General features: G+C 66.5%; 57 protein-coding genes and 1 other annotated feature (2 of these 58 running past the window's edge). Of the genes, 22 read left to right on the plus strand and 35 right to left on the minus strand.

Annotated features, from left to right (window positions below; all coding sequences use genetic code 11):
* From queA to ACO05N_RS08675, 5 genes are all read right to left on the minus strand, one after another.
* Positions 1-428, minus strand: partial view of a tRNA preQ1(34) S-adenosylmethionine ribosyltransferase-isomerase QueA gene (gene queA, locus ACO05N_RS08655; RefSeq protein WP_422056708.1) — the beginning only. Its footprint begins 610 nt before the window's first position; 428 of the gene's 1038 nt are visible here — the first part of the coding sequence; it begins with the start codon at positions 426-428; the stop codon falls past the left edge of the window.
* A gap of 46 nt (positions 429-474) precedes the next feature.
* A complete protein-coding gene (locus ACO05N_RS08660) occupies positions 475-1119 on the minus strand; it encodes a peptidylprolyl isomerase (RefSeq protein WP_422056709.1) in 645 nt (214 codons plus the stop codon).
* Positions 1120-1392: 273 nt separating this feature from the next.
* Positions 1393-1899 (minus strand): pantetheine-phosphate adenylyltransferase, encoded by a 507-nt coding sequence (gene coaD, locus ACO05N_RS08665; protein ID WP_422056710.1) that lies wholly within the window; start codon positions 1897-1899, stop codon positions 1393-1395.
* A gap of 104 nt (positions 1900-2003) precedes the next feature.
* Positions 2004-2915, minus strand: a complete 912-nt coding sequence (locus ACO05N_RS08670) for a polyprenyl synthetase family protein (RefSeq protein ID WP_422056711.1) — start codon at positions 2913-2915, stop codon at positions 2004-2006.
* Positions 2912-3157 (minus strand): exodeoxyribonuclease VII small subunit, encoded by a 246-nt coding sequence (locus ACO05N_RS08675; protein WP_422056712.1) that lies wholly within the window; start codon positions 3155-3157, stop codon positions 2912-2914. The genes ACO05N_RS08670 and ACO05N_RS08675 overlap by 4 nt, the downstream gene beginning before the upstream one ends.
* A gap of 86 nt (positions 3158-3243) precedes the next feature.
* Here ACO05N_RS08675 and ACO05N_RS08680 point away from each other — a divergent pair, with 86 nt between their 5' ends.
* Positions 3244-4605: an NAD-dependent succinate-semialdehyde dehydrogenase gene (locus tag ACO05N_RS08680; protein WP_422056713.1), complete on the plus strand. Its 1362-nt coding sequence runs from the start codon at positions 3244-3246 to the stop codon at positions 4603-4605.
* 58 nt (positions 4606-4663) lie between these two features.
* Here ACO05N_RS08680 and ACO05N_RS08685 read toward each other — a convergent pair whose 3' ends face one another.
* From ACO05N_RS08685 to ACO05N_RS08695, 3 genes are all read right to left on the minus strand, one after another.
* Entirely contained in the window at positions 4664-6394 is a 1731-nt protein-coding gene (locus ACO05N_RS08685) for a long-chain-fatty-acid--CoA ligase (protein ID WP_422056714.1), read from the minus strand.
* A 36-nt stretch (positions 6395-6430) separates the two neighbouring features.
* Positions 6431-6640, minus strand: coding sequence for a hypothetical protein (locus tag ACO05N_RS08690; protein ID WP_422056715.1), 210 nt, complete (start codon positions 6638-6640; stop codon positions 6431-6433).
* A 62-nt stretch (positions 6641-6702) separates the two neighbouring features.
* Positions 6703-8391, minus strand: coding sequence for a diguanylate cyclase domain-containing protein (locus ACO05N_RS08695; RefSeq protein ID WP_422056716.1), 1689 nt, complete (start codon positions 8389-8391; stop codon positions 6703-6705).
* Positions 8392-8575: 184 nt separating this feature from the next.
* Between ACO05N_RS08695 and ACO05N_RS08700 the strand changes: the two genes are divergently transcribed.
* Both ACO05N_RS08700 and ACO05N_RS08705 read left to right on the plus strand, forming a co-directional pair.
* Positions 8576-8965, plus strand: a complete 390-nt coding sequence (locus ACO05N_RS08700; protein ID WP_422056717.1) for a UrcA family protein — start codon at positions 8576-8578, stop codon at positions 8963-8965.
* Positions 8966-9083: 118 nt separating this feature from the next.
* Positions 9084-9139: a sequence feature (sul1 is cis-regulatory element that is thought to sense ions involved in sulfur or methionine metabolism; They are found in Alphaproteobacteria), on the plus strand.
* A 55-nt stretch (positions 9140-9194) separates the two neighbouring features.
* Complete coding sequence (locus tag ACO05N_RS08705) at positions 9195-10691, plus strand: SulP family inorganic anion transporter (protein WP_422056718.1); 1497 nt, start codon at positions 9195-9197, stop codon at positions 10689-10691.
* Positions 10692-10797: 106 nt separating this feature from the next.
* Here the strand turns inward: ACO05N_RS08705 and clpA are convergent, their stop codons facing one another.
* The 3 genes from clpA to ACO05N_RS08720 all read right to left on the minus strand — a co-directional run bounded on the left by clpA (position 10798) and on the right by ACO05N_RS08720 (position 15151).
* On the minus strand, positions 10798-13110 hold the full coding sequence (gene clpA / locus ACO05N_RS08710) for an ATP-dependent Clp protease ATP-binding subunit ClpA (protein WP_422056719.1): 2313 nt from the start codon (positions 13108-13110) through the stop codon (positions 10798-10800).
* Positions 13111-13250: 140 nt separating this feature from the next.
* A complete protein-coding gene (locus ACO05N_RS08715; RefSeq protein WP_422056720.1) occupies positions 13251-13442 on the minus strand; it encodes a DUF1192 domain-containing protein in 192 nt (63 codons plus the stop codon).
* Positions 13443-13489: 47 nt separating this feature from the next.
* Positions 13490-15151, minus strand: coding sequence for a tetratricopeptide repeat protein (locus ACO05N_RS08720; RefSeq protein ID WP_422056721.1), 1662 nt, complete (start codon positions 15149-15151; stop codon positions 13490-13492).
* 124 nt (positions 15152-15275) lie between these two features.
* Between ACO05N_RS08720 and ACO05N_RS08725 the strand changes: the two genes are divergently transcribed.
* The 9 genes from ACO05N_RS08725 (at position 15276) to metH (ending at position 25480) form a co-directional block, all read left to right on the plus strand.
* Entirely contained in the window at positions 15276-16280 is a 1005-nt protein-coding gene (locus ACO05N_RS08725; RefSeq protein WP_422056722.1) for an NAD(P)H-quinone oxidoreductase, read from the plus strand.
* Positions 16281-16296: 16 nt separating this feature from the next.
* On the plus strand, positions 16297-16866 hold the full coding sequence (locus tag ACO05N_RS08730) for a hypothetical protein (protein ID WP_422056723.1): 570 nt from the start codon (positions 16297-16299) through the stop codon (positions 16864-16866).
* Positions 16867-16879: 13 nt separating this feature from the next.
* The gene (locus tag ACO05N_RS08735; protein ID WP_422056724.1) at positions 16880-17494 is read left to right on the plus strand and encodes a glutathione S-transferase family protein; all 615 of its coding nucleotides are present in this window, start codon (positions 16880-16882) and stop codon (positions 17492-17494) included.
* A gap of 85 nt (positions 17495-17579) precedes the next feature.
* Positions 17580-18464 carry a UDP-2,3-diacylglucosamine diphosphatase gene (locus ACO05N_RS08740; RefSeq protein ID WP_422056725.1) on the plus strand — a complete coding sequence of 295 codons (885 nt, stop codon included), beginning with the start codon at positions 17580-17582 and terminating at the stop codon, positions 18462-18464.
* Positions 18465-18475: 11 nt separating this feature from the next.
* Positions 18476-19498 carry a glycosyltransferase family 4 protein gene (locus ACO05N_RS08745; RefSeq protein WP_422058723.1) on the plus strand — a complete coding sequence of 341 codons (1023 nt, stop codon included), beginning with the start codon at positions 18476-18478 and terminating at the stop codon, positions 19496-19498.
* 202 nt (positions 19499-19700) lie between these two features.
* Positions 19701-20675 (plus strand): ArsR/SmtB family transcription factor, encoded by a 975-nt coding sequence (locus ACO05N_RS08750; RefSeq protein WP_422056726.1) that lies wholly within the window; start codon positions 19701-19703, stop codon positions 20673-20675.
* Entirely contained in the window at positions 20672-21592 is a 921-nt protein-coding gene (metF, locus tag ACO05N_RS08755; RefSeq protein ID WP_422056727.1) for a methylenetetrahydrofolate reductase, read from the plus strand. Before ACO05N_RS08750 ends, metF begins: the two co-directional genes overlap by 4 nt.
* Before the next feature lie 119 nt (positions 21593-21711).
* Positions 21712-22758: a homocysteine S-methyltransferase family protein gene (locus ACO05N_RS08760; RefSeq protein ID WP_422056728.1), complete on the plus strand. Its 1047-nt coding sequence runs from the start codon at positions 21712-21714 to the stop codon at positions 22756-22758.
* 118 nt (positions 22759-22876) lie between these two features.
* Complete coding sequence (metH, locus tag ACO05N_RS08765) at positions 22877-25480, plus strand: methionine synthase (protein ID WP_422056729.1); 2604 nt, start codon at positions 22877-22879, stop codon at positions 25478-25480.
* On the opposite strand, the gene ACO05N_RS08770 is transcribed toward metH, so the two are convergent.
* Genes ACO05N_RS08770 through ACO05N_RS08790 form a run of 5 tightly spaced genes read right to left on the minus strand, consistent with a single transcriptional unit; the run spans position 25481 to position 29647 of the window.
* A complete protein-coding gene (locus ACO05N_RS08770; RefSeq protein ID WP_422056730.1) occupies positions 25481-27289 on the minus strand; it encodes an SLC13 family permease in 1809 nt (602 codons plus the stop codon).
* A gap of 49 nt (positions 27290-27338) precedes the next feature.
* Complete coding sequence (arsB, locus tag ACO05N_RS08775) at positions 27339-28388, minus strand: ACR3 family arsenite efflux transporter (protein WP_422056731.1); 1050 nt, start codon at positions 28386-28388, stop codon at positions 27339-27341.
* A 10-nt stretch (positions 28389-28398) separates the two neighbouring features.
* The gene (gene arsC / locus ACO05N_RS08780; RefSeq protein ID WP_422056732.1) at positions 28399-28830 is read right to left on the minus strand and encodes an arsenate reductase (glutaredoxin); all 432 of its coding nucleotides are present in this window, start codon (positions 28828-28830) and stop codon (positions 28399-28401) included.
* An 11-nt stretch (positions 28831-28841) separates the two neighbouring features.
* On the minus strand, positions 28842-29312 hold the full coding sequence (locus tag ACO05N_RS08785) for an ArsI/CadI family heavy metal resistance metalloenzyme (protein ID WP_422056733.1): 471 nt from the start codon (positions 29310-29312) through the stop codon (positions 28842-28844).
* Entirely contained in the window at positions 29309-29647 is a 339-nt protein-coding gene (locus tag ACO05N_RS08790) for an ArsR/SmtB family transcription factor (RefSeq protein ID WP_422056734.1), read from the minus strand. The genes ACO05N_RS08785 and ACO05N_RS08790 overlap by 4 nt, the downstream gene beginning before the upstream one ends.
* 140 nt (positions 29648-29787) lie before the next feature.
* Here ACO05N_RS08790 and ACO05N_RS08795 point away from each other — a divergent pair, with 140 nt between their 5' ends.
* Complete coding sequence (locus tag ACO05N_RS08795; protein WP_422056735.1) at positions 29788-30225, plus strand: hypothetical protein; 438 nt, start codon at positions 29788-29790, stop codon at positions 30223-30225.
* On the opposite strand, the gene ACO05N_RS08800 is transcribed toward ACO05N_RS08795, so the two are convergent.
* Both ACO05N_RS08800 and ACO05N_RS08805 read right to left on the minus strand, forming a co-directional pair.
* Complete coding sequence (locus ACO05N_RS08800; protein ID WP_422056736.1) at positions 30203-31633, minus strand: transglutaminase-like domain-containing protein; 1431 nt, start codon at positions 31631-31633, stop codon at positions 30203-30205. The two genes, ACO05N_RS08795 and ACO05N_RS08800, sit on opposite strands and share 23 nt — an antisense overlap.
* A 43-nt stretch (positions 31634-31676) precedes the next feature.
* Positions 31677-32093, minus strand: coding sequence for a VOC family protein (locus ACO05N_RS08805; RefSeq protein ID WP_422056737.1), 417 nt, complete (start codon positions 32091-32093; stop codon positions 31677-31679).
* A gap of 58 nt (positions 32094-32151) precedes the next feature.
* Here ACO05N_RS08805 and ACO05N_RS08810 point away from each other — a divergent pair, with 58 nt between their 5' ends.
* Entirely contained in the window at positions 32152-32697 is a 546-nt protein-coding gene (locus tag ACO05N_RS08810) for a winged helix-turn-helix transcriptional regulator (RefSeq protein ID WP_422056738.1), read from the plus strand.
* Here ACO05N_RS08810 and zapE read toward each other — a convergent pair whose 3' ends face one another.
* The 10 genes from zapE to sdhC all read right to left on the minus strand — a co-directional run bounded on the left by zapE (position 32698) and on the right by sdhC (position 42130).
* The gene (gene zapE, locus ACO05N_RS08815) at positions 32698-33810 is read right to left on the minus strand and encodes a cell division protein ZapE (RefSeq protein ID WP_422056739.1); all 1113 of its coding nucleotides are present in this window, start codon (positions 33808-33810) and stop codon (positions 32698-32700) included.
* Positions 33807-34262: a PaaI family thioesterase gene (locus ACO05N_RS08820; RefSeq protein ID WP_422056740.1), complete on the minus strand. Its 456-nt coding sequence runs from the start codon at positions 34260-34262 to the stop codon at positions 33807-33809. The genes zapE and ACO05N_RS08820 overlap by 4 nt, the downstream gene beginning before the upstream one ends.
* Positions 34263-34284: 22 nt before the next feature.
* Entirely contained in the window at positions 34285-35067 is a 783-nt protein-coding gene (locus ACO05N_RS08825; protein WP_294018319.1) for a succinate dehydrogenase iron-sulfur subunit, read from the minus strand.
* Between the two features lie 203 nt (positions 35068-35270).
* The gene (gene creD / locus ACO05N_RS08830) at positions 35271-36656 is read right to left on the minus strand and encodes a cell envelope integrity protein CreD (RefSeq protein ID WP_422056741.1); all 1386 of its coding nucleotides are present in this window, start codon (positions 36654-36656) and stop codon (positions 35271-35273) included.
* A gap of 84 nt (positions 36657-36740) precedes the next feature.
* A complete protein-coding gene (locus tag ACO05N_RS08835) occupies positions 36741-37367 on the minus strand; it encodes an ATP-dependent Clp protease proteolytic subunit (protein ID WP_422058724.1) in 627 nt (208 codons plus the stop codon).
* A 168-nt stretch (positions 37368-37535) separates the two neighbouring features.
* A complete protein-coding gene (locus ACO05N_RS08840) occupies positions 37536-38546 on the minus strand; it encodes a C13 family peptidase (RefSeq protein ID WP_422056742.1) in 1011 nt (336 codons plus the stop codon).
* A complete protein-coding gene (locus tag ACO05N_RS08845; RefSeq protein WP_422056743.1) occupies positions 38543-39415 on the minus strand; it encodes a hypothetical protein in 873 nt (290 codons plus the stop codon). The genes ACO05N_RS08840 and ACO05N_RS08845 overlap by 4 nt, the downstream gene beginning before the upstream one ends.
* A gap of 50 nt (positions 39416-39465) precedes the next feature.
* Positions 39466-41268, minus strand: a complete 1803-nt coding sequence (gene sdhA / locus ACO05N_RS08850; protein ID WP_422056744.1) for a succinate dehydrogenase flavoprotein subunit — start codon at positions 41266-41268, stop codon at positions 39466-39468.
* Complete coding sequence (gene sdhD, locus ACO05N_RS08855) at positions 41268-41666, minus strand: succinate dehydrogenase, hydrophobic membrane anchor protein (RefSeq protein ID WP_422056745.1); 399 nt, start codon at positions 41664-41666, stop codon at positions 41268-41270. Before sdhD ends, sdhA begins: the two co-directional genes overlap by 1 nt.
* Entirely contained in the window at positions 41666-42130 is a 465-nt protein-coding gene (gene sdhC, locus ACO05N_RS08860; RefSeq protein ID WP_422056746.1) for a succinate dehydrogenase, cytochrome b556 subunit, read from the minus strand. Before sdhC ends, sdhD begins: the two co-directional genes overlap by 1 nt.
* 210 nt (positions 42131-42340) lie before the next feature.
* Between sdhC and ACO05N_RS08865 the strand changes: the two genes are divergently transcribed.
* The 4 genes from ACO05N_RS08865 (at position 42341) to ACO05N_RS08880 (ending at position 46897) form a co-directional block, all read left to right on the plus strand.
* Positions 42341-43684, plus strand: coding sequence for a methyl-accepting chemotaxis protein (locus ACO05N_RS08865; RefSeq protein WP_422056747.1), 1344 nt, complete (start codon positions 42341-42343; stop codon positions 43682-43684).
* A gap of 12 nt (positions 43685-43696) precedes the next feature.
* The gene (locus tag ACO05N_RS08870; RefSeq protein ID WP_422056748.1) at positions 43697-45061 is read left to right on the plus strand and encodes a methyl-accepting chemotaxis protein; all 1365 of its coding nucleotides are present in this window, start codon (positions 43697-43699) and stop codon (positions 45059-45061) included.
* A 160-nt stretch (positions 45062-45221) separates the two neighbouring features.
* Positions 45222-45923 (plus strand): SDR family NAD(P)-dependent oxidoreductase, encoded by a 702-nt coding sequence (locus tag ACO05N_RS08875; RefSeq protein ID WP_422056749.1) that lies wholly within the window; start codon positions 45222-45224, stop codon positions 45921-45923.
* Complete coding sequence (locus tag ACO05N_RS08880; protein ID WP_422056750.1) at positions 45920-46897, plus strand: 50S ribosomal protein L11 methyltransferase; 978 nt, start codon at positions 45920-45922, stop codon at positions 46895-46897. Before ACO05N_RS08875 ends, ACO05N_RS08880 begins: the two co-directional genes overlap by 4 nt.
* 5 nt (positions 46898-46902) lie before the next feature.
* On the opposite strand, the gene ACO05N_RS08885 is transcribed toward ACO05N_RS08880, so the two are convergent.
* On the minus strand, positions 46903-47466 hold the full coding sequence (locus ACO05N_RS08885; protein WP_422056751.1) for a DUF6882 domain-containing protein: 564 nt from the start codon (positions 47464-47466) through the stop codon (positions 46903-46905).
* Positions 47459-48328, minus strand: coding sequence for a phenylalanine 4-monooxygenase (gene phhA / locus ACO05N_RS08890; RefSeq protein WP_422056752.1), 870 nt, complete (start codon positions 48326-48328; stop codon positions 47459-47461). Before phhA ends, ACO05N_RS08885 begins: the two co-directional genes overlap by 8 nt.
* A 77-nt stretch (positions 48329-48405) precedes the next feature.
* Between phhA and ACO05N_RS08895 the strand changes: the two genes are divergently transcribed.
* The gene (locus tag ACO05N_RS08895; protein WP_422056753.1) at positions 48406-49122 is read left to right on the plus strand and encodes an alpha/beta fold hydrolase; all 717 of its coding nucleotides are present in this window, start codon (positions 48406-48408) and stop codon (positions 49120-49122) included.
* A gap of 10 nt (positions 49123-49132) precedes the next feature.
* On the opposite strand, the gene ACO05N_RS08900 is transcribed toward ACO05N_RS08895, so the two are convergent.
* Positions 49133-49384, minus strand: a complete 252-nt coding sequence (locus ACO05N_RS08900) for a hypothetical protein (RefSeq protein WP_422056754.1) — start codon at positions 49382-49384, stop codon at positions 49133-49135.
* A gap of 22 nt (positions 49385-49406) precedes the next feature.
* Positions 49407-50459 (minus strand): glycerophosphodiester phosphodiesterase, encoded by a 1053-nt coding sequence (locus ACO05N_RS08905; protein ID WP_422056755.1) that lies wholly within the window; start codon positions 50457-50459, stop codon positions 49407-49409.
* Positions 50460-50521: 62 nt separating this feature from the next.
* Here ACO05N_RS08905 and ACO05N_RS08910 point away from each other — a divergent pair, with 62 nt between their 5' ends.
* From ACO05N_RS08910 to ACO05N_RS08920, 3 genes are read left to right on the plus strand one after another with little or no spacing between them, the layout of a single operon-like run.
* Positions 50522-51439, plus strand: a complete 918-nt coding sequence (locus tag ACO05N_RS08910) for an XdhC family protein (protein ID WP_422056756.1) — start codon at positions 50522-50524, stop codon at positions 51437-51439.
* The gene (locus tag ACO05N_RS08915; RefSeq protein ID WP_422056757.1) at positions 51426-51998 is read left to right on the plus strand and encodes a nucleotidyltransferase family protein; all 573 of its coding nucleotides are present in this window, start codon (positions 51426-51428) and stop codon (positions 51996-51998) included. Before ACO05N_RS08910 ends, ACO05N_RS08915 begins: the two co-directional genes overlap by 14 nt.
* Positions 51991-52848 (plus strand): EamA family transporter, encoded by an 858-nt coding sequence (locus ACO05N_RS08920; RefSeq protein WP_422056758.1) that lies wholly within the window; start codon positions 51991-51993, stop codon positions 52846-52848. Before ACO05N_RS08915 ends, ACO05N_RS08920 begins: the two co-directional genes overlap by 8 nt.
* 3 nt (positions 52849-52851) lie before the next feature.
* Here ACO05N_RS08920 and ACO05N_RS08925 read toward each other — a convergent pair whose 3' ends face one another.
* The 3 genes in view from ACO05N_RS08925 to ACO05N_RS08935 are tightly spaced (each overlapping or abutting the next) and all read right to left on the minus strand, a layout consistent with a single transcriptional unit that may run on beyond the window.
* A complete protein-coding gene (locus tag ACO05N_RS08925) occupies positions 52852-54060 on the minus strand; it encodes an ABC transporter permease (RefSeq protein WP_422056759.1) in 1209 nt (402 codons plus the stop codon).
* Positions 54060-54770 (minus strand): ABC transporter ATP-binding protein, encoded by a 711-nt coding sequence (locus tag ACO05N_RS08930; protein WP_422056760.1) that lies wholly within the window; start codon positions 54768-54770, stop codon positions 54060-54062. Before ACO05N_RS08930 ends, ACO05N_RS08925 begins: the two co-directional genes overlap by 1 nt.
* Positions 54763-55309: the 3' portion of an efflux RND transporter periplasmic adaptor subunit gene (locus ACO05N_RS08935; RefSeq protein ID WP_422056761.1), read on the minus strand. 842 nt of this gene lie beyond the right edge of the window; 547 of the gene's 1389 nt are visible here — the last part of the coding sequence; its start codon lies off the right edge, out of view; it ends in the stop codon at positions 54763-54765. The genes ACO05N_RS08930 and ACO05N_RS08935 overlap by 8 nt, the downstream gene beginning before the upstream one ends.

Genomic DNA, 55309 nt, shown 5'->3' on the forward strand with positions numbered 1-55309 from the left:
ATGCGTCCGGCGCGCTCAAGCAGCAGCTCGACCGGTTCGTCGCCGGGGAAGAACAGGGTGAAGCTGCCATCGTTGTGCCGCGCCTCGGCAGTCGCGGTCACGCCGTTGCCGAAATCGATGGTGTCGCCGACCTTCAGCCGCTTTGCGTTGCGAATGAAGGCGACCCAGTGACGCGGCCCTTCGCGCTTGTGCAGTGTTGCGCCGATTTTCGCCTCGCCCCGCGTGCCTTCGAGCTGGGCGGGGATGACGCGGGTGTCGTTGAACACCAGCATGTCCCCGGCGCGGAGCAGGGCGGGGAGGTCGGCGACGCTGCGGTCTTCGGTCGCTTGCCCGTCGAGCACCAGCAGACGCGCCGAGTCGCGGGGACTTGCCGGGCGCAGCGCGATCCGCTCGGGCGGCAGGTCGAAATCGAACAGGTCGACGTTCATTCGATACTTCTCATTCCTCCCCTGCGGTGCAGGGGAGGAATTGCCGTCACTTGCCTGGGCCTGCGGGCAGCGCAGCCGGTTCGGTCACCGGGGTTGCCGGCGCGGCTGCATATGGGGGGGGATTGTCGGCGGCGATATAGGCGCGGACGACGCGGGCGGGGTTCGCCGGCGGCTCGCCGCGCGGGATCGCGTCGACATATTGCATGCCGTCGAGCACGCGGCCGAACACGGTGTATTTCTGGTCGAGCTGAAGGCGCGGGCTCAGCATGATGAAGAACTGGCTGTTCGCGCTATTCTCATCCTCCGCACGCGCCGCGGCGACCGCGCCGCGGACATGGGGGAGGTAGTTAAACTCCTTGGGCAGGTCGGGGAGGTCGCTGCCGCCGGTGCCATCGCCCTTGGGATCGCCGCCCTGCGCCATGAAGCCGTCGATCACGCGGTGGAAGATGAGGCCGTCATAGAATTTGCGGCGGGTCAGTTCCTTGATCCGCTCGACCGCCTTGGGCGCGACATCGGGGCGCAGCCAGATGGTGACGCGACCGCCGGTCGACAGGTCGAGAATCCACAGATTCTCCTTGTCCGTCGTCGCGGGCGGTGCGGCGCGCCCGGTCGGGGCGGGGACATATTGGGCCGCGGCCGGCATCGCGAACAGCGACGTCAGCAGGGCAAGAAACAGGGCAACAAGACGCATCGACATCCCCACCGGACTTACAAAACTGGAGCGGCTTAGAGCAAATCGCCGCTTGCGGCAAAGTGAATGCGGCGGGCGTCGAAACCGGTAATCACGACCGCACCGAAAGCTGACAACGTTACGGGCAACGCGCTTTATTCTGTCAGCTTTCGGCCATGGAGGCACAGCGTTCGGCGATCGTGATTCGAGGCTATGCCGGTTGGGGGTTTGTAGGAAAGCGGATTTTTCCGGCTCGTCTCTATCTTCCCCCTTGCGAGGGAGGATCTTGAGGCATCAGCTGCCCTTGCGACCGATTTTATCCACGCGGGCGACCACTTCGTCGCGGACGGTGGGGGGAACGAACTTGCCGATCTCGCCGCCGAACAGGGCGATTTCCTTGACCAGGCGGCTGGCGATCGGCTGGAGCGAGACATCGGCCATCAGGAAGACGGTTTCGATGCGGCCGTTGAGCTGCTGGTTCATCCCCGCCATCTGATATTCATATTCGAAATCCGCGACGGCGCGCAGGCCGCGCACGATCATGCTCGCGCCCTCACGCTCGGCAAAGTCCATCAGTAGCGAATCGAAGCTGACGACGTGAATCTCGCCGTCGAGGTCCGCGACCTCGCGCCGGACCATGTCCATCCGCTCCTCGACCGTGAACATCGGGTTCTTCGACGGGTTGGTGGTCACGCCGATGACAAGGCGGTCGACCAGCTTCGCGCCGCGCCGGATGATGTCCATATGGCCGAGCGTGATCGGATCGAAGGTGCCGGGATAGACGCCGGTGCGGGTGGTCATAACGCTACCTCGTCATGCCAGTGAAAACTGGCTTCTTGTGCCGCAGGCGCGGCGTATGTGGCGGAAGACCCCAGCTTTCGCTGGGGTGACGGCTTGATATGTTGTCACCGATCCCGCTCGAGCACGAAGCGGGCGATGGCGCGCAGGAGGTCGGCTTCGGGGCCGTAGCTGTGGAGATGTTCGATCGCCTGATCGACCAGCAGCCGGGCCTGTTCGCGGGCGCGGTCGATGCCAAGCAGCGAGAGGAAGGTTTCCTTGCCCGCGGCCTCGTCCTTGCGCAGCTGCTTGCCGACCGCGTCCTGATCGCCCTCGACGTCGAGGATGTCGTCGGCGATCTGGAAGGCGAGGCCGATGTCGCGGGCATAGCCGCGCAGGCCGGTGCGGCCCTCCGGAGGCAAGCGGCCGAGGATCGCGCCGGCCTCAACCGAGCAGGCGATCAGCGCGCCGGTCTTGAGCGCCTGGCAGCGGGTGACGGTGGCGAGGTCGAAGCTGGTGTGCTCCGCGACCAGATCCATCATCTGACCGCCCGCCATGCCCGAGGGGCCGGATGCCTGCGCGAGATCGGCGATCAGCTCGGCGCGGACGAACGGGTCGGCATGGGTGGCGGGATCCGCGAGGATTTCGAAGGCGAGCGCGTGGAGGCAGTCGCCGGCGAGGATCGCGGTCGCCTCATCGAATGCCTTGTGCACCGTCGGCTTTCCGCGGCGCATATCGTCATTGTCCATCGCGGGCAAATCGTCATGGATCAGCGAATAGACATGGATCGCCTCGATCGCCGTCGCGACGCGCGCGGTGCAGCGGCGGTCGACCGCGAACAGCTGCGCCGTCGCGAAGGTGAGCAGCGGGCGCAGCCGCTTGCCGCCGCCGATCGCGGCGTGGCGCATCGCTTCATAAAGCTTTGCGCGCGGGTCGGCGGGGACGGCAAGGAACTGGTCGAACTGACGGTCGATCTCGGCGGCGACATCGCGCAGCGCGGTTTCGAGGGTCTGGCTGGCGTCGGCCACGTCCGCGCTCATCCTGCGGCGAAGGGAGTGGTGCCGGTGACGTTGCCGCTGGCGTCGGCGCGCACCTGTTCGATCCGCGCCTGCGCCGCGTCGAGGCGGGCCTGACACTGGCGGCGCAGCGCGTCGCCGCGCTCGTACAGGGTGATCGCCTGGTCGAGCGGCACATCGCCGGTTTCGAGCTGTCCGACGATCCGCTCGAGTTCGCGAAGGGCGTCTTCAAAGGACAGGGCGGCGATGTCGATCGGGTCGGTCATGGCGATGCTATGCGATGGCGGCGGAACCAATTCAACCTCCCGCGATTGGCGGAGCGTTCCCATATAGCCTGCAAAGGAGTGCGCGCATGTTTACCAGCATCAATCCGGCGACGGGCGAACCGGGCGAGAGCTTCGAGGAACTGGACGGCGATGGCGTCGAGGCAGCGCTGGTGCGTGCGGACGCGGCATTTGCGTCGTGGCGGGTGAGTCCGGTCGCGCAGCGCGTGGCGTTGCTGAACGCGATTGCGGACCGGTTCGAGGCTGGGAAGCAACACCTTGCCGAGACTGCGACGCGGGAGATGGGCAAGACGCTGGCGTCGGCGGTGGCCGAGGTGGAGAAATGCGTTTCGGGCTTCCGCTATTATGCCGAGCATGGGCCGGCGTTTCTGAAGGGCGAGGAGATCGCGCTGCCGAACGGGCGGGTGGTGACGCACTGGCTGCCGCTCGGACCGATCCTCGCGATCATGCCGTGGAATTTTCCGTACTGGCAGGTGGTGCGCTGGCTGGCGCCGACGATACTGGCGGGCAATGTCGGGCTGTTGAAGCATGCGTCGCTGACCCAGGGCGTGGCCGCGTTGATCCAGCAGATGGTGCAGGCGGCGGGCGCGCCGGACGGGCTGTTCCAGAATCTTCCGATCAAGTCGGACAAGGTGTCGCGGATCATCGCCGACAAGCGCGTGGTCGCGGTGACGCTGACCGGGAGCGAGGGGGCGGGGGCCAAGGTCGCGGAGGCGGCGGGGCGGGCGCTCAAGAAGGTGGTGCTGGAACTGGGCGGGTCGGACCCGTTCATCGTCATGCCCTCCGCCGATCTGGACGCGGCGGTGAAGACGGCGGTGAAGGCGCGCATCCAGAATGCCGGGCAAAGCTGTATCTGCGCCAAGCGGATGATCGTGCATGCCGATGTGTACGACGCCTTTGCCGAGAAGTTTGTCGCGGCGATGGAGGCAGTGAAGATTGGCGATCCGATGGAGGACGGGGTCGACATGGGGCCGCTGTCAAGCGTCGAGCAGCGCGACACGGTGCTGAAGCAGCTGGAGCATGCGGTTGCGGCGGGCGCGACGCTGCATGGCGGCGAGAAGATCGACCGTGATGGCGCATGGATGCGTGCGGGCGTGCTGACCGATGTCGATCCCGAGGCGGACTTTGCGAAGGAGGAGATTTTCGGGCCGGTCGCGATGCTGTTCCGGGCGGAGTCGCTGGATGACGCGATCGCGCTGGCGAACGACGTGCCCTATGGCCTCGGGTCGAGCGTGTGGACGAACGATGCCGACGAGCAGGCGCGGCTGGTGCGCGATATCGCGGCGGGGATGACCGCGGTGAACCAGATGCTGGCGTCGGTGCCGGGCGCACCGTTCGGTGGGGTGAAGCTGTCGGGGCACGGCCGCGAGCTGGGGCCGTGGGGGCTGCATGAGTTTATGAACTTGAAGGCTGAGATGCGGGGGGATTGAGGGGAGATCGGCCCCGAAAGTCCCCCCGGCACGCGTGACGGCTAACCATTCGATGGGGTCAAGCCCCTTCCCTGAAGGGGAGGGGCTCAGGACGCCCCCCCTCCGCCGCGATTTCCAGTAGCAGATCCTTGCGGCTCAGCTTGCCGATCATCGTCTTGGGCAGTTTTTTCCGCACCACCACCGCATCAACGCGCTCGTGCTTGCCGACTTGCGGGTTGAGCCACGCGCGCAGGTCGTCGCCGGTCACTTGCTCCGCGTCTTCGTTCAGCGCGACATAGGCGCGGGGGACTTCGCCCATGCGGGGGTCGGGCATGCCGACGACCAGCGCCTCCTTGATCGCGGGGTGATGGTAGAGGACTTCCTCGACATGTTTGGGGAAGACCTTGAACCCGCCGACCGAGATCATGTCCTTGAGGCGATCGACGATCTTGATGAAGCCGTCTTCGTCGATCTGGCCGACATCGCCGGTGCGCAGCCAGCGGGTGCCGTTCGCGTCGTGGCAGAAGGTGGTGTTGTCGGTTTCGGGACGGTCCCAGTATCCGGCCATGATCTGGGGGCCGGCGAGGACGATTTCGCCCGGCTCGCCCTGCGGCGCGTCGCGTGAGGGATCTTCCTTGTCGACCAGGCGCACGCGGGTGGCGACGATCGGCTGGCCGATGGTGCCGGACTTGCCTTCGCCGCGATAGGGGTTGGCGGAGACGACGCCCGAGCTTTCGGACAGACCGTAGCCCTCGATCAGCGTCGCGCCGGTTTCGGCCTCGAAGCGCTTTTTCAGCTCGGCGGGCAGGGGGGCGCCGCCGGAAATGCAATATTTGAGGCTCGACCAGTCGGTGGACTTGGCGTGCGGGTGGTCGATCAGCGCCTGGAACATCGTCGGCACGCCGGGGAGCGCGGTCGGCTTGGTGCGGTTGATCGCCGCCAGCGCCTGTGCCGCGTCGAAGCGGGGGAGCATCACGATCTCGCCGCCGGTCAGGATGGTGCGGTTGAGCACGCAGGTGTTGGCGAAGACGTGGAAGAAGGGGAGGACGCCGAGCACGCGGTCGAGGCTGGAGCCGAGATCGGGGTCGAGCTTTGCCACCTGTCGCGCATTGGCGGACAGATTCTGGTGGGTCAGCATCGCGCCCTTGGGCACGCCGGTGGTGCCGCCGGTGTACTGGATCAGCGCGAGATGGGTTTGGGGATCGATCTGCGGCGCGACGCACGCGCCATCATTGGCGATCAGCTGCGAGAAGGCGGTGATGCGCGGGTCGTTGGGCTTCTCCGCCACTTCGGCGCGCTTGAACAGGCGGTAGAGGATCGACTTGGTCGGCGGCAGCGCCCCGGCGACCGATCCGACGATCAGGCGCTCGAGGCCGCTCTTGTCCAGCACCTTGAGCGCGGTGGGGAGCAGGGCGGTGGCGCTGAGCGTGAACAGCAGGCGGGTGCCGCTGTCGGCGACCTGCGCGGCGAGTTCATCGACGCTGTAGAGCGGCGAGAAATTGACCACCGTCGCGCCGAGCTTGAGGATGCCGTAATAGGCAGCGACATAATGGGGGACGTTGGGCAGGAACAGGCCGATGCGGTCGCCCGGGCCATAGCCAAGCGCCTTGAGCCCACAGGCAACGCGGTTCGCGCCGTCGAGCGTTTCGGCAAAGCTGTAATGACGGCCGAGAAAGTCGAGCAGCGGGGCATTGCCCTTGCGCCGCGCCGATTCCTCGAACGCATCGACCATGGAGAGCGGGGGCAGGGCCTGGTCCCACGGACCAGGGTGACGGTAATTGGTGCGCCAGGCGTGCTCGGGATCGCTCATTTACACGAGTGTAAGCAAGCGCATCGGAAACGCAAGCTAGCGCAGCGTGCGCTCGGTCCAGGTGTAGAGAACCGAGACGGCGAGGATGCCGGTATCGACCGCGGCCTGAAACTTGCGCGGGGTCTTGTCGGTGAGCTCGTGCGTCAGGATCTCGAACTCGGCAGTCGGATGCACGGTCGCGGCCGTGACGAGCAGCGCAGCGGCGCTGGCGGCCAGAACGATCCTGCGCTTGTTGATCTGGTCCATCATGCCCTCCTGATGGGCGCGCCTTAGGGCAGAAACGGGCTGAACGAAAGCTGAATTGCCGGTCAGGCGGCGATCGCGGTCCGGGCGCGGTCGCGGCCGGCGGACTTGGCGTCGAACAAGGCCTCATCCGCCGCGCGGTAGAGCGATTTCCAGTCGCGCTCGGTGGTGATCGACCCATGCGCGCCGCCGATGCTGGCGGTGACGCGCAGGTCAAAGGGCATGCGCGTCGCGCGCAGCCGGGCAAGCAGCGTGTCGGGATCGACCGGCTGATCGGCGTGGCACAGCAGCGCGAATTCCTCGCCGCCGATGCGGGCGATCAGCGCGGTTTCGGGGGCGAGCATGCGCAGCGTGCGGGCGACCGTGCGCAGCACCTCGTCGCCGCCGTCATGGCCGATCGTGTCGTTGACCGCCTTGAACCGGTCGAGGTCGAGGATCAGCAGCGTCTGCTGCCCGTCGCGCCCGATCGCATTGCCAAGAAAGGCACGGCGGTTGAGCAGGCCGGTGAGCGGGTCGAGATCGGCGAGACGGCGCGCAACCGTCTCGGCGGCGAGCGCGGCGTCGCGCTCGCTGCTGAGCAGGCGGATGCGGTAGGTGATGGCAATCGACGACAGCAATGCCTCGGCCGCCATCGAGAGCAGGGTCGAGTTGTCGAGCCAGAAGCTCCACGGCACCACCCCCAGCGCATTGAGCACGCGCAGACAGCCGGCCACGATCGGGGCACCCCAGGCGATGCCGAACAGCCACAGGAAATTGGAGCGGTGATGCCATGCCGACAGCAGAATCGCGAGGACCGGCAGCATCATCGCGGCAAAGACCGCGTTGTAGACGGTATTGAGCAGGTTCGGCGCAAGCGGGGCGAAGAGCGCGAAGACGGTCCCGGATGACAGCAGCGCGATCATGTTGAAGCGCACGAACATGCGCATCCGCGGCCCGAACACATGCTCCTCGAAAAAGGTGCGCGCGAACCACAGCAGCGATGTCGCCGTCATCGTCAGCAACAGATAGTTGAATCGCAGGCGCGTGGTATTGGCAATATCCGGGAACAGCCAGGCAAAGGCGCCCGACGAGGTGAAGGCATAGGCCAGCAGCGCCGAAACCATCGCCGCATAGACGAGCTGGAAACGGTAGCGCAGGGTTGCCCACAGCGCGAGATTGTAGGTCAGCAATGCAATGCACAGACCGCCGAACGCGGCGTACAGCGCGGCCATGAACAGGTTCGCGCGATCGCTTTCGGTCTGGGTCGCGACGCGCAGATTGCGCACCACGCCGTGGAAGTTGCTGGCGCCCTCAACCTTCCACAACAGCCGGTCGACCGGCGCGCGCAGCCGGGGCAGCGGATATTCGACGATGGCGCCCAGTTGAATCCGCTTGCTCAGGCCGACCGGCGTGTCGGAAATGGTTTCGATCCGCCCGCCCTGGTAGAGCACGTGCAGGGTAACCTGTCCCTGCCACAGGCTGAGCATGCGCGCGTTGAGCGGGCGGCGCGAGCGCGAGCGTTCGCCAATGGGCTCGGAGATCACCCAGAAATCGCCGCTGCCGAATGCCTTTTGAGGGGTCGCGCAATCGAACCCGGCAAGATCGCGGGCGATGGCGCGCGGATCGTCACCGGGCGCGGCGCGGCGGATACAGGTGGCGAGCGGGCGGCCGGTGGTGCCGGCGCTCCAGCCAGGTGGACGCGCCTGCGCCGGAATCGTGAGGAACGCGGCCAGCGCGACCGCGAGTCCCAGCAGCGTGACGAGCCCCCTTGTCATATCGTGCAACTAAACCGCCGAAACCGAAGAAGCAGTTAACATCCTGCACTGTTCCAACCCGTCCGGCCGGATGCGGGGCGGCACAAGTGCATGCAAAGCCTGTCCGATGGCGGGACGGGGGCGCGGCGATGGCTGGTTAACGCGGCATACGCATTCCGGTAATCTGCGCGCAGCGAGGGTTGCGATGACACCGATACACCTGATCGCCGCCATGGCGGCTGCATTGAGCCTGACCGGCCCGGCGATGGCGGGTGCGCGTTCCGAGACGCGCCGGATCGCGGTTCCGGCCGCCGGGCTGGACCTGTCGACCGAGGCCGGGATCGACATCCTGGCGGCGCGGATCGACCATGCGGTGAAGCGTATCTGCGGGCGCGACCGCAGATGCGCGGACGGGGCGTGGCAAAGCACCGAGTGGCAGGTCGACCGGCTGATCCGGGAGGCGCGGACATGGCGGCGGCTGGCGGACGAACGCGCGGCACAGCTGCGGGGGTGTCGGGAGCGGTGCGCGCCGCCGGTGGCGTGGAGTGCGCCGGTGGTGCCGGTGGGGGTTACGGTGGTGGTGGTGCGGGATTAGCGCAACGCGCCAGGGACTCTGAGGCCAGCATTGTGCGCGGCGGCCATCGACGCGGACAGCGGTTGCGGCACGGCGCGATTGCATCGCGGCGTTCCCCCCGGTAAGGGGCCGCTATTCGCAAGGACCCGGTGAAATTCCGGGTGGCTATTCCGGCCGCCGATCCGCCGGACAACAACACGCACCGCTTGTTCCGCGCCATATGCGCCATGTGCCCTGTTGTGGAATTCAGATGACATTCGATTTTTCTGCTTATCGTCGCCAGTGGTTTACTGACGGCGCCGCTGCCCGCCGCGACATCATGGCGGGCATCGTCGTGGCGCTTGCGCTGATCCCCGAGGCAATCGGCTTTTCGATCATCGCCGGGGTCGATCCGCGCGTTGGCCTGTATGCATCCGTCGCGATTGCGATGGTGATTGCATTGATTGGCGGACGACCCGGCATGATTTCGGCCGCGACTGCCGCCGTTGCCGTGCTGGTCGTTCCGCTCGTGCGCGATCATGGCGTGGAGTATCTGTTCGCCGCGACGATCCTGATGGGGCTGATCCAGATTGCCGCGGGGCTGTTACGGCTCGATCTGGTGATGCAGTTCGTGTCGCGTTCGGTCATCACCGGGTTCGTCAATGCGCTCGCCATCCTGATCTTTCTCGCGCAGCTGCCGCAACTCATCAACGTCGGCTGGGAGACCTATGCAATGGTCGCGGCGGGCCTGGCGATCATCTACGGCCTTCCCCGGCTGACCAAGGCGATCCCCTCGCCGCTGTGCGCCATCCTGATCCTGAGCGGTGTCAGCATCGCGTTCGGATTGCCGGTCAATACGGTCAGCGACATGGGTAGACTTCCAGAAGGCCTGCCCAGCTTCGCGCTGCCACAGGTTCCGCTGACGCTCGAAACGCTGCGGATCATTCTTCCCTATTCGGTGACGATGGCGGCGGTCGGTCTGCTCGAATCGCTGCTCACCGCACAGATTGTCGACGACATGACCGATACCGACAGCGACAAGCGACAGGAATGTGCCGGACAGGGCGGGTCGAACATCGTGGCCGCATTCTTCGGTGGGATGGGCGGTTGCGCGATGATCGGGCAATCGGTGATCAACGTGACATCGGGCGGGCGCGGGCGGCTGTCGACGTTCGTCGCCGGAGCGTTTCTTCTATTCCTGCTCGCGGTGCTTGGCCCCTATGTCGGACGCCTCCCCATGCCCGCGCTGGTCGCGGTGATGATCATGGTGTCGATCGGGACGTTCAGCTGGAACTCGATCCCCAATTTGCGCCGTCACCCGCTGCCATCGTCGATCGTGATGCTGACGACGGTGGTGGTGGTCGTGGCGACGCATGATTTGTCGCTTGGCGTGCTGGCGGGGGTGCTGCTCTCCGGCATCTTCTTCGCGAGCAAGGTGCAGCGCATGTTCTCCGTCGAGCGCGCGCAATCTGCCGATGGGACGGAAGCGGTCTATCGGGTGAACGGCGAGATCTTCTTTGCCTCCGTCGACCGCTTCACGCGGGCATTTCAGTCGGAGGACAGCGCCGCGCGCGTGACAATCGACGTCTCCGGCGCGCATTTCTGGGACATTTCGGGGGTGGGTGCGCTGGACAAGATCGTGGCGCGGCTGCGCGCAGCGGGTCGGGACGTCGGGGTCATCGGATATAATCGGGCGAGCGCGGACATCGTCGATCGCTTCGCGCTCCACGACAAAACCGGGGTCGAGATGGGGCTGGCGCCCCACTGACCCGAAGCGAACGCGATTGGGGGCATTAGAATGCTGGTTGTCCCCTAAAGCAAAACCGCCCCGGCTTTCACCGGGGCGGTTTCGTGGTTCGCGTTGCCGCGACGGCTTACTTCGCCTTGGCCGGGGCCTTTTTGCCGCCCTTCTTCGATCCCTTCGGTGCCGCCGGGGTGATCGCGAAGGTCAGCGCATTGTCCTTCAGCTTCACCTCGACCTCGCCGCCATGGACGAGCTTGCCGAACAGCAGTTCCTCGGCCAGCGGCTGCTTGATCTTTTCCTGGATCAGGCGGCCCATCGGGCGGGCGCCGTAGAGCTTGTCGTAACCGCGTTCGGTGAGCCACGCCTTTGCCTCATCGTCGAGGCTGATATGGACGTTGCGGTCGGCGAGCTGGAGTTCGAGCTGGAGGATGAACTTCTCCACCACGCGCTCGACCACCTTGGTCGGGAGATAGTCGAACGGCACGATCGCATCGAGACGGTTGCGGAATTCGGGGGTGAAGAGCTTCTTCACCGCGTCTTCCTGAACATCGTCGCGGCTGATTTCGCCAAAACCGATGCTCTCCCGCGCCATGTCGGACGCGCCGGCATTGGTCGTCATGATCAGGATGACGTTGCGGAAATCGACCGTCTTGCCGTGATGGTCGGTCAGCTTGCCGTTGTCCATCACCTGCAGCAGGATGTTGAACAGGTCCGGGTGCGCCTTTTCGATTTCGTCGAGCAGCAGCACGCAATGCGGGTTCTGATCGATCGCGTCGGTGAGCAGGCCGCCCTGATCATAGCCGACATAGCCCGGAGGCGCGCCGATCAGGCGACTGACCGAGTGGCGCTCCATATATTCGGACATGTCGAAGCGCTGCAGCGGGATGCCGAGCAGTTCGGCGAGCTGCTTGGTCACTTCGGTCTTGCCGACGCCGGTCGGGCCGCTGAACAGATAGTTGCCGATCGGCTTTTCCGGATCGCGCAGACCAGCGCGGCTGAGCTTGATCGCCGACGACAGCACCTCGATCGCCTTGTCCTGACCGAACACGACGCGCTTGAGGTCGGTTTCGATGTTCGCCAGCACCTTGGTATCGTCGCTCGACACGGTTTTCGGCGGGATGCGCGCCATGGTCGCGATGACCATTTCGATCTCCTTGGGGGTGATCGTCTTCTTGCGCTTGGACGGGGGCACCAGCATCTGCATCGCGCCGACCTCGTCGATCACGTCGATCGCCTTGTCTGGCAGCTTGCGGTCGTTGATGTAGCGCGAGCTCAGCTCCACCGCCGACTTGATCGCGTCGGGGGTGTATTTGACGTTGTGGTGATCCTCGAACGCCGAGCGCAGGCCGGCGAGGATCTTGATCGTATCCTCGATCGTCGGTTCGTTGACGTCGATCTTCTGGAACCGGCGCAGCAGGGCGCGGTCCTTTTCGAAGTGGTTGCGGAATTCCTTGTAGGTGGTCGAACCGATGCAGCGGATCGAACCGCCCGACAGCGCGGGCTTGAGCAGGTTCGACGCGTCCATCGCGCCGCCGCTGGTGGCGCCAGCGCCGATCACGGTGTGAATCTCGTCGATAAACAGCACCGCATGGGGCAGCTTTTCCAGCTCCGACACGACCTGCTTCAGCCGCTCCTCGAAATCGCCGCGATAGCGGGTGCCGGCGAGCAGCGCGCCCATGTCGAGCGAATAGATCACCGCTTCCTTGAGCACTTCGGGGACGTCGCCCTCGATGATCTTGCGCGCCAGGCCTTCCGCGATCGCGGTCTTGCCCACGCCGGGATCGCCGACATAGAGCGGGTTGTTCTTGCTGCGGCGGCACAGGATCTGAACCGTGCGGTCGACTTCGGGGCCGCGACCGATCAGCGGATCGATCTTGCCGGTCTTGGCCTTTTCATTGAGGTTGACGGTGAACTGCTTGAGCGCGCTCTCGCCCTTCTTGCCGTCGCTCTTCTGCGCCTTGTCCTCTTCCGCGCCCTTGGGCGGGGCGGATTCGACCGGGGTCGAACCCTTGCCGACGCCGTGGCTGATATAGCTGACCGCGTCGAGGCGGCTCATGTCCTGCTGCTGCAGGAAATAGACGGCATAGCTCTCACGCTCGCTGAACAGCGCGACGAGGACGTTGGCGCCGGTCACTTCGTCGCGGCCCGACGACTGGACGTGCAGGATCGCGCGCTGGACGACGCGCTGGAATCCGCTGGTCGGCGAGGGATCGGTCTGCTGATCGACGCGCAGCGCCTGAAGCTCGGTATCGAGATAATGGGCGACGGTGGTCTTCAGCTCAGCCAGGTCCACCCCGCACGCACCCATCACCTTGGACGCATGTTCGTCGTCCACCAGCGCCAGCAGCAGATGTTCGAGCGTCGCATATTCGTGGCGACGCGAGCTGGCGGCTTCCAGCGCGCGGTGAAGGGTGGATTCGAGGGCGGAAGCGAAACTAGGCATTCGGCTTTACTCCAGTCGGGCCGAAGAAGAGAGACACGCGGCCCGTGCATCCCCTATGTCGGGAGTGTTGCACCGTGCATCAAGCGCCGCACCTGTCCCCAAGACTCTTATAGCGTGACGCCCGGGGATCGGTGCTCCACTCATCGCTTGAATAAGGCATCCGCGCTTGCGCGATGGTTAACGGCGCGTTGAATGATCGTACGGCAGCGCGCGATTTCGGTTTCGAGCAGCGCGATCCGCGCCTCTAGCTCCGACACCGAAAACGGGTCGAGATCCTGACGCGCCAGCAGGGCGGCGGGATCGTCGGTGCGGCGGGGAAGATCGTCTTCCATACCCGAAAGGTCGGACGGCATCCGGGCGATGTCAAGCCGATGCGGCGCTATTTTGCCGCCGGGCGATGCGACAGCCGCCAGTTGATCTGGACCGCCTGTCCGAACACGGGCGAGAAGCCGCGCAGCTCCGCCTGGGCGGTGGCGCCGAAGTCGCGGCTGCGCCCGATCCGCGCGAGGATGCCGGATTGCGCCGCGCGCGACAGGGTGCGCGCGCGGTCGTCGGCGCTCATTTGCGCCAGGTAAATGGCGGACTCGATCGTGTCGGGATGCTCCGGGCCGAGCGCAGCGCGCTGGATCGACCAGCCGCGCGCAATAAGCGACTGCATCTCGGCCAGCGTGCCGGGGCGCAGCTGGCGGGCAAGCGACAGCGCGAGCGCGATCAGCGAGTCCGCGAAATTGACATTGTCTGGCCCCCAGGTCCGTTCGCCCTGCGCAACGATTTCGCGGAATGCTCCCTCCGCCTCTCCATGGCGGCCCAGCGCAGCATAGACATGAGCGAGCTGCGCCAGTGCGTTCAGTGTGTCCGGGTGCCCCGCGCCAAGCTGGTCGCGGTACAGCGCGACCAACCTCCGCCGCTCCGCTTCCTGCTCGGCCAGCGAAAGGGTGTCGGCAAGATAGCCGCGGAAGGGCGCGGTGCGCAGATGGTCCGGGCCATACGCGGCGATGGCCATCGCCAACGCCTTGCGGAACAGCGGGCGGGCCTCGTCGACCTTGCCCTGCGCTTCCAGCACGACGCCGAGATTGCCGTAGGAGCGCGCCAGCGAGGGGTCGTCGGGTCCGAGCTGCGCGCTCTTGAACCGCAGCACCGCGCGGTCGATCTGCTCGGCGCGTTGATAATCCCCCATCGCGGCAAAGTTGCGTGCAGCGTTGTTGAGCGCGGTTATCAGGCTTTCGCCCTGATCGCCCGTCTGCTCCCACAGGGTGACCGCCGTCAGATAGCGTTGCGCGGCGTCGGTAAAGCGCCCTGCATCGTTGAGGACGGCAGCCAGATCGCCTTCAGCCTGCGCGCGCTCGACAATGCGGGCCGGGTGACGGGTGGCCAAGGTGTCGGCGACATGGGTCAGGAGCGTTACCGCCTCGCTGATGTGCCCGCCTTCGTTGAGGGTGACGCCGAGGACGCGGCTGGCGTCGAGCGCGGCGACCGATTCGGCACCGCCCTGTGCCGTGCGGATGGCGACCGCCCGGCGCATCAGCGTTACAGCCTCGCCATGTTTTCCCAGATCGGTCAGTGTCGTCGCAAGGTTGCGGCAGATCAGCGCGACATTGTCGCTCGGCTCAGGCCATAGCCGTTCGGCGATGGCGAGCGCGCGACGCGCCGGCGCTTCCGCTTCGAGCGGCGTGCCCGAATGGTTCAGTCCACCAGCGAGATTGACCAGCGCATAATATTCGCGCGCGGTGCCGGGGGCATATCGGGCCGCCGCGGCGGCGGCGAGGCGGGCGGCGCGCAGCTGGAGCGGGCGATCCTCGCGGCGCTGACCGACCGACGCGAGCCAGGTCAGCAGGTCGATGCAGCTGGCGGCGGACGGATCGGAATCTAGGCATGCATTGGCGGCCGGCTCGATCAGCGCTTGCGCCCGTGCGAAATCGCGCGCGTTGATCGCGGCCTCGAACCCGTCGGGCAGGGGGCGTTGTTCGGATTGCGCGGCCAGCGCTGCCGGGGCGGTAGCGAGCGCGAGCAGGGCGAGGAGCGAGCGGGTCGTGGGATGCATGGTCGGAGCGTTCCGCGCTCCCGATCCGCTGTCAACCGACGAAGGCGGTCGCGCTTTGTGTAGGACCGCGCTTGACGCGACGCCCCGTCGCGTCGATTCAGGCGCAGTTCTTGGGGGGATATGCATGACTGGCCTGCCAGACCGGATGATCGCGATCGACCCGACCGAGCCGGGCGGGCCGGAGGTGTTGGTGCCGGTCGAACGGCCGGTGCCGGTGCCGCGCGCGGACGAGGTGCTGATCCGCGTCGCCGCTGCCGGGGTCAACCGGCCCGATGTGCTCCAGCGCATGGGCGGCTATCCGCCGCCGCCCGGGGTGACGAGCATCCCGGGGCTGGAGGTTGCGGGCGAAGTGGTGGCGGTCGGCGCCGACCTGCCGCCCGAGCTGATCGGCCAGCCGATGTGCGCGCTGATCGCCGGGGGCGGTTACGCCCAATATGCGGTCGCGCCGCTGGGCCAGTGCCTGTCGGTGCCCGAGAGCCTGTCGATGGTCGCGGCGGCGGCGATCCCCGAAACGCTGTTCACCGTATGGACGAACCTGTTCGAGCGCGGTTACGCCAGCGAGGGCGATGTCGCGCTGGTCCATGGCGGGACCAGCGGGATCGGTACGATGGCGATCAGCCTGTGCAATCTGTTCGGGATCACGGTGATCGTGACGGCTGGGAGCGACGACAAGGTCGCCGCGTGCCTGGCACATGGCGCTGATCATGCGATCAACTACAAGGCCGAGGATTTCGTGGCGCGGGTCAAGGATTTGACGGAGGGGCGCGGGGTCAATGTCGTGCTCGACATGGTCGGCGGGGATTATGTCGCGCGCAACATGAAGTGCATGGCCGATGACGGGCGGCATGTGTCGATCGCGGTGCAGGGCGGGGCGATGGCCACCGTGCCGGTGTTCGAGATCATGCGCCGCCGCCTGACGCTGACCGGATCGACGCTGCGCGCGCGCGACACCGCGTTCAAGACGTTGGTCGCGGACGAGCTTTCGCGGTCGGTATGGCCGTTCGTGGCCGACGGGCGGCTGAAGCCGGTGATCGACCGCACCTATCCATTGGCGCAGGCGGCCGAGGCGCATGCCCGGATGGAAAGCGGCGCGCATATGGGGAAGATCGTCCTGACCATCGGGGACTGAAACAGCAGGGGGAGCGATGCGCGATTTCGTGGGGGCGGTGCTGGTCTTTGCGTTGCTGGGGATCCTGTTGTTTTCCGACCGCGGCTGGGTGCTGAGCGATCAGCGGCGGACGGTGGCGCATGTCGCCGATATTCCCAAGGGCGTGCCGGCGTTGAGCGAACTGCCCGGTTGGGTGTTCCATGGCGGGGTCCATGTCCCGGTCGAACATGGCAAGGTCGCGCAGCTGATGCTGAGCGCGACCGCCGGGCAGACGCTGTTCGCCCCCAAGTACGAGGACACGCAGATCTGGCCGGCGCTGGGCGTCGGCGTGCGCGAATGGACGTTCCTGGGGATGCCGTTCGCCTATTTTACCGAGCTTGGTCCGGTGCTCTATACCAAAAGCCCGCGCGAGACGGTGATGGCGCCGCTGGGCGATCGCGGCGCGGAGCTGCTGCGCAAGGAACTGGGCCGCGATCCGATGGAGGGGTTCTTCTACCCCTTCTGGGGGCATCTGTGGGGCTGGCTGTTCGTCGCCGGCGTCGCTTTATGGGGCTGGCTGTATCGTCGCGGCGTGCTGCGGCGCCGGGCGGAGGAAGGCTGGATCTGATGGAGACCGGGCGATGTCGCTGATCCTGCACGAATATGCCCCGTCGGGGAATTGCTACAAGATCCGGCTGACGGCGGCGCTGACGGGCACGGCGGTCGCGCGGCGCAGCTACGACATCATGGCCGGGGAGACGCGGACCGCGGAATTTCTGGCCAAGGTCAATGCCAATGGGCGGATCCCGGTGCTGCAGGATGGCGACCGGTTTCTGCCCGAGAGCAATGCGGCGTGCTTTTACCTCGCCAATGGCAGTGCGCTGATCCCCGCCGACCCGTTCGACCGGGCGGACATGCTGCGCTGGATGTTCTGGGAGCAATATAATCACGAGCCGAACATCGCGACGGTGCGGTTCTGGATGGGGTGGGTCGGGGAGGGCAATCTGGACGATCTTCAGCGCGCCCTGCTTCCGGGGAAGCGCGCGGCGGGCGTGGCGGCGCTGAAGCTGATGGACGAACATCTGGCGGCACGCGACTGGTTCGTGGGCGATGCACCGAGCCTCGCCGACATCTGCCTCTATGCCTACACCCATGTCGCCGAGGAGGGCGGGTTCGCGCTGGCGCCGTTCGCGGCGGTGCGCGCGTGGATCGCGCGGGTTGAGGGGCTGCCCGGTTATGTGCCGATCACCGCATGACATTTGCGTGACGCGGCAACGATTCGAGCTGTAACAATCCATCGCCATAGGCGGGCCGGGCAAGGGCATTGCACGGGGCGCAGACATGGCCACGATCACTCGACTTCCGTTCGACACCAATGTCGCGGACTTCGCCGACTTCACCGCCGCCGAACCGGCGATCCCGGAAAAGACCGTGACCGAGCGGCGGCAGTATCGCACGATCTGGATCAGCGACATTCATCTCGGCACGCGTGGTTGCAATGCCGGGATGCTGATCGACTTTCTGGATCATGTCGACAGCGACACGATCTATCTGGTCGGCGACATCATCGACGGGTGGCAGCTCAAGAAGAAATTCTACTGGCCCGCGGCGCATAACGACATCGTGTGGCGCATCCTGAAGCGCGCCAAACGCGGCGCGCGGGTGATCTACATCCCCGGCAATCACGACGAGATTTTCCGCCAGTTCAGCGGCCTGTCGTTCGGCGGGGTCGAGATCAAGCGCCAGGCGATCCACCAGACCGCCGATGGCCGCCGCCTGCTGGTGCTGCACGGCGACGAGTTCGACGCGATCACGCTGAGCCACCGCTGGCTCGCGCATGTCGGCGATGCTGCTTACACGGCAGTCATGGCGCTCAACCGCTGGTGCAACAAGTACCGCAGCTGGCGCGGGCTGCCCTACTGGTCACTGAGCAAGCACGCCAAGCAGAAGGTCAAGAACGCGGTCGAATTCATCTGCGGATTCGAGGAAATCGTCGCGAAAGAGGCGGGGGCGCGCGGCGTGGACGGCGTGATCGCGGGGCATATTCACACCGCCGAAATGCGCACGATCGATGGGATCGAATATTATAATGACGGCGACTGGGTGGAGGGTTGCACCGCTCTGGTCGAGCACTACGATGGCCGGATGGAAATTCTCCATTGGGCCGATGAGATCGCTGCGCGTGACCTCGGCCCGGAACGGGTCGAGGAGCGCGTAGCGGCTTGAGCGACGACGAGATGCGGATCGCAATCGTAACTGACGCCTGGGAGCCCCAGGTGAATGGTGTCGTGCGCACGCTCCAGTCGGTGCGGCGCGTGCTTGAGGGGCAGGGGCACAAGGTCAAGGTGATCTCGCCCGACCTGTTCTATTCGGTGCCGTGCCCGACCTATCCCGAGATTCGCCTCGCGATGGTGCGCAGCCGGACGATCGGCGATCTGCTCGACGAGTTTTCGCCGCATGCGGTGCATCTTGCGACCGAGGGGCCGGTGTGCGTCGCGGCGCGGCGCTGGTGCCTGCGGCATGATTTCCCGTTCACTACCGCCTATCACACGCAATTTCCCGATTATGTCGAGGCGCGCTCTGGCGTGCCGGCGGAATGGGTCTGGCGCTATATCCGCTGGTTCCATGCGCCGGCCCAGTCGATCCTCGCCTCGACCGCGTCGATCCGGCAGGCGCTGGTCGATCATGGGCTGACCCAGGTGCGGCATTGGGGGCGCGGGGTGGACCTGGCCAATTTCCACCCGGGCGTGGTGCCGCATCCGGCGATGGCGGAACTGCCCGGGCCGGTGCAGCTCTATGTCGGGCGGGTCGCGGTAGAGAAGAATCTGGAGGCGTTCCTCGCGTCTTCGCATCCGGGGACCAAGGTTGTCGTCGGCGACGGCCCGGCGCGCGCCACGCTGGAGGCCAAGTACCCCGATGCAAAGTTCATGGGGTCGATGTTCGGCGCCGAGCTGGCGCAGGCCTATCGCGCGGCGGATGTGTTCGTGTTTCCCAGCAAGACCGACACGTTCGGGCTGGTGATGATCGAGGCGTTGGCATGCGGGACGCCGGTCGCGGCCTATCCGGTGACCGGGCCGGTCGACATCCTGACCGACGAATCCGGGGCAACGGCCGAAGATCTGGACACGGCAATCGCCGCGGCGTTGACGCGCGACCGGGATGCGTGCGCGGCCTATGGCCGCAGCTTCACCTGGGAAGCGAGTGCGGCGCAGTTTCTGGCGGCGCTGGTGCCGATCATCGAGGAAGCGCGGGCGGCGTAAATCCTAATCCTCCCCCGCAAGGGGGAGGTGGCGTCGCAGGCGACGGAAGGGGAGGGCGGCTGCGTCCCTGACTTCGTGCGGACCGCTTCCTCCCTTCCGTCATCGCTCCGCGATGCCACCTCCCCTTGGCGGGGGGGGGTTAAGAATGCGCGCTCCATCCCGCATTGACCTGATATAAAGATATCTTTATATCTATATACCTATGAACACGGCTCTCGAATCCTTCCGCGCGCTCGCGGATTCGACGCGGTTGCGCATCCTCGCGCTGCTGCGACTGATGGAGCTGTCAGTGGGTGAGCTGGCGCAGGTGCTGGGGCAGAGCCAGCCGCGCGTAAGCCGCCATGTGAAGATCCTGTGCGACGCGGGCTTGGCCGAGCGGCGCAAGGAAGGCAGCTGGGTGTTCGTCGCGCTGGGCGAGGCGAAGCGGACCGGCCCGATCCTGGCGGCGATGGATGCGTGGCGCGGCGCCGATGAGGATCACTGGGCGGTGGCGGACAGTGCGCGGCTTGCCGCGGTGCGCGCCGATCGCGCGGCCGCGGCGGCCGAGTGGTTCGAGGCGCATGCCGGGGAATGGGACGCGATCCGGTCGCTGCACGTGGCGGAAGAACAGGTCGAGGCGGCGATGGTCGCAGCGCTGGGCGAGGCGCGGATCGCGCGGCTGATCGATATCGGCACCGGCACCGGGCGGATGCTCGAGCTGTTCGCGCCGCATGCCGACAGCGCATTGGGCATCGACCGCTCGTCGGAAATGCTGCGACTGGCGCGGGCGAAGCTGTCCGAACAGGGCGTCGTCAATGCCGAGCTGCGCCAGGCGGACCTGTACGCGCTGCCAATGAGCGATGGTGAGGCGGATGCCGCGATCCTGCACCATGTGCTGCACTTCGCGCAGCAGCCGGGGGCCGCGATCGGCGAAGCGGCGCGGGTGCTGAACGGCGGCGGGCGCCTGCTGATCGTCGATTTCGCGCCGCATGACCGCGAGGAATTGCGCACGCGCGAGGGGCATGTGCGCCTGGGCTTTTCGGACGATCAGATGCTCGGCTGGTTCGGCAAGGCGGGGCTGGCGCCGGTCCAGACCCAGACGCTGGAGGGCGGCGCGCTGACCGTGAAATTATGGCTGGGCCGCAAGGCGGGGCAGCCGGGTGAACAACTGCCAGTGAATGAGGTGAAGGCAGCATGAGTATCGATCGGGATCCGTCCGCACCGCCGCTGTTCGCGGATGTTGCCGGCGACATCGACGTCAGCTTCGAATTTTTTCCGCCCAAGACCGAGGCGATGGAAAAGACGCTGTGGGAATCGGTCGAGACGCTGAGCCCGTTCGATCCGCGTTTCGTGTCGGTGACCTATGGCGCGGGCGGGACGACGCGGGAGCGGACGCACAACACCGTCGCCCGGATCGCGCGCGAAACGCCGATCGCGGTCGCCGCGCACCTGACCTGCGTCGATGCGACCAAGGCCGAGATCGACGCGGTGGCTGAGGAATATTGGGCGGCGGGCGTGCGCCACATCGTCGCGCTGCGTGGCGATCCGCCGCGCGCGGGTGAGAAATATGCGACGCACCCGGGCGGGTACGAGAATGCCGCCGATCTCGTCGCTGGCCTGCGCAAGCTGCATCCGTTCGAGATTTCGGTGGCGGCCTATCCCGAATGCCACCCGGATTCGCCCGATGCGGCGCATGACCTGGACAACCTCAAGCGCAAGATCGATGCGGGCGCGAACCGCGCGATCACGCAGTTCTTCTTCGAGGCCGATACCTTTCTGCGCTTCCGCGATGCGGCGGCGGCGGCGGGGATCGATGCCGAGATCGTGCCGGGGATCATGCCGGTGATGAGCTTTGCCGCGGTCCAGAAGATGTCGGCGATGTGCGGGACGGCGGTGCCGGGCTGGATGGAGCGGCTGTTCGAGGGGCTGGACGACCGCCCGGCGGCGCGCCAGCTCGTATCCGCCACGCTGGCGGCGGAATTGTGCCGCAACCTCTATGCGGGCGGCGTGCGGCAGTTCCACTTCTACACGCTCAACCGGGCGGAGCTGAGCTACGCGATCTGCCATTTGCTCGGGGTGCGCCCGCGCGGCGCGGCGGCGAGCGTCGCGGCGTGAACTTCCCCTCCCGCTTGCGGGAGGGGTTAGGGGAGGGCCTGTCGGAGGCCAGACCTTCCCGTGATTGAACAGGCCCTCCCCCGGCCCCTCCCGCAAGCGGGAGGGGAGAGAGAAAAGACATGACACCACGCGAAAAACTGCTGGCCGAAGCCGCCAAGCGCATCCTGATCACCGATGGTGCATTCGGCACCGAGATCCAGAACTGGAAGCTGGACGAGGCCGCCTATGCCGGCAATCTCGGCCTCAGCCACGACCAGAAGGGCAATAACGACATCCTCGCCCTGACAATGCCGGAAGTACCCGCCAGCATTCACCGCGCCTATTTCGAGGCGGGGGCGGATATTGCCGAGACCAACACCTTCTCCGCCAACCGGATCAGCCAGGCCGATTATGGCGCCGAGCATCTGGTGCGCGAAATCAACGTCGAGAGCGCCAAGCTGGCGCGGTCGATCGCGGACGAGTTCGAGGGCAAGGACGGGCGCCCCCGCTTCGTCGCCGGGGCGCTCGGCCCGACCAACAAGACGCTGTCGCTGTCGCCCGACGTCAACGATCCGGGCTATCGCGAGATCGATTTCGACACGCTGAAGGACGTGTATCGCGAACAGATCGACGCGCTGGTCGAAGGTGGGGTGGACTTCATCCTGATCGAGACGGTGTTCGATACGCTCAACGCCAAAGCCGGCGTGATGGCGGCGATCGAGGCGGGTGAGGCGCTGGGCCGCGACCTGCCGATCATGATGTCGATGACGCTGACCGACCTGTCGGGCCGCAACCTGTCGGGCCATACGGTCGAAGCGTTCTGGGCCGCGATCCGGCACGCCAAGCCGGTGACGATCGGGCTCAACTGCTCGTTCGGCGCGGAGCAGCTGCGCCCGCATGTCGCGACGCTGTCCAAGCTCTGCGACACGCTGATCATGGTCTATCCCAATGCCGGCCTGCCCAACGAACTGGGCGCGTATGACGAGGCACCGCACACCACGGCGGGGCTGGTCAAGGAATGGGCCGATCAGGCGCAGGTCAACATTCTGGGCGGCTGCTGCGGATCGACCCCGGCGCATATCAAGGCGATTGCCGACGCGGTGAAGGACCTGCCCCCGCGCGCGATCCCGACGCCGCCGGTGCGGACGCAGCTTGCCGGGCTGGAGCCGTTCGTGATGGCGGCGTAATTCCCCTCCCGCTTGCGGGAGGGGCTAGGGGAGGGCCTGTCCTCCTCTGCGCCGCCCGAGACTGACACGCCCTCCCCCGACCCCTCCCGCAAGCGGGAGGGGGGAAAAAGAAGAACCAATGACCGCGACCACCACCTCCACCGCCTTCGTCAATATCGGCGAGCGCACCAACGTCACCGGCTCTGCCAAGTTCAAGAAGCTGATCATGGCCGGCGACTATACCGCCGCGGTCGAGGTCGCGCGGCAGCAGGTCGAGAATGGCGCGCAGGTGATCGACGTCAACATGGACGAAGGCCTGCTCGACGCGCATGAGGCGATGACGACCTTCCTCAAGCTGATCGCCGCCGAGCCGGACATCGCGCGCGTGCCGGTGATGATCGACAGCTCCAAATGGGACGTGATCGAGGCGGGGCTGAAATGCGTGTCCGGCAAGCCGATCGTCAATTCGATCAGCATGAAGGAAGGCGTGCCGCAGTTTCTGGAGCACGCCCGCAAATGCATGAACTATGGCGCTGCGGTCGTGGTGATGGCGTTCGACGAGGTCGGCCAGGCCGATACCCAGGCGCGCAAGGTCGAGATTTGCGAGCGGGCGTACAAGGAGCTGATGGCGATCGGCTTCCCGCCCGAGGACATCATCTTCGACGCCAACGTGTTCGCGGTCGCGACGGGCATCGAGGAGCACAATAACTACGGCGTCGACTTCATCGAGGCGGTGAAGGAGATCAAGGCGCGTTGCCCGCATGTCCATTTTTCGGGCGGGCTGTCGAACCTCAGCTTCTCGTTCCGCGGCAACGAGCCGGTGCGCCGCGCGATGCACAGCGTGTTCCTGTATCACGCGATCCCCGCCGGGCTCGACATGGCGATCGTCAATGCCGGACAGCTCGACATCTATGACCAGATCGAGCCGGAACTGCGCACTGCGTGCGAGGACGTGATCCTCAACCGCGATCCGGAGGCGGGCGACCGGCTCGTCGCGCTGGCCGAGAAGTATCGCGGCACCGATGTGGTGGCGGAGAAGCAGGCGGCGGAGTGGCGCGGCTGGGCCGTCGAGAAGCGGCTGGAACATGCGCTGGTCAAGGGCATCGACCAATATGTCGTCGAGGATACCGAAGAGTGCCGCCAGAAGGCCGACAAGCCGATCGAGGTGATCGAAGGCCCGCTGATGGACGGGATGAACGTCGTCGGCGACCTGTTCGGCAGCGGCAAGATGTTCCTGCCACAGGTGGTGAAGAGCGCGCGCGTGATGAAGAAGGCGGTCGCGCACCTCCTCCCCTATATCGAGGCATCGAAGGAGCCGGGCGCGAAGGGCAAGGGCAAGGTCATCATGGCGACCGTCAAGGGCGACGTGCATGACATCGGCAAGAACATCGTCGGCGTCGTCCTGCAGTGCAACGGGTTCGAGGTGGTGGACCTTGGCGTGATGGTCCCGTGGTCGACGATCCTGCAGGCGGCGAACGAGAATGACGCCGACATGATCGGCCTGTCTGGCCTGATCACCCCCTCGCTCGACGAGATGGTGACGGTCGCCGAGGAGATGAAGCGCTCCGGCATGACCATGCCGTTGCTGATCGGCGGGGCGACGACGTCGAAGGTGCATACCGCGCTAAAGATCGCGCCGGCCTATGACGGGCCGGTGGTGCATGTGCTCGACGCCAGCCGCGCAGTGGGCGTCGCCACCACGCTCGTCTCCGACACGATCCGCGACGATTATGTCGCCAAGGTCGCCGACGAATATGAGGCCGTTCGCATCGCCCGCGCCAACAAGGGGCAGAGCGACCTCGTGCCGCTGGCGGTGGCGCGCGACAATGCGTTCGAGGCGGATATGAGCCTGAAGCCCGGCCGCCCGCGCATGCCCGGCGTCCACAGCTTCCCCGATTGGGACCTCAGGGACCTGCGCAACTATATCGACTGGACCCCATTCTTCCGCGCGTGGGAGCTGGCGGGCAATTACCCGGCGATCCTGGAGGACAAGGTGGTCGGCGAAAGCGCGACCAGCCTGTTCGCCGATGCACAGAAGATGCTCGACAAGATCATCGCGGAACGCTGGCTGACCGCGCGCGGCGTGGCCGGACTGTGGCCGTGCCGCCGCCAGAGCGACGACATCATCGTCCATGTCGAGGACGAAAAGCATGTCACGCTGCCGATGCTGCGCCAGCAGATCCAGAAGCGCGAAGGGCGGGCGAATATGTGCCTGGCCGACTTCATCGACCGGCAGGGCGACTGGATCGGGGGCTTTGCGGTTTCGATCCACGGCATCGAGCCCCATCTGGCGCGGTTCAAGGCAGCGATCGACGATTATTCGGACATCCTGCTCAAGGCACTGGCCGACCGTCTGGCCGAGGCGTTCGCCGAGCGGCTGCACCATTTCGTGCGCACGGCGCTGTGGGGCTATGCCGAGGGCGAGCAGCTGACCAACGAGGCGATGATCAAGGAACAGTATCGCGGCATCCGCCCGGCGCCGGGCTATCCCGCCTGTCCCGAGCACAGCCTCAAGCCGATCCTGTTCGAGATGCTCGACGCGCACAAGAATACGGGCGTGTCGCTGACCGAAAGCTTTGCAATGCTGCCGACCGCAGCGGTCAGCGGCTTTTACTTCGGTCACCCGCAAGCCGAGTATTTCGGCGTTGCGCGCGTCGGACGCGACCAGCTCGAGGATTATGCGGCGCGGCGCGGGATCAGCGTCGAACTGGCGGAGCGCTATCTGCGGCCGAACCTGGACTGATCAACCGATCAGCAGGTGGATCGCGATGCAGGTGGCGACGCCGACGATCACGTTCATCGGAATGCCGATCTTGACGAAGTCCGAGAAGCGATAGTCTGCGGCGGCATAGACCATCGTGTTGGTCTGATAGCCGATCGGCGTGGCGAAGCTGGCCGAGGCGGCGAACATGACCGCGACGATCAGCGCGGTGGGATCGTTGCCGGTCGCCTGCGCGAGGCCGATCGCGACCGGGGTCATGATGACGGCGACGGCGTTGTTGGTCACCGCCTCGGTCAGGATCGAGGTCAGGAAATACAGCACCAGGATCAGCATCAGCGGCGATAGCGTGCCGAGCCAGGGGGAGGCGGTATCGACGATCAGACCGACGGTGCCGATTCGGTCGAGCGCCGCGCCGATGCCAAGCATGGCGAGGATCAGCACCAGCACGCTGCCGTCGATCGAATTCCACGCCTCTTCCGGGTCGATGCAGCCAGTGACCAGCACGATCCCGACGCCGAGGATGGCGAGCGTCAGGATCGGCGCGACGCCCAGCGCCGCAAGCAGCACGACCCCGGCGAGGGTGAGCACCGCAATCGGCGCGCGACGGCGACGGAACGCGCGCACCGCGCTGGTGTCGCCGACGATCAGATTGGGGTTTTCCCGCAGCGCCGCCGCGCCATTGGCATCGGCGGCGACCAGCAGGCTGTCGGCAGCGCGCAGCCGTACGCTGCCCAGGAAAGGCCCGGGCAAATGACGCGCACGGCCGATGCCGAGGATCCGGGCAGGGAGGTTCGACAGGAACGGGATCTCGCGCAGATGCCGACCCAGCGTCGGGTGCGACGGGGCGATCGTCACGCCGATCAGCCGCACATCCTCGGCCCGCGCATCCTCCGACAGGCGGATCGGCTGGCCGACATTCTGAAGCCCGACGCGCACGTCGCTGCGCCGCGCCAGTCCGTCCAGTTCGTTCGCCGAGGCGGAGACGACCAGTCGGTCCTCGCCGGATATCACCAGGTGTGGTGCCGGATCGCGCAGCAGGTCGTTGCCGCGCCGAACCCCGATCAGCCGCACCGCGTCGCGCTTGAGGAAGCCGAGCTCGGAGATCATAGGCGGACGGTCGGCTAGCTCGCCGATCAGCTGCAGGTCGGTGAGATAGGTGAGGTGGTGCTGGTCGGCGCTGTCGTCGTCATCGCGGGCGGGCAGCAGGCGCGGGCCGAGGACCAGCAACGTCGCGACCCCCGCCGCCATGGTACACAGCCCGACCAGCGTGATGTCGAAAATGCCGAAGCCGGGCTGCCCCTGCGCCCGTGCGACGCCATCGACGAGCAGGTTGGTCGAGGTGCCGACGAGCGTCAGCGTGCCGCCCAGGATGCTGAGATAGGACAGCGGGATCAGCAGGCGGGTGGCGGGGATCTGCACCGCCTTCGCCAGGCGTTTGACGATCGGGATCAGCACGATCACCACCGGCGTATTGTTGATGAAGGCCGGGGCGGTGGCAGCGCCGACGAACATTTCGGCGACAGTGCGGCGCGGCGCAACGGCCGCGCGACGGACGAGCATGCTCGCCACCGCTTCGATCGCGCCGGTGCGGATCAGCGCGCTCGACAGCACGAAGAAAGCGGCAATCGTGATCGGAGCCGGGTTGGCGAACGACGCGCCGATCATGTCGGGCGTCAGCCAGCCAAAGGCGATCGCGGCGGCGGTGCCGAACACCGTAATTGTCACTGGGGGAAAGCGCTCGGTCGCAAAGGCGATGAACAGCGCGATGATGAAGGCAAGGCCCAGCAGGGGTTGGTGCGACGCAAGCGCTGCGCCGATCGCGTCGATCATGCTCGTAACCTAGCGGTCCGCCGCCCGCGATACTACCCTGTGCCTCTGGTCAGGCGGCAGGAAAGCTGCCGCGCGTACGGTTGGCAAAGGCGACCAGGCTGAGCATCACCGGCACCTCGACCAGCACGCCGACGACGGTGGCGAGCGCCGCGCCGCTCGACAGGCCGAACAGGCCGATCGCGACCGCCACCGCCAGCTCGAAGAAGTTCGACGTACCGATCAGCGCGCACGGGGCGGCGATATTGTGCGGGACGCGCCACGCCTTGGCCGCGGCATAGGCGATAGCGAAGATGGCATAGGACTGGATCAGGATCGGCACCGCGATCAGCGCGATCAGCAGCGGGTTGGCGACGATCGTTTCCGCCTGAAACGCGAACAGCAGCGCCACGGTGGCGAGCAGGCCGATGATCGACCATGGCTTCAGATGCGCGGTGAAGGCGTCGACTGCGCCGGCATCTCCGCCATGCGCAGCGACCACCCGGCTTCGGGTGATGGCCCCGGCCACCAGCGGGATCACGACATACAGCGCGACCGACAGCAGCAGCGTCTGCCACGGCACGACGATATCGGTGACGCCGAGCAGCAGCGCGACGATCGGGGCAAAGGCGATAATCATGACAAGGTCGTTCACTGACACCTGCACCAGCGTATAGGCCGGGTCCCCCCTGGTCATCTGTGCCCAGACGAATACCATCGCGGTGCAGGGCGCGGCACCGAGCAGGATCAGTCCGGCGATATATTGCTGACCCAGGTCGCGCGGGATCAGGTCGGCATAGATAAAATCGAAGAACAGGATGGCGAGCGCGGCCATGGTGAAGGGCTTGATCAGCCAGTTGACGACCAGCGTGATCACCAGCCCCTTGGGCTTGCGCCCGACATCGCGGATGCTGGCGAAATCAACCCCGACCATCATCGGATAGATCATCGCCCATACCAGCACCGCGACGACCAGATTGACCGAGGCGACTTCCAGCCCCGCCAGCGCCATGGTGACGCCGGGCGCGATCAGGCCGAGCGCGAGGCCGGCGAGGATCGCCAGCGCGACCCAGAGCGAAAGCCAGCGCTCGAACAGGCCGAGCGGGGAGGATTTGTCGGTCATGATGGTCCTGTCAGGAAAGTCGGTTGCCGGTGGCGTCGACGACGCGTTCGCCTTCCTCCTTGATGAAGGCGCCGCGCTGGGCGGTGGGGAGCAGGTCGAGCACCGCTTCGGACGGACGGCACAGGGCAACGCCGAGCGGGGAGACGAGCACCGGGCGGTTGATCAGCACCGGATGCGCCAGCATCGCGTCGAGCAGCGCATCGTCGGACAGCGTCGCGTCGTCGAGGCCGAGTTCAGCATAGGGCGTTCCCTTCTCGCGCAGCCAGTCGCGTGGCGTCGCGCGTGCGCGGGCGAGCAGATCGACCAGCAGCGCGCGGCTGGGCGGGGTCTTCAGATACTCCACCACATGCGGCTCGATCCCGGCATTGCGGATCATCGCCAGCGCATTGCGCGACGTGCCGCAATCGGGGTTGTGGTAGATGACGATGTCGACCGGTGCCATTGCGCGATCCCTCAGCAGCAGGCGGATTTCGGAACCAACGCGATCTGCGGCGCGCAACAGGCATCGGCGCGCGCATTGTCCGACAGCGCCGACAGGGCAGGGGAGTCGCCGTACACCGTCGCTTCGCCCTCGGTCAGGAACGCTTCCCACACCACGCCATCGGGATCGGCGATCCAGCTCTTTTCGCTCTTGGCGTAGCAACAGGTGGTCGCGCCTTCCTCCAGCACTGGACGGTCGGCGGCCTTGAGGCGGCCATAGACTTCGACCAGTTCGTCGCCATCCTCGACCTGAATGCCGAGATGTTCGATGCCGGTCGCAGCGTGGTTGCCCGCCGAGATCGCGAAGTTGACGCGCGGGTCCTCCAGCATCCACTTGGCATAATCGGGCTTGGTCACGCTGGGTGCCGCCCCGAACAGGGTGGAATAGAAGGCGATCGAGCGATTGAGATCGGTGACGCCGACATGGACATGCATACGCTTCATGCGGTCTTCCTTTCGGACGGTTCCGCTGCGGTCGCGCACCCCGCGCCGCCGCAGCAATTCTCCATGAGGTAGCCGAGCAGCCCGTTCATCGCGGCATAGTCGGCGGCGTAGATCAACGATCGCCCTTGCCGCGTCTGGCTGACCAGCCCGGCGCGGTTGAGATGGGCGAGATGGAAGGAAAGCGACGAGGCGGGGACGCCCAGTTCTTCGGCGATCGCCCCGGCGGGTAGGCCGTCCGGTCCGGCCTGAACCAGCAGGCGGAACAGCGCGAGGCGATGTTCCTGTGCCAGTGCGGACAGGGCGGTTACGGCGGTGCTGTCGTTCTTTATTTCCATGATCGTGGAAATATCGAGTTGATCGGCTAGCCGCAAGCTATATTTCGATGATCGTGGAAGCATCGAAGTGTCACTGGAAATCGCGCCTGACTCTCCGCGAAAATCGGGCTACGCTTGCGCAAACGACCGGAGAGCATGCCATGGCCAAGTTCCCGAAGATCGACAGCCCCTGTCCCTACAAGGCCGACCTGGCCGCGATCATGGGCGGCGATTTCTGTCGCATGTGCAAGCGCGAGGTGTTCGACCTGTCCGGCTGGAGCGACGGCGAGCGCGTGGCGTTCCTGAAGGGGTGCGAGACCGAGGTGTGCGTGCGCTATACGCTGCCCGTGCGGCCGGCGCTGGCGGCTGCTGCGCTGGCGGCGGCGGTGGTCGGGCTGCCGGCGGCGGCGCAGGATGTGGCCCCGACGCCGATTGAGGTCGCGACCCCGGACGAGGATTATGACATGATCATCGTCGGTGGGATCAAGGATCCCAAGGCGGTGGCGATGGTCGACGATCCGGCCGATGCGACTCTGCCCGAACTCCCGGTCGTCTATGACGACGCGCCGCAGCCGGTTACGGTGAAGCCCGCGTCCTGACCTCTGCCAGCGATTGCCAGTCGAGCAGGCTGGCGAACTGACCCGCCGCGGCGATCGAGCGCGCATCGCCATCGCCGATGGTCAGCGCGATATGCGTGGCGTCGAACCCATCGAGTGACATGTCGAAGCTGCGCCAGGCGCCGTCGACATAAGCGAGCGTCCAGCTGTGCGGCATGAACACGTTGCTGACCCCGTGATAGCGTTCGCGCGAATAGACGAGGCCGCTGGCGACGCGGGTCGGAATGCCCGCCGCGCGCCCGAGTGCCGCGAGCACCACTGCATCCTCGGTGCAATCTCCCGCCCCCGATGCCAGCGCATCGGCGGCGCTGCGATGGCCGGTGAAGTCGATTTTGTGCATGGCCGTGCGGGCGCGGACCGCCAGCTCCTCCATCGTGCGCGCTTTCGACAGCTGGCGGCGGATCACCGGGCGGGCGAGCGCAATGACGCGGGGATGGTCGTGTTGCAGCCAGGCGGTGGCGCGGCGCGCATCGGCAAGGGTCGCCGGATCGCCGGGCAGGCCGAGGCCGCAGCTTGTGCAGATATCGAGCGTCACGCCGGTCGCATCAAGGGTCACGCGCTGTTCGCCGGTCGCTGGCGGGGCAAAGGCGATGCCGTCGATAAAGCCGAAACGGTAGCGGATATGGCCCTGCGCGGCGGCCGGGCCGATCCGCACCGGCGACTTGGCAATGACGTTGCGCAACAGGCGATAGGGCGGGTGCGGGCGCAGCGCAGTGTCGCGGTCGGCGGGGCGGGTGGTGACCGCTACACCGAACATCGGCTGGATCGCCGCGACGATGCGCCCCGATGCGTCGAGATCGAGCCGCACGATGCCGCGCAGCTCCGTGCCCTCATAGCGTTTGCGCAGCACCGTCAGCGTGCCGGGGCGCTGGGTCGGCGCGCGTTCGATCGTCACGCGCTCGACCAGCCCGGCGGCGGAATTGAGGTTGAGAAAGGCGAGCGGGGCGTCCCCGGTCCAGCCGCGCATCAGCCCCTCGCCATTGTCGAAACGTGTGCCGGTGGGCAGCGCGACGCGGGTGACGTGGCGACCGCTCTCGCTCTGGCGCGTGATGGTCGCGCTGGCCCCTGCGATCCGGGTTTCGGTGCGGCTGATGGTGCGGCCGTCGCGCGACTCGGTCACAATCAGTAGCGGGCGGCCCGATCGGTCGAAGCTGGTCGTGGTCGTATCGGTCAGCGTGGTGCTCGGTCGCTCGCCATCGGCCAGCCGGAGTTCGCGCAGTTCGACCGTCTCGCGACCCTCGGGCAGCGCGCGGCTGGCGGTGCTGGCATGGCCCAGCACCGCGCCGGCATCGTCGGCGATGACATACCAGCCCTGCGGAGCAGGATCCGCCTGACGCGCGCCGGGCAGTGCTGCGATGGCGAGGATGAGAAGCGGCAGGCGGCGCAGCATCCGGTGATGCTAAGCCCCCCGCGCGCGTGGCGCTAGGGGCCGCTCAACCTTCCCCGCCGCCCGACAGATCCTGGTAGAACATCAACGCATTGCCGTCGGGGTCGTAGAAGGTGAGCAGGCGCACCATGCCCGGAATCTCGTTGATCGGGCCGTCCTGCCGCACCCCCGCAGCATCCAGCGCCGCCTTGGCCGCGTCGAGATCGGTGACGCCGAAGGTCAGCGTCGCGCCGCCGGGGCCGCCCGCGCTTTCGACCTGAGACAGGCCGACGCTGACGCGCGCGACCGACGAGGTCAACTCGCACCATGCGATCTCGTCCATCCGGTACATCAGCGTCATGCCGAGCACATTCTCGTACCAGGGAATCGACCGGTCGAGGCTGGTGACGCTGAGCGCACAGGTCAGTCCGCCGTCGTAGCTGATCGCGGTGGTGGTTGCCTCAACAGTTGCTTCGCTTGCCATATCGTCCTCCCGACTCTATGGTTCCATTTGTATAGTAGATTGTGATTTGGTCAAGCGCGTGGATGATCCGGTTCTGACAAGTGCGGTGCTGCAGCGGCTGGCAGCGGGGCGGTGGACGATCCCCGTGCTGGCGCTGCTCAGCCGCGAACAGGGATCGCGCTTCGCGGTGATTGAGCGGCGCTTTGCGCTGTCACGCAACAGCCTGACGCGGACGCTGGCCACTCTGCGCGAACAGGGCTGGGTCATGCCCAATCCCGGCCATGGCCACCCGCTGCGCCCCGAATATGTGCTGACCGACAGCGGCCGCGCGATCGGCGCGGCGTGCGAGCGGATCGAGGATGCGCGCGTGCGGCTGGGGCTGGAGGCACCCGAGCTGTCGCGCTGGACGCTGCCGGTGGCGGGCGCGCTGGGCGATGACTGGACCCGCTTCAACGCGCTCCAGTCGCGGCTGGCACCGGTCACGCCGCGCGCACTGTCGCTGACGCTGCAAGCGATGATCGGGCAGGATCTGGTGACGCGGCGGCTGGAGGACCGGTTTCCGCCGGTGGCGCTCTATGGCCTTACCGGGCGGGGGACGGAACTGGCGGAGGCAGTGGCGGGGTGATCAGCCCGCCGTGCCATGCCCCTGCGCCAGATACTCCTCCGACTGCATCTCCATCAGGCGGCTCACCGTCCGCTCGAACTCGAACTTGCCGTCGCCCTCGGCGTAGAGGTCGATCGGGGCGGCGTCGGCCATTGCCAGCAGCTTGACCTTATGCTCGTACAACGCGTCGATCAGCGTGACGAAGCGTGCGGCTTCGTTGCGGTTTTCCGGGCCTAGCCGCGGGATGCCGACGATGATGACGGTGTGATAGCGGCGCGCGATGGCAAGATAGTCGGACGCGCCGCGTGCCTCTTCGCACAGTCGCTTGAACGAGAAGACCGCAACGCCCTTCAGCGCCTTGGGCACGTGCAGCGTGCGACCCTGTACCGACAGGTCCTCGCTCGGCACATGTGCGCGATCCTCGACCGGGTAATCGGTCAGGCGGAAGAAGGCGGCGGATAGGGTAGCGGTGTTGGCGGGGCTGTTCGGCACCAGCCACGTATCCATCGTGCCGAGCCGGTCGCGGCGATAATCGGTCGGGCCGTTCAAGGGCAGGACGTCGAGTTTGTCCCTGAGCAGCGCGATGAAGGGCAGGAAGCTGTCGCGCTGCAACCCGTCCTTGTACAGGTCGTCGGGCGGGCGGTTCGATGTCGCCACCACCGTCAGACCCTCGGCCATCATCGCGGTGAACAGGCGCGAGAGGATCATCGCGTCGGCGGTGTTGTTGATCACCATCTCGTCGAATGCGAGCAGGCGGAGGTTTTCGGCGAGCGCCTTGGCGACCGGCGGAATCGGGTCGCCCGCCTCCTTCTTGCGTTCCTCGGCGATGCGCGCGTGCACCTCGATCATGAACTCGTGGAAATGGACGCGGCGCTTGCGCTCGATGCGGACACAGCCGAAGAACAGGTCCATCAGCATCGATTTGCCGCGCCCGACGCCGCCCCACATGTACAGGCCACGGGGAGCCTCCGGCGCGCGCCGGGCGAGGCGCCACAAGACGCTGCCCTTGCGCGGTCCCTGTTCAAGTTCGTGGGCGAGATGGGCAAGGCGGCGCGCGGCGGCGGCCTGATCCGGGTCGGCGCGCAGTTCGCCGGCGGCGACCAGCGCCTGATAGCGTTCGAGCACGCCGGTCATGACACCGGCGAGGATTTGCGGACCGTGCCGGAGAAGCTGGCGAGGACATTGTCCTCCTGCCGCACCAGTCCGCGCATGAACAGCATCCGCCCGGTTTCGCGCAGCAGCTCGACCTCGGCCACGATCGGTTCGCCGATGCGGCTGGTACCGATGAACTGCGCCGACAGGTCGAGCGTCACTGCGCCGCCTGCCGACAGCACGCCAAAGCTGCGCGCGGCGGCGAACAGCGCGACGTCCATGAAGCCGAGCAGCGCGCCGCCATGGGTCGAATCGCGCAGGTTCGAATGTTCGCGCCCCGGCACCATCCGCACCAGCGCCTTGCCACCCTCGACCCGCGTCAGGATCGGGCCGAGAAAGGCGTTGAACCGCGTCGGATCGCGCAGCTCCCAGCGCTTCCATCCCGGATGGTCGGGATCGTCCACATAGACGAAATGCGTGTCGGCCTGCGACAAGTCAGGGGGGTGCCGACGCGGATCAGACGACCCGCTCGGCTTCCATCTTCTTGATCTCGGCAATCGCCTTGGCGGGGCTCAGGCCCTTGGGGCAGACATTAGCGCAATTCATGATCGTGTGGCAGCGATAGAGGCGGAACGGATCCTCCAGCTCGTCGAGCCGCTCACCGGTCGCCTCGTCGCGGCTGTCGGCCAGCCAGCGATACGCCTGAAGCAGGATCGCCGGCCCCAGGAACCGGTCGCTGTTCCACCAATAGCTGGGGCAGCTGGTCGAGCAGCAGGCGCACAGAATGCATTCATAGAGGCCGTCGAGCTTGGCGCGGTCTTCCGGCGACTGCAGTCGCTCCTTGCCCGACGGCGGCGGGGTGACGGTCTGCACCCACGGCTTGATCGATGCGTACTGCGCGTAGAAATGCGTGAAGTCGGGGACCAGGTCCTTGATCACGTCCATCGCGGGCAGCGGGGTGATCTTGATGTCGCCCTTGATATCCTCGATCGCGGTGGTGCAGGCGAGGCCGTTCTTGCCGTCCATGTTCATCGAGCACGATCCGCAAATCCCTTCGCGGCACGAACGGCGGAAGGTAAGCGAGGGGTCGATCTCGGACTTGATCTTGATCAGCGCGTCCAGGACCATCGGCCCGCACTCGTCGAGGTCGATGGTGAAGCTGTCGTAGCGCGGATTCTTCCCCGAATCCGGGTCATAGCGATAGATGGTGAAGGTTTTTTTCCGCGATGCTCCCGCCGGCGCCGGATGCGCCTTGCCCTTCGTGATCTTGCTGTTCTTCGGCAGGACGAAATCGGCCATCGGGAACCTCTTAAACTACACCGCAAACGGGGCGACGACGCAGTCGCTCCCGCCCAGATTGCAGGCCAGATACATAACCGCTGCCCGCGCTGCAAACATAAGGTGACCCGTGTCTGAACTCAATTGGAGCGCAGGCAAGATTGTGCGCGCGCGGCACCCATGTGGGAGAGGGAAATCTCCCTCCCACACATGGTGCCGGCCGGTCAGGCTGCCGACGGGTCGGCGGTGCGGCCGCTCCAGTCGAGATTGCGGGTGAGATACATCACCGCCGCCAGCGCTGCGAACAGCAGCAGCGATCCGATCAGCAGCGAATAGGCTTCGAGGCTGAGCAGGATGTAGAGCACGCCATAGAGCGCCACGAGCAGGCCGGCGATGAACCCGGCACGGCGGCCGCTGCCCAGCACCGCGGCGCTGTAGGCGGTCAGCAGCGCGATCACGCCGCCCGCCGCGACCAGATAGGCGGGGGCAAAACCGATCACCTCGGCAAAGGCGAGCAGCAGGACGAAGAACAACACCAGCCCCGCGCCGACCAGCAGATACTCCACCGCCGACACGCGCACGCCTGCGACGACATCGAACAGCAGGAACGCCATGAAGGTGAAGCCGATGAACAGGAAGCCGTATTTCACGCTGCGATTGACCTGCGCGTAGAGATCGACCGGCTGGATCAGTCCGACCTGCGCTGTGGCCGATGGGGCGGGGAGGGCGGCGCGCGTGTCATAGGCCACTTGCGGCTCGCGGGAGTCGGCGGACGAGTCGCTCGTGGTCACCAATGTCGTGCCGAGCGCGAGGTTCGAGATGCGATAGGTCGCGCTGAACCCGCTGGCCGTATTGCTGTGCTGTTCGGGCAGGAAACCGCCGGTGTAGCTCGGATGCTGCCACGGCGAGGTGACGGTCCAGCGGGTCGCGCCGGCACGCGGGGCAAGCGCGACAACCGAATGGCCGCGCAGGGCATAGGCAAATTTGGCGGTGACCGTCCGCTCGCGCAGGGCGGACGCGTCGACATTGGCGAAGAAACCCGATCCGCCGGTGGCCGCGACGCCGTTGCCCGGCTGCGCGGGGGCGGACTGGCCATCGATGGTGATGCGGTTCGCTGGCTTCAGCCCGCGCGGATCGGCGACGCCGAAGCGCAGTTCGGCCTTGTCATATTCGAGGCTGGCGAGATCGACGATGCGCGCGGCGTCGGGTGGCAGGCGGAAGGACGCGCTGCCCGAAATGTCGGCATCGTAGACCACCGACTCGTAGATCGATCGCGTGCGCCGGTCGGGCTTGATCCGCGTATCCATGTCGAGCGTTGCCGGGGCGATAAACAGCTGTCGGCGCTGCACGCTGGTGCGGGTCACCGACTTGCCATTTTCCTGCACCGTCTCCGTCACGGGCAGGGAATAGGGGATGACGAGCAGCGGTCCGGCCAGGGTCTGCGGGCCGCCCCATCCCTCGGCGATGCTGCTGCGTGCGGTCTCCGACTGGTTCTGCCGGTCGTAGACGAGCAGATAGACTGCGAAGAGCGGAATGGTCAGGACCGCGCCGACGAGCAGCGCAAGCAGCAGTTTCATTCCCGGCGAGCGGTTGGGTGCGGATAGGTCCATGAGCGACTCCTGTCAGTGAAGTCGCCGACCTAACGCGCCGCAGCCCGGCCGCCATGAGCGATGGGTGAGGCTTTTCTGAGGGCGTCAGATCACGTCGAGGACGAGGCCCAGGTCACGCGCTTCCTCTGCTTCCAGATACAGGTTCGACGGCGCTTTCCTGCACAGATCCTCGAACGCCAGCTTCGATCCGGCCACGATGTCGCGGAACCCCTCCTCCTCGATGCGGATCGATTCCTCGATCTCGTGCAGCTTGGCCTGCAGGATCGGAACCAGCGTCTTGAGCGGACCTTCGAGGTGGATGTCGGCGGTGAGCTTGCGCTCGTGGATCATCAGCCGCGTGCCTTGGGTCAGGAAGCGCTTGTCGACCGGGAAATGCGCCATGAACGTCGCGCCCGCCGAATAGACCGCGACCTTGCCCAGGAACAGGATCTCGCGCCCGGTGAACTCGCGCAGCAGCCGGACTTCGTCGCCCATCAGCCGCGCGACTTCCGGATCGCCGCCGAGCGTCGAAATCGCGATGACCAGCGTGCCTTCGGTCGGCGCATTGGCGAGCTGGTCGCGAAAACTCTGGTACATCGCATGGTCGACCGGACCGGACAGGCAGATGTGCGGCGTCGCAAGCAGCGGATAGCGCGTGCTGTAGGGGGCGGGCGCAGCCGGCGCGGGGGGCGCGTCGGGGGCTGGGGCGGGGATGTCGAATGTCTGGGTCATCGCCCGCGCAACCATCGGCCGGGGACTAGGTTCCAGAGGCCGCCGCCGCAACGCATCGCGCACGCCGATCACGACCAGCGCAACACCGGCTGCGATCAGCGCCAGGAAGGCAAGGGGGATGAGCGTTTCCACGCGGCCTCAACCCGCCAGCGGGCAAAAGGATCAGCGTCACGGACCCTGCAGGCTGTCGACCGACGGCCGGCCCACGGGCTGGGTTGCGACCTTGGGCATCCGCGCCTCCAGCGGCTTCAGCCATGCCCGTACCTCGACCCCGATGCTCTGCTGCGGCAGCGAGGGCTTGAGCTCGCCTCGCGACTCCCATGCGGCGATCTCGGCCAGGGCGGCGGTCACCGCCGCGTCCAGCGGCTGGGGCTTGCGCAGCGCACGATTGACCAGCGCGTCGCCGAAAAAGGTCCAGTCATTCTCCGCCGCGCAGCCGAACGACGAGCGGTCGGACGCCGCAGCGCTGATCACGGCGCTGTGCGGCCCGGACAGGGACGGAACGAACACGCCCGAATAGCAGGCGCTGATGATCAGCAGGCGACGCTCGATCCCGTGCGCGCGCAGCAGCGCGGCAAGGCGCCGGGGCGACATCGCGCCGAAACCCTCATTGCCGTCGTTATAGACGACCCCGAACGGCGCGCCGTGGCTGGTGGCATAGAGGATCAGCACATCCTCCTGCTCGTCCATCACCTCCGCAATGCGGGCGAGCGCCGCTTCGAAATTTGCGGGCGATCCCATCGGGAGCGGTGAGGGCGCCTTGCCGTCGCTGCCGCCGAGCGTGATCGTGCGCCCGACCGCGTCGTAGCGCCGCGCGAGCACCTTGCCCGCCTCCCGCGCCTCGCGCCCGAAGACGGGGTCGCTGTCGAGCGCGATCGACAGGACATAGGCATCGACCACCCCCTTGCGCTGGGGGAGCACGGCGCCAAGCGCGCGGCTCAGGCGGCGATGCTCGGCGAGGGCGTAGCTGGCGGGCCGATCCCGCTCGATCTGGGTGCCACCATCGGCCTGTTGCACCACCTCCTCCGGCGTCGAGCGCGTCAGGGCGGGCGGCGGGGGCGCGGTGTGCTTGGGCGGAGTATAGGGCTGTTGCTGAGCAGACGCGGCGACGATAACGCAAGATGCCGCCCCAAGCGCAGCGCGGAGCAGAACGGCGCGGTTGCCCGGTACCGGGCTCACAATCCGTCCAGTCGCAACAAGTCCGCCAGCGTGACGCGCTTAACATAGAGCGGCAGGGGCTGACCGTCGCCATGATCGACCACCCGATGGAGCGTCATGCCGATCCGCTTGCACCATTCTTCGCCCTTGCCGCGCGCGGCGGTGGCGATGAGTTCGACCGATCTGTCCGGATGGTGCAGATATTCTTCGATGATAAATCGGCGCAGGCCGTACATCAGGGCCATGCCGCGCCGCGCCCCCCGTCTGGTGTCGGCCTCCATCACCGCAACGCCAGGGACGATGACATATTCCGCCTCACGATTCTGGGCGGTGGGCAAAAGCTGTTCAGCGGTCAGATCTTCCTCGATCAACGTGCCCGCCTTGATGGCCTCCGCGGCCTCGCGCGTGATCGGCCAGCAGGATGCAAAGCCCACCATCTGCGCCTGATCCTTGCTGTACAGTCCGATCGATCGGCGCTGGTTGCGCTCAAACATCCGATAGACTTCGTCATTCGGCGGCGTCGCACCTTGAAAAATGGCGGGAACGATCCGCTCTTGAATGTCGCGGAGCAGCGCCAGGCTGTCGATCGGCAGGATTACCAGCTCCTCGCCGTGAGCCGGTGGCGGCATCGACAGGCCGTACCGCCCGATCTCGCGCGCATAAAACGCGATATAGCCGAGCAGAAACACCAGCACGAGGGCGGCAAGGATCGCATAGACGACCAGCTTGCCAAGGCCCATATTCTCGACCAGCAGGTCGGTCCCCGCGTCCCACAGCTTCGCGACCAGGAACGCGAAGACCGAAACCAGCACAACTGCGACGATCGCACCCGATTCGCGCCGGTGCGTCAGAAATCTATAGCACTTCTTGACCAAAGCGATCGGCGCCATGCAGCCCCCTGCGATATCCGGACGCAGGATTGCATGACCGCGCTAGTGCATCAATATACCCGCTTCTTCGGCTTGATATACTCGACCTCGTCGGTGAGCGTGTAGTCGTGGACCGGGCGATAATCGATCGCCACACCGCCGCCTTTGCCGCCCCAGCCTTCGAAGCTCGCCACGGTGTGCTTCATCCAGGTCGCGTCGTCGCGATCCGGGAAGTCCTCGTGCATGTGGGCGCCGCGCGATTCCTTGCGGTTGTCGGCGCTGCGGATGGTGACGACGGCCTGGCTGATCAGATTGTCCAGCTCCAGCGTCTCGATCAGGTCCGTGTTCCAGATCAGCGAACGGTCGGTGACGCCGACATCGTTCATGCTCTGATAGATCGCGTCCATCTTGGTGACGCCTTCGGCCAGCAGCGCGGTGTCGCGGAACACCGCGGCGTGGCGCTGCATCGTGCGCTGCATCTCGGCGCGGATCTTCGCGGTCGGGGTGCCGCCCTTGGCATTGCGGAAATGGTCGAGGCGCGTCAGCGACAGCTCCTCCGACCCCTTGGGGAGCGGGTTGTGCGGCGTGTTGGGCTTGAGCAGCTCCTTGAGCCGCAGGCCGGTCGCCCGGCCGAACACGACCAGATCGATCAGGCTGTTCGAACCCAGGCGGTTGGCACCGTGCACCGACACGCACGCCGCTTCGCCGACCGCAAACAGGCCGGGGACGACCGCGTCGGGGTTGCCGTCGCGCAGCTGCACCACTTCGCCATGATAGTTGGTCGGCACGCCACCCATATTGTAGTGGACGGTCGGGACCACCGGCAGCGGCTTCTTGGTCAGGTCGACGCCGGCAAAGATCTTGCCCGTCTCGGTAATGCCCGGCAGCCGCTGGGCGAGGACATCGGCCGGCACATGGTCGAGGTGAAGGAAGATATGATCCTTCTCCTTGCCGACGCCGCGACCTTCGCGGATTTCCATCGCCATCGAACGCGCGACGACGTCGCGGCTGGCAAGGTCCTTGGCCGAGGGGGCGTAGCGCTCCATGAAGCGCTCGCCCTCGGAATTGGTCAGGTAGCCGCCCTCGCCGCGCGCACCCTCGGTGATCAGCACGCCCGCGCCATAGATACCGGTGGGGTGGAACTGGACGAACTCCATGTCCTGCAGCGCGATGCCCGCGCGCAGGGCCATGCCGTTGCCGTCGCCGGTGCAGGTGTGCGCGCTGGTCGCCGACTGGTACACGCGCCCGCCACCGCCGGTGGCCAGGACCACGGCGTGCGACCGGAAGCGGTGGATGCTGCCATCCTCCATGCACATAGCGATCACGCCACGGCACGCACCATTTTCCATGATCAGGTCGAGCGCGAAATATTCGATGAAGAAGTCCGCGTCATATTTCAGCGACTGCTGGTACAACGCGTGCAGCATCGCGTGGCCAGTGCGGTCGGCCGCAGCGCAGGTGCGCTGCACCGGGGGGCCTTCGCCCATATTCTGCATATGGCCGCCGAACGGGCGCTGGTAGATCGTCCCGTCGTCGTTGCGGCTGAACGGCACGCCGGCATGTTCCAGCTCGATCACCGCCGCCGGTGCTTCGCGCACCATATATTCGATCGCGTCCTGGTCGCCCAGCCAGTCCGATCCCTTGACGGTATCGAACATGTGCCAGGTCCAGTGATCGGGCGAATTGTTGCCGAGCGAGGCGGCGATGCCGCCCTGTGCCGCGACGGTGTGCGACCGGGTCGGAAACACCTTGGTGATGCACGCGGTCTTGAGGCCCGCCTCGGCGCAGCCCATGGTCGCGCGCAGGCCCGAACCGCCCGCGCCGACGACGACGGCGTCATAGCTATGGTCGATGATCTTGTAGGCGGCGGACATCAGGCGGGTGCTCCGGTGGCAACGGTGGTGAAGGCGATCTTGAGGATCGAGAAGATCGCGAACGTCCCGGCGGCAAGAGTGAAATAGTTGAGCAGCGTCAGCAGCACGATGCGCGTTTCATCATGCTGATAATCTTCGATCACCACCTGCAGGCCGAGACGGAAGTGATAGAAGACGCTGACGACCAGCAGGATCATCGGCACGGCGGCAATCGGTGCCGACAGCCACGCCTGCACCGTTTCATAGCCCATGTCGGGCAGGCGGATCAGGCTGACGATCAGCCAGAGCATCAGCAGCAGGTTCGACCCCGCGGTGATGCGTTGGTGCAGCCAGTGATGCGTGCCTTCATGCGCCGATCCGAGGCCGCGCACGCGACCGATGCTGGTTCCGGTGCCCATTACTTCTTCTCCACCGCGATCGGGGTTTCGGTCTTTGGTGCCTTGGCCAGTTCGCCATAGACGATCCAGCCCCACAGCGCGGCGGTCAGCGCGACCGATACGACCATGGTCAACACCGCGAAGCTCTTGTTCGTTTTCAGCTCATAACCGGCGCCGGCATCCAGGAAGAAGTGGCGGATGCCGGTCATCATGTGCTGAAAAAAGCTGAGCGTCAGCCCGACGCCCAGAATGTAGCCGATGGCGTTCGGCGCGCCGCTTTCGACCGTCAGGCAGTCGAGGAACTTGGCATAGCTCTCCGGCCCCGATGCCAGCGCACACAGCCACCACAGGAACACGCCGACCCCGACCGTCGCCATGCCGCTGCCCGTCACGCGGTGCAGGATCGAAACGAGCATGTGCGGACCCCATTTCCACACCTGCAGGTGCGGAGAGAGCGGGCGGTTGATATTGCGGGCCTTGGCCACGGCGTGTCCCCTATGATTTGCGCCTCCAAATAGCCGCCGCCGCCGCCGATGCAAGAAGCTACAGCCCGAATGGGCTTCCGGTCGCAAATCATCTGTCCCTAACTCACCCTTAACCACTTTGCTTGTAGCGATATGAGTAAGGTCCGGAGCGAAGTGCGTCCGGGACATTGGGGGATTGTTTCCGTGGCTGGAGCGCGAGCGAATACCGACATGCCCGCAAGCGGAGCGATGAGCGCGCGGATCGACATTGCAGAACGACTGCGGATCTTCGATTTCGACGGATCGTTGGATCGGCTGAGTCGCGATGTGTGGGAATTGCTCGAAGCCGACATCCGCTCGGTCTCGGAGGCCTATTGGCAGCAATGGCTGCGCTGCTTTGCCGATGAGCGCGACTGGGCGCCCGACGATACGCAGAAGATGATCGACGTTGGCATCGTCTTCCTGCGCAACCGCTTCCTCGACACGCGGGGCCGCGCCTGGATCGAATCGATCGAGCGGTCGGTAGCCGCTGCCTATGGTGCCGATGTCGCTCCGACGGCGCTGCTGTCGATGATCAACGCCAGCGATCGCGCGGCGCTCGACGTGCTGGTGCATCGCGTGGAACCGGGCGATGCGCGCCTGTCCACGCTGATCGACACGCTGATGCGTCTGTCCGCGCTGGAAAGCGACATCACGGTCGAACTCTACAATCTCTACCGCGAATATAGTGCCCAGGTGGCGCGCGACCGGCTTGCGGGCCAGTTCCGCGACTCGATCGGCACCACGGTCGAGCGGGCGTCGAGCGAGGGCGAATCGCTGCGCGCGCAGGCGAACCATACCTCGTCGGCCGCACGCGGCATGCTGGGCAAGGCGAGCGAGGTCGCTGCCGCCGCCGAGCAATCCGCGCTGGCAATGCGCGAGGCGGCGCATACTGCGGCCGGCCTCATCCGCGCGATCGAGGATGCGCGGACCGAGGTCGAGGTCGCGGCCGATGTCGCGACGCGCGCATCGGCGCAGGCCGGTGAAGCGGTGGCGATGAGCGAGATGTTGTCCGACCACGCCAAGTCGATTGAATCGATCCTGGGCCTGATCCGCGACATTGCCGGCCAGACCAACCTGCTGGCCCTTAATGCCACGATCGAGGCTGCCCGGGCGGGGGATGCCGGCCGCGGTTTTGCGGTCGTCGCGCAGGAGGTGAAGAGCCTCGCCAACCAGACCGCCCGTGCAACCGACGATATCGCCGGCAAGATCGCCGCGATCCAGTCGGCGACGCGCGGCACGGTCGAAACCAACGCTTCGATCCGCAACACGGTTCAGGAAGTCCAGGCCAGCGCCGACCGCATTCGCGGGGCGATGGAAGTGCAGGCGCAGACGGTGACCGCGATCACCGCAGCGGTCGACGAAACCGCGCTGGCGGCGGATTCGATGTCCGCGACGATCGGGGCAATCCGCGAGGAAACCGAAAGCGTCGCCAGCGATATCGAGCGGGTCGGGGCCGGTTTTGCCGCACTCGACGCCGAACTCGGCACACTCAAGAACAGCGCGGGCGAATTCGTCGCAAAAGTCGCTGCATGATGGAGGGGATCAATGGCCGGAGCCAAGGAGCTCGGGCAATGGAGCGGCGACGACCGCCCGATTGCCGAGCGAATTCGCGACTATGACTGGGACGGCGCGATCGCCAGCGGATGCGCGCGCATCGCTGAACTGATCGGCGACGATTTCGATACGATCGCGCGCGCCTTCTGGACGCATTATCTGACGCTTCCAGGCACCGAGCATGTTCGCGGCTATTTCGTTGGCGAACGGCTGGAGAAGCAGATCGCGGTCAGCACGCGCTACACCCGCGTCAAATATGCACAGCCCTTCGATCGCGAATGGGTCGAAATGGCGGCGAAACACGCCGACGATACCCATCGCGCGCGCATTCCGCTGCGAGCCTTGCTGTCAGCTTTCGCATTTGCCCATGCTCGCACCTTCGAGGTGTTGAGCGACCGCCTGCCCGACGATGTCGCGACCTTCCGCCAGTTGAGCGATGTTGCGACACGCATGTCGATGCTGGAGGCGGACTTCATGGCCTCGCGCCTCGGCGTGCGCGACGCGGAACTCGCCCGCAGCGCGCGGCAGAACCAGTCGGATCGCTTCCGCGCCGACATTGCGGGTACGATTGAAATGACCGGCTCGCTCGGCGCGCGCGTGCGCGATCAGGCGCGCGGCGCGGCCAATGCGGCACGCGGCATGCAGGGCAAGACCAATGAGGTCGCCGCCGCCGCCGAGCAATCGGCGCTGGCGATGCGCGAGGCGGCATCGACCGCCGCCGGCCTCATCCGCGCGATCGAGGACGTGCGCAAGCAGGTCGAGGGCGCGAGCGACGTCGCGCAGCGCGCCAGCGCGCATGCGAGCGAGGCGGTGCTGATGAGCGCGACGCTGGCCGGGCATGCGCAGTCGATCGAATCGATCCTGGGCCTGATCCGCGAGATTGCCGGGCAAACCAATTTGCTGGCGCTGAACGCGACGATCGAGGCGGCGCGCGCGGGCGATGCGGGACGCGGTTTCGCGGTGGTGGCACAGGAAGTAAAGAGCCTCGCCAGCCAGACCGCGCGCGCGACCGACGACATCGCGGCCAAGATCGCCGCGATCCAGTCGGCAACCGACCAAACGGTCGCGACCAGCACCACCATCCGCGCCACGGTGAGCGAGGTTCAGGCGAGCGCCGACCGCATCCGCGACGCGATGGCGATGCAGGCGCAGACGGTGACCGCGATCACGGCGGCGGTGGACGAAACCGCGCTGGCGGCGGATTCGATGTCCGATACGATCGGCGCGATCCGTGAGGACAGCCACGCCGTGGCTGGCGAGATCGACTCGCTGGAGCATGCATTCGGCGAAATCGACGCGCGACTGGGCCAGCTCAGCGATGCGGCGACCAGCTTTTCGGCGAGCGTGGCGGCCTGACCTTCTTCATTCCCCTCCCGCTTGCGGGAGTGGCTAGGGGAGGGCCTGTCCACACGGACAACAGCTTGTTGTGAAAGGCCCTCTCCCCGACCCCTCCTGCAAGCCGAAGGGGAGAGTCGAGGGGGTGACGGACCGCCAAGTTCCGACTAACCGGGGCGCCATGACAACCCATATCCTGGTTACCGGTGCCAGCCGCGGTATCGGCGCCGCGATCCTCTCCAGCTTCGACGGCCGCGACGTGCGCGCGGTTGGGCAGGGGACGGCGAGCGGCATTCCCGCCGACTTCACCGACCCCGCCGCACCCGCCGCCTTGTGGCAGGCCGCGCTCGACCAGCTCGACGGGCGGATCGACGTGCTGGTCAACAATGCCGGGATCTTCGAGGCGGCGCCGATCGACCTCGACGATGATGCCTGGCTCGCCGCGTGGGAGCGAACGATGCAGGTCAATCTGACCGCCTCGGCCCAGCTCAGCCGCTTTGCGGTCAGGCATTGGCAGCAGCGTGGCGCAGGCGGTCGCCTGGTCAACATCGCCAGCCGCGCGGCCTATCGCGGCGATTCGCCGGCGCACTGGCACTATGCCGCGTCCAAGGCGGGGATGATCGGCATGACCAAGAGCATCGCGCGCGGCTATGCCAAGGAGGGCATCCTCGCCTTCGCCATCTGCCCCGGCTTCACCATGACCGGCATGGCCGAGGATTATCTGGCCAGCCGTGGCGGCGACAAATTGCTCGCCGACATCCCGCTCGGCCGCGTTGCCATGCCCGAAGAGGTCGCGACCATGGCCCGCTTCTGCGCGCTCGAGGCACCCGCATCGATGACCGGCGCGGTGCTCGACGTGAACGGTGCGAGCTACGTGCGATGACCAGCTGGAAACTGACCCTGCCCTGCACGCGCGACGAGGCGGAGGCGATCGATTTCGAGGGAGCGGAGCTGCTCGGCATCGACCCCGCGCCGGTGCTGCTGACCAGCGAGACCATTCCCGACGATCCGCTCGCCTGGCAGCTCGAGGCCTATTTCGAGGCGAAGCCGGGCAAGGCCGACATCGCGGCGGTCCGAACATTGGTACCGAGCGCGAAGAAGGCCAAGGAAATGGTCGAACAGCTGCCCGATGAGGATTGGGTGACGCTGAGCCAGCAGGGAATCGCGCCGGTCCATGCCGGGCGCTTCTATGTTCATACGTCGACCAACCGGGGCGAGGTGCCTGAGGGCGCCAAGACGTTCCAGATCGAGGCGAGCCGCGCCTTCGGCACGGGCACGCATGAGACCACCGCCGGCTGCCTGCGCACGCTCGACGCGATGCGCGCGCGCGGCGAGCGCGTCGATAATCTGATCGACATCGGCACCGGCACCGGGCTGCTCGCCTTTGCCGCGATGCATTTGTGGCCGCGCGCCTATGCCACCGCGTCGGACATCGATCCGGTGTCGGTCGAGGTGACGGCGGAAAATGCCGCGATCAACGGCGTGCCGCTCGGCGTGATGCAGGGCCAGCTCGCGCTCGCCGCAGCGGCGGGGCTTGAGCATCCGCTGCTTACCGGCCGCGCGCCCTATGACCTCGTCATCGCCAACGTGCTGGCCGGCCCGCTGATCGAACTCGCGCCGAGCATCAGCGCGGTGCTGGCCGAGGGCGGAACGCTGATCCTGGCCGGCTTGCTGGAGACGCAGGCGGAGCGGGTCGCAGGTGCCTATCGCCGCCACGGCCTGCGGCTGGCGGGCAAGACCCCGATGGGCGACTGGCCGACCCTGCGGCTGCGCAAACGCACGCGCTATGGCTGGGGTCGCACCACGCGACCGGGCCCGGACGGGCAGGGGCTGGCACCTGGGTTCGGGAGCTGGTGACGGCGTCAGGACTTGCGAATGTTCACCTCGCCATAGGTGAGGAAGGCGAGCGCCTTGCCCACCGGGCCGCGATACGCGCCGTTCGCACCGGCGAGATGGGCTGCCAGCGCCGTGAACCGCCAGCAGTCCGCCTCGGTCGTTTCGATCTTGCGTGTCGTCAGCGCTTCCAGCCCCTGAGCCTCGCCGAACGTGCGCACCAGCTTGGCATGTTCGCGAAGGGAATCGGGGGCGGAGGGGTGATCCCAACCCCATAGGAATGTGCTGTCCGTGGTCAGGAACGTACCGATGAACTGCACCGGCGCGGTGATGACCCAACCCTTGGGGTTGCGGAACTCGATCTGCCCGGCGTCCAGATCGACCGACCAGGACGCCTTGTCGGCTTGCCACAAGCCAACATGGGCGTCGGTCTGGGCCTGAAGTCCCTTGGTGGCGGTTTCGAAGACGGCATCGATCTCTGCGTCGCTCATCTTCTTGGGATAGCTTCGCCCTTCCGCGCGAGCGAATGACGGGCGCGACAGCATCAGCGCACCCGCCGCCGCCAGCATCATCCGACGGCTTAGATCAGCCATCCCGCCCCCGCGCATAGTCCTGCGTCCCCAGCGTGATCACGCGGTCGCCCGGTTCGATCGCGGCGATGGCGATGTCGGGCTGGGCCAGGATCTCTTCGTAGAGCGGGGCGAAGTCCGTCTCCACCGTCACCCGCAGCAGCTCGTCGAAGCTGGGGATGACGAAGTAATTCTGCTGGAAATCGTCGATGCGATACTCGGTCCGCATCACGCGCTTCAGGTCGAAGCCGATCCGGTTGGGGCTGTCACTGTCGAGCGCGTAGCGGCTCTCGCCATGGCTGGACACGATCCCCGCGCCATAGATGCGCAGAGCGTCATCCTCCTCGATCAGCCCGAATTCGACCGTGTACCAGTAGAGTCGCGAGAGCTGCTTGAGCGCGCCATGCTCCAGCGCGCGCAGACCGCCGCGGCCATAGGCCTCCATATAATCGGCGAACACCGGGTCGGCGAGCAGCGGGACATGGCCGAACACGTCGTGGAAGACGTCGGGCTCCTGCAGATAATCCAGCTGGTCGGCGCGGCGGATGAAATTGCCCGCGACGAAGCGGCGATTGGCCATATGGTCGAAGAACACGTCGTCGGGGACAAGGCCGGGGACCGCGACCACCTGCCACCCCGTCGCCTTCATCAGTCGCTCGGACAGATCTTCGAAATTCGGAATGCCGCTTTCGGACAGCTTGAGCAGGTCGAGCCCGCGCAGAAATGCCTTGGACGCGCGACCGGGCAACAGCTTGATCTGGCGCTCATACAGCGTGTCCCACACGGCATGTTCTTCGGCCGTAAAGGCGTTCCAATTCTGCGGGATTGTCCAGTCGGCGCCCGCGCCTTCCGGGGGACGCTCCAAAACATGGGTTTCACTCATCATGCCCGCAGCATAGCATGGAGACGCGACGTGCGGAACCGAGGGGTTTTCCGGAGACTTGTCGCCGCGAGGAGACAGCGATGCCCGTGAATGTCGAAGCCAAGGCGCCCCCCGCATCGGCCCTGCTCGCCGAATGGCCGCGTGCCGCGCTGTCGCTGGGGTCGCTGCCGTTCGCGTGGAAGGAGTTGCTGGCGGAGCCGCGCGGCGACGGGCGGCCCGTCATGACGCTGCCCGGGCTGGTCAACAGCGACCTGAGCAACATCGTCATGCGCCGCTACCTCGATGCGCTTGGCTATCGCGCTTACCCCTGGGCGCTGGGTCGCAATTTCGGTGCGCGCGCAATCGGGGCGGAGGGCGAGCGCCTGTTCGACCGGATCGCTCAGGTGCATGACGAGACCGGGGAGAAGGTGACGTTGGTCGGCGTGTCGCTGGGTGGCATCATGGCGCGCATCGCTGCGCATCGCCGGCCCGAGTTGGTGCGCGAAGTGATTACGGTCAGCTCGCCCTTTGCCGGGCTGCCCACCGCGACCAATGTCTGGCGCGTGTTCGAACTGGCGAGTGGTCAGCGCGCCGACGATCCCGCCGTGCGCGCGATGCTGGAGGAGGCGGCGACGCCGCTGCCGGTCCCGGCGACCGCGATCTGGAGCGCCAGCGACGGGCTGGTCAACGGCGCGATCTGTCACGAACCGGACTGTGAGACCGCGCGGTCGATCGAGGTCGATTCAAGCCATTTGTGGGTGCAGATGAAACCGCAAGTGCTGCGCGCCATCGCGCAGACACTGGGGCGGAGCGCCTAGCGACCGCGCATCAATCGCAGTCGTCGGGATCCTTGCGGCACTTTTCGTCCTGCTTCTTGCGCTCGCGGCCTTCCTTGGCCTCCTTTTCGCGCATCTTGCGGCCATAGTTGCGGTCGGCTTCGTCCTGGCTGGTGGTGGCCCAGTCGGCGGCTTTGCCCGCGACCTTTACCGGCGCGGTGACGACGTCGAGCGCGGTCTTGGCGATGCAGCCGCCCGACAACAGCGGCAGCGTGACGACGGCGATAATCAGTCCCTTGCGCATCGCGCAGTCCCTCAACGGGCGTTCAGCGGGAATGCCGATCGCGCGCCTGCGCCCCCAGATAAGGGTAATCGGTAAATAAACCATCCACGCCTGCGGCCAGGAATCGGCCAATTTCCGCGGTCATGTCACCATGTCCGGCGGGGTTGATCCCCTTGCGCAGGCCGGAGGGGAGGAAGTAATTTTCGGCGCGGAAGGTCCAGGGATGGACCTTCAGCCCCGTCGCATGCGCATCGGCGACCAGCGATGAGACGGTGCCGTCGCCCGCAACTACCATGTCCTTTTGCGGTCCGATCCCGGCGGCATAGACGGCGATTGCCTTCAGCCCCTCGGGCGTCGCCATCGCCGTGTAGCTCGGCTGTGCACCGTCCGCCGGGCCGCCTTCGCTCGCCATCAGCTGGATCAGCGGAACCCGCGTCAGCTGCTTCAAGGCCTTGAGATTGTCGACCTCGAACGACTGGATGAATACCGGCGCGTCGGCGCGGTCCCAGCCGGCGGCCCTGAGCTCCGCGACCAGCGCCGCCTCCAGCGGCAGGCCGATGCTGGCGAAGTAGCTGGGATGCTTGGTCTCGGGATAGATGCCGATGGTGCGCCCGGTCCTGGCCGATGCCGCCTTGGCCAGCGCGATGATCTCGCGCAGCGTCGGCACCTCGAACTGCCCGTCGAACTTGCTGTTGCCCCGGCGCAGCAGCGGCAGGCGTTCCTTCGCGCGCAAGGTCTTGAGCTCGGCGAGCGTGAAATCTTCGGTGAACCAGCCGGTATGCTTGATGCCGTCGATGACCTTGGTCGCCTTGCGATCGGCGAACTCCTTGCGGCTCGAAACGTCGGTCGTGCCGCTGATGTCATTCTCGTGCCGCGCGACCAGCTGGCCGTCCCTGGTCATCACCAGATCGGGTTCGATAAAGTCCGCGCCCTGCTCGATCGCCAGTTGGTAGGCCGCGAGCGTATGCTCGGGCCGCTCGCCGCTGGCGCCGCGATGCGCGATGATGATCGGCTTGGACGAAATGACGGCCTCCTTGGCGAGCGCGGGCGTCGCGATCATGGCCAGCATCAGCGCCGCTCGCAACATTCCCGTCATCGTCTTATCTCCACCCGACCATTCCGGCGGCTAGGTGATTCGGATGACAATTTGGAGGCACCATGGCCGATAACGACAGCGTGATCGCCGCCGCGCGCGGATGGGCCGGGGCGCGGATGGCGCTGGCGACCGTGGTGTCGACCTGGGGTTCGGCCCCGCGTCCGCGCGGCAGTCATCTGCTCGTACATGAAGACGGGCGGTTCGAGGGGTCGGTGTCGGGCGGGTGCGTCGAGGCGGATATCATGGCGCTCGCGGCCGAGGTGATCGCGGGCGCGCAGTTTGCGCTGCGCCGCTACGGCGTGGCCGATGCGGCGGCGTGGGAAGTCGGCCTGCCGTGCGGCGGCGAGATCGAGGTGATGGTCCAGCCGGTCTCGGCGGAGGGCTTCGACCCGGCGCTGTTCGATGCCATCGCGGCGGCGCGGGACGAGGGGAGGGCGCAGGAAGTGGCGACCGACCTGGTGACCGGACGCAGCAGCGCAGAGCCGCTGCCCGGCGCCTTCATCAACCGCTACGAGCCGCCGCGCCGCCTGCTGATCGTCGGCGCGGTGCAGATCGCGCAGGTGCTGGCGGGACTTGCCCGCGAACTCGGCATCGCAACCGTGGTGATCGATCCGCGCGGTCGCTTCCTGACACCCGAGCGCTTTCCGGGCGTGACGTTAGACGATCGCTGGCCCGACGAAGCGGTGGAGGGGCTGCGCCCCGATGGCGCGACCGCGGTGGTGACGCTGAGCCATGATCCCAAGATCGACGATCCGGCGCTGATCGCGGCGCTGAACTGCGGGGCGGGCTATGTCGCGGCGCTCGGCTCGCGCAAAAGCCACGCGGCGCGGCGCGAGCGGCTGGCGGCGGCGGGGCTGCTTCCCGCGCAGATCGACCGGGTCGAGGGTCCGGCGGGCATCGCGATCGGCGCGGTCGGTCCGGCGGAGATCGCGCTCTCGATCGCGGCGGGCATGGTGCGGGCGCTGCATGATCCGCGCTGAACGTGCCGCGCTCGTGCTGCTCGCCGCCGGACGCTCGCGCCGGTTCGGGGCGGCGGACAAGCTGACCATTCCCTATCTCGGCCGTCCGCTCGGGCTGCATGTCGTGGTGGCGCTGGAGGCGGTGCCGTTCGCCGCGCGGATCGGCGTGGTGGCGGAAACCGCGCTCGACCTGACCAGCTGTGGCTATGATGTGGTGGTCAACAACGATCCGGCGGCGGGCCTAGGCCGATCGCTGCGGCTGGGGGTGGAGGCGGCGATGCGCAGCGACCCCGATGCGGTGGTGATCGCGCTTGCCGACATGCCGCGCGTGACCGCGACACAGATCTACCGGCTGCTCGACGGCGCCGATGGCGACGCCGCGATCATGGCATCCAGCGACGGCGTGGTCCCGCGCCCGCCCGCGCTGTTCGGCCGCGCGCATATTCCCGACCTGCTCGCCGCGCAGGGTGACATGGGTGCGCGCGATCTGGTGCGGCGGGGGCATCACATCGTCGTGCCCCCCGCCGAACTGGTCGATGTCGATACGCCGGAGGAGCTGGATCGGCTGATCCGTGGGTGATCAGGCGCTCGCCATCGCGCTCGGCCTGATCTCGGCCTTCAGCCTCGCGCTCACCAATCTGGTGGTGAAGCGCGGGGATGATATTCTCGTCGCACGGGCGCTGCTCTCCTCCAGCGCAGCGATCGTGATCGCGCCGTTCGCGCTGATCGTGCCGCTGCCCGATGCCGCGACATGGCAAGCGCTCGCCTGGGCGGTGCCCGCGCATTTCGCCTATCAGATCTGCCTCGTCCGCGCGATGCAGCGCGGCGATCTGAGCCTCGTCTTCCCGATCATGCGCGGGGCCGCGCCGCTGCTGACCGCCGGCTTCGCCGTGCTCGTACTGCACGAGCAGCTGCCCCTGATCGGTTGGGTCGGGCTGGTCGTGGCGACCGGCGCGGTGATCGTCTTCGCTTTGCCCGCGCGCGGCGTGTCGCTCGCGGCCCATCCGGACAAGGTGGCGCTCGGCTGGGCCTTTGCCACCGCGATCGGGGTCGCGCTCTACAATATGGCGGATGCGCGCGGTGTGCGCGTCGCGCCAAGCCCCTTCACCTATATCGTGTGGCTGTTCATGCTCGACAGCGTGTGCATCACCACCACCGCGCTGCTGCTCCGCCGCCCCGAATTGGGGCGTGCGGTCAAGGCAACGTGGAAGCACGGCGTCGCGGCGGGCGCGCTGTCGAGCGTCTCGTTCGGCTCGGCACTCTATGCCTTCTCGCTGATGGAGGTGGCAAAGGTATCGGCCCTGCGTGAAACCGCAGTGGTATGGGCGGCGCTGATGGGCGCATGGATGCTGGGCGAAGGCTTTGGCGGCCGCCGCATCGCTGCGGCGGTCGTGCTCGCCTTCGGCCTGATCCTGCTCCAGTTCAGCTAAAGATTACTCATGCCGCAGGGCGTCGATCGGGTTCAGGCTCGCCGCACGTCGCGCCGGGAAGTAGCCGAACACCACCCCGATTCCCGCCGCGATGGCAAAGGCGACGATGTTGATCTGAAGGTCGAACGTCCACGGGACCTGCATGATCGGCGTCAGGATCGCGACGGCAATCTGCGCCACCAACAGTCCGATCACCCCGCCCAGCATCGACAGTACGATCGCCTCGACCAGGAATTGCATCAGCACCTCGCGCGCGACAGCGCCGATCGCCAGGCGGATGCCGATTTCGCGCGTGCGTTCGGTGACACTGACCAGCATGATGTTCATGATGCCGATCCCGCCGACGATCAGGCTGATCGCCGCGACCGTGGCGACGATGCTGGTCAGCAGCTGCGTCGTCCCGGTCAGCGTGGCGCTGATCTGCGCCGTGTCAAAGATGTTGAAATTGTCCTGCTCCCCCGCCTCGATCCCGCGCCGCTCGCGCAACAGGTCGCTCAGCGATGCCTGTACGGCGGCGGAATCATAGGCGCTATCCACCCCGACCAGCATCACGCGGATGTCGCGGTTGCCCGAGAAGCGGCGCTGCACCGTCTTGATCGGCATGAGGATGACATCGTCCTGATCGCCGCCGAACCCCGCCTGCCCGCGGGTCGACAGCGTCCCGATCACGTCGCACGACACGTCGTTGACGCGGATGCGCCGCCCGATCGCCTCGCCGCCGCGAAACAGGTTCTGGCGCACGGTATTGCCGATGATGCACACCGCCTTGCCCGCCGCTTCCTCTGCGGGAGAGAAGGTACGCCCGCCGGTCAGCGGCCAGGGCTGGACCTCGAAATAGGCGTTGCCGGTGCCGTTGATCGTGGTCGACCAGTTGGCGCCGTTGTAGATCGCGGTGCCGGTCGCCTGCGCCTGAGGCGCGACCGCAGTGACCCCGGCAATCTGCTCGCGGATCGCTTCGACATCCTGCTCTTCAAAGTCGGGCGGACGCGGGCCGCCGCCGCCACGGCCAAAGCCCTGGCCGGGGCGGACCTGGAGGATATTGGTGCCGAGGCTGGCGATCTGCTGCTGCACCGCCGCGGTCGTCGCATTGCCGAGCGTGACCATCGCCACCACCGCCGCCACGCCGATGATGATGCCGAGCGTCGTCAGGAACGAGCGCAGCTTGTGCCGCAGGATCGACCGGATCGCGAGGGTAAAGGTGGTGCCGAGCATCAGGCGGGAACCCCCGCGCGCATGCCGGTATCGATCCGTTCCACCAGTCCGTCCTTGAAATGCACGATGGTGCGCGCAAACGCGGCCATGTCGGGCTCATGGGTCACCATCAGCACGGTGATGCCGCTGTCCTGGTTGAGGCTGGTGAGCAATTGCATGATCTCCACCGACCGTTCCGAATCGAGATTGCCGGTCGGTTCGTCGGCGAGCAGCACGTCGGGGCTGGTGACGATCGCGCGGGCGATCGCGACGCGCTGCTGCTGGCCGCCGGACAGTTCGGCGGGGGTATGGTCCCACCATTGGTCCAGCCCGACTTTTTCCAGCGCCGCCATTCCCAGCCGGTGCCGCGTCTTCTTGTCCTCGCCGCGATAGAGCAGGGGCAGCTCGACATTTTCCAGCGCGCTGGTGCGGCTGAGCAGGTTGAACCCCTGAAACACGAAGCCGAGATAGCGGCGGCGCAGCAATGCGCGCTGGTCGCGGTCGAGCGTCTCGACATGGACATCCTTGAACAGGAATTCGCCGCGTGTCGGCACGTCGAGACAGCCTAGGATGTTCATCGTGGTCGACTTGCCCGACCCCGACGGCCCCATCACGGCGACGAAATCGCCCTGTTCGATGTCGAGGTCGACGCCCTTCAGCGCCTGGAACGCGGTCGGTCCCTCACCATAGGTCTTGGTGACGCCGCGCAGGCGGATGATCGGATCAGCCACCCGCGCCGCCTCCACCGCGCCGCTGCCCGCCGCCCGACCCGCCGCCGGAACGCTTGCCGCTGCCCGAGCTCTCGCCGGCAAACTGGCCGGTAATGACCTCCATGCCCGGCTTCAGATCGCCCGACTGCACTTCGGTCACCTGGCCGTTGGTGTCGCCGGTCGTCACCTCGATCGCACGCGGCTGGCCATCCTCGCCCTTGACGTACACGGTCTGCTTGGCGCCACGCTGCATCGTCGCGGCCTTCTCATTGTCGCCGCCCCGACGCCGGCGGCTGGGCACGAGCGCGCCGGAGATGCCGCCGCCCTTCGTTGCTTCCTCGCCGCCCGCGCTGGGGGTGAAGCGGAGCGCAGCATTGGGAACGAGCAGCACATTGTCCTTTTGCAGCGTCACGATCTCCGCCGTCGCGGTCATGCCCGGGCGCAGTTTCTGCTCCGGATTGGCGACCGACAGCGTTGCGGCATAGGAAACGACCTGGGCCGTCGTGGTGCTGGTTGTCGTGGTCGTCTGCGCCGACAGGTTGGAGCCGACATCGACGCGC

Source organism: Sphingomonas sp., assembly GCF_965227385.1.
Classification (GTDB): domain Bacteria; phylum Pseudomonadota; class Alphaproteobacteria; order Sphingomonadales; family Sphingomonadaceae; genus Sphingomonas.

What these genes read in the sequence shown, in the direction of transcription:
- ACO05N_RS08800 (WP_422056736.1), bottom strand. Translation starts at nt 31,633, where the DNA reads ATGCTGCGCCGCCTGCCGCTTCTCATCCTCGCCATCGCAGCACTGCCC.
- ACO05N_RS08685 (WP_422056714.1), bottom strand. Translation starts at nt 6,394, where the DNA reads ATGAGCGATCCCGAGCACGCCTGGCGCACCAATTACCGTCACCCTGGT.
- ACO05N_RS08875 (WP_422056749.1), top strand. Translation starts at nt 45,222, where the DNA reads ATGACAACCCATATCCTGGTTACCGGTGCCAGCCGCGGTATCGGCGCC.
- ACO05N_RS08895 (WP_422056753.1), top strand. Translation starts at nt 48,406, where the DNA reads ATGCCCGTGAATGTCGAAGCCAAGGCGCCCCCCGCATCGGCCCTGCTC.
- metH (WP_422056729.1), top strand. Translation starts at nt 22,877, where the DNA reads ATGACCGCGACCACCACCTCCACCGCCTTCGTCAATATCGGCGAGCGC.
- ACO05N_RS08770 (WP_422056730.1), bottom strand. Translation starts at nt 27,289, where the DNA reads ATGATCGACGCGATCGGCGCAGCGCTTGCGTCGCACCAACCCCTGCTG.
- ACO05N_RS08790 (WP_422056734.1), bottom strand. Translation starts at nt 29,647, where the DNA reads ATGGAAATAAAGAACGACAGCACCGCCGTAACCGCCCTGTCCGCACTG.
- ACO05N_RS08740 (WP_422056725.1), top strand. Translation starts at nt 17,580, where the DNA reads ATGGCCACGATCACTCGACTTCCGTTCGACACCAATGTCGCGGACTTC.
- ACO05N_RS08925 (WP_422056759.1), bottom strand. Translation starts at nt 54,060, where the DNA reads ATGCTCGGCACCACCTTTACCCTCGCGATCCGGTCGATCCTGCGGCAC.
- ACO05N_RS08785 (WP_422056733.1), bottom strand. Translation starts at nt 29,312, where the DNA reads ATGAAGCGTATGCATGTCCATGTCGGCGTCACCGATCTCAATCGCTCG.
- ACO05N_RS08845 (WP_422056743.1), bottom strand. Translation starts at nt 39,415, where the DNA reads ATGGCGCCGATCGCTTTGGTCAAGAAGTGCTATAGATTTCTGACGCAC.
- phhA (WP_422056752.1), bottom strand. Translation starts at nt 48,328, where the DNA reads ATGATGAGTGAAACCCATGTTTTGGAGCGTCCCCCGGAAGGCGCGGGC.
- ACO05N_RS08670 (WP_422056711.1), bottom strand. Translation starts at nt 2,915, where the DNA reads ATGAGCGCGGACGTGGCCGACGCCAGCCAGACCCTCGAAACCGCGCTG.
- ACO05N_RS08660 (WP_422056709.1), bottom strand. Translation starts at nt 1,119, where the DNA reads ATGCGTCTTGTTGCCCTGTTTCTTGCCCTGCTGACGTCGCTGTTCGCG.
- ACO05N_RS08880 (WP_422056750.1), top strand. Translation starts at nt 45,920, where the DNA reads ATGACCAGCTGGAAACTGACCCTGCCCTGCACGCGCGACGAGGCGGAG.
- ACO05N_RS08735 (WP_422056724.1), top strand. Translation starts at nt 16,880, where the DNA reads ATGTCGCTGATCCTGCACGAATATGCCCCGTCGGGGAATTGCTACAAG.
- ACO05N_RS08700 (WP_422056717.1), top strand. Translation starts at nt 8,576, where the DNA reads ATGACACCGATACACCTGATCGCCGCCATGGCGGCTGCATTGAGCCTG.
- ACO05N_RS08750 (WP_422056726.1), top strand. Translation starts at nt 19,701, where the DNA reads ATGAACACGGCTCTCGAATCCTTCCGCGCGCTCGCGGATTCGACGCGG.
- sdhD (WP_422056745.1), bottom strand. Translation starts at nt 41,666, where the DNA reads ATGGGCACCGGAACCAGCATCGGTCGCGTGCGCGGCCTCGGATCGGCG.
- ACO05N_RS08675 (WP_422056712.1), bottom strand. Translation starts at nt 3,157, where the DNA reads ATGACCGACCCGATCGACATCGCCGCCCTGTCCTTTGAAGACGCCCTT.
- ACO05N_RS08910 (WP_422056756.1), top strand. Translation starts at nt 50,522, where the DNA reads ATGGCCGATAACGACAGCGTGATCGCCGCCGCGCGCGGATGGGCCGGG.
- ACO05N_RS08745 (WP_422058723.1), top strand. Translation starts at nt 18,476, where the DNA reads ATGCGGATCGCAATCGTAACTGACGCCTGGGAGCCCCAGGTGAATGGT.
- creD (WP_422056741.1), bottom strand. Translation starts at nt 36,656, where the DNA reads ATGGACCTATCCGCACCCAACCGCTCGCCGGGAATGAAACTGCTGCTT.
- ACO05N_RS08825 (WP_294018319.1), bottom strand. Translation starts at nt 35,067, where the DNA reads ATGGCCGATTTCGTCCTGCCGAAGAACAGCAAGATCACGAAGGGCAAG.
- ACO05N_RS08900 (WP_422056754.1), bottom strand. Translation starts at nt 49,384, where the DNA reads ATGCGCAAGGGACTGATTATCGCCGTCGTCACGCTGCCGCTGTTGTCG.
- ACO05N_RS08690 (WP_422056715.1), bottom strand. Translation starts at nt 6,640, where the DNA reads ATGGACCAGATCAACAAGCGCAGGATCGTTCTGGCCGCCAGCGCCGCT.
- ACO05N_RS08835 (WP_422058724.1), bottom strand. Translation starts at nt 37,367, where the DNA reads ATGACCCAGACATTCGACATCCCCGCCCCAGCCCCCGACGCGCCCCCC.
- coaD (WP_422056710.1), bottom strand. Translation starts at nt 1,899, where the DNA reads ATGACCACCCGCACCGGCGTCTATCCCGGCACCTTCGATCCGATCACG.
- arsB (WP_422056731.1), bottom strand. Translation starts at nt 28,388, where the DNA reads ATGACCGACAAATCCTCCCCGCTCGGCCTGTTCGAGCGCTGGCTTTCG.
- zapE (WP_422056739.1), bottom strand. Translation starts at nt 33,810, where the DNA reads ATGACCGGCGTGCTCGAACGCTATCAGGCGCTGGTCGCCGCCGGCGAA.
- ACO05N_RS08795 (WP_422056735.1), top strand. Translation starts at nt 29,788, where the DNA reads ATGGCCAAGTTCCCGAAGATCGACAGCCCCTGTCCCTACAAGGCCGAC.
- ACO05N_RS08680 (WP_422056713.1), top strand. Translation starts at nt 3,244, where the DNA reads ATGTTTACCAGCATCAATCCGGCGACGGGCGAACCGGGCGAGAGCTTC.
- ACO05N_RS08905 (WP_422056755.1), bottom strand. Translation starts at nt 50,459, where the DNA reads ATGACGGGAATGTTGCGAGCGGCGCTGATGCTGGCCATGATCGCGACG.
- arsC (WP_422056732.1), bottom strand. Translation starts at nt 28,830, where the DNA reads ATGGCACCGGTCGACATCGTCATCTACCACAACCCCGATTGCGGCACG.
- ACO05N_RS08725 (WP_422056722.1), top strand. Translation starts at nt 15,276, where the DNA reads ATGACTGGCCTGCCAGACCGGATGATCGCGATCGACCCGACCGAGCCG.
- ACO05N_RS08705 (WP_422056718.1), top strand. Translation starts at nt 9,195, where the DNA reads ATGACATTCGATTTTTCTGCTTATCGTCGCCAGTGGTTTACTGACGGC.
- ACO05N_RS08885 (WP_422056751.1), bottom strand. Translation starts at nt 47,466, where the DNA reads ATGGCTGATCTAAGCCGTCGGATGATGCTGGCGGCGGCGGGTGCGCTG.
- ACO05N_RS08730 (WP_422056723.1), top strand. Translation starts at nt 16,297, where the DNA reads ATGCGCGATTTCGTGGGGGCGGTGCTGGTCTTTGCGTTGCTGGGGATC.
- ACO05N_RS08865 (WP_422056747.1), top strand. Translation starts at nt 42,341, where the DNA reads ATGCCCGCAAGCGGAGCGATGAGCGCGCGGATCGACATTGCAGAACGA.
- clpA (WP_422056719.1), bottom strand. Translation starts at nt 13,110, where the DNA reads ATGCCTAGTTTCGCTTCCGCCCTCGAATCCACCCTTCACCGCGCGCTG.
- ACO05N_RS08870 (WP_422056748.1), top strand. Translation starts at nt 43,697, where the DNA reads ATGGCCGGAGCCAAGGAGCTCGGGCAATGGAGCGGCGACGACCGCCCG.
- ACO05N_RS08760 (WP_422056728.1), top strand. Translation starts at nt 21,712, where the DNA reads ATGACACCACGCGAAAAACTGCTGGCCGAAGCCGCCAAGCGCATCCTG.
- ACO05N_RS08915 (WP_422056757.1), top strand. Translation starts at nt 51,426, where the DNA reads ATGATCCGCGCTGAACGTGCCGCGCTCGTGCTGCTCGCCGCCGGACGC.
- sdhA (WP_422056744.1), bottom strand. Translation starts at nt 41,268, where the DNA reads ATGTCCGCCGCCTACAAGATCATCGACCATAGCTATGACGCCGTCGTC.
- ACO05N_RS08695 (WP_422056716.1), bottom strand. Translation starts at nt 8,391, where the DNA reads ATGACAAGGGGGCTCGTCACGCTGCTGGGACTCGCGGTCGCGCTGGCC.
- ACO05N_RS08805 (WP_422056737.1), bottom strand. Translation starts at nt 32,093, where the DNA reads ATGGCAAGCGAAGCAACTGTTGAGGCAACCACCACCGCGATCAGCTAC.
- ACO05N_RS08715 (WP_422056720.1), bottom strand. Translation starts at nt 13,442, where the DNA reads ATGGAAGACGATCTTCCCCGCCGCACCGACGATCCCGCCGCCCTGCTG.
- metF (WP_422056727.1), top strand. Translation starts at nt 20,672, where the DNA reads ATGAGTATCGATCGGGATCCGTCCGCACCGCCGCTGTTCGCGGATGTT.
- ACO05N_RS08720 (WP_422056721.1), bottom strand. Translation starts at nt 15,151, where the DNA reads ATGCATCCCACGACCCGCTCGCTCCTCGCCCTGCTCGCGCTCGCTACC.